The organism is Prevotella sp. C561 (genome assembly GCF_000224595.1).
Classification (GTDB): domain Bacteria; phylum Bacteroidota; class Bacteroidia; order Bacteroidales; family Bacteroidaceae; genus Prevotella; species Prevotella jejuni.
Genome location: NZ_JH114139.1, coordinates 423,110 through 471,502 on the forward strand (window position 1 = coordinate 423,110; position 48,393 = coordinate 471,502).

Here is a 48,393-nt window from a genome sequence, read left to right on the forward strand (position 1 = left end):
GTAAGGTTCTGTGAAATCGGTTGACTTAATGTCTCTGTGGGCCTTTGTGTGTTCTGTTCATCTGTGTAAATCTGTGAGAAAATAGAACGTCACCCTCCATGTGAGAAAGAACGCTTGAGAGTTCGCTGGGGAGTTTTTCTCTCACAGAGCGCACAGAGTTCACGGAGCTTTTTGGCGCACAGTTTCGATCCCACAGAAGGCCTCCGGCATACAGAGAACACAGAGCGTTTCAGCTATCGTAGATACTAATAAGGGACAACGCAAAGCCTACATCCTTCTTATAGGGGTATCTCGGTGATTACGCCCCTCCCTTTGGGGAGGGGAAGGGGGAGGGGCCATCATCTTTTTGGCCTTTGTGTGTTCTGTTCTTCTGTGTTCTCTGTGAGAAAAAGAACATTTTTGAGACTCGCAGGGGAGTTTTATCTCTCACAGAGTGCACAGAGTTCACGGAGCGTTATAATACACGTTTCCAGCCTATAAGGAGGTGGTCAGCATTGTAAAAAATCATTACATCGCTGCGAGCCAAACACCCTCTAAATAAGGATATAGTGTCCGCTCTAATTGACTTGGTAACCTGCAATAAATCAATGTGTTACGAATAGCGTTGAAGAAGACGCCCTTCTTGCCTCAAGAAGGGCGTCTTCTGCATGCAAGAAGGGCATGTTCTCGAATGAAGAAGGGCCTCTTCTGCTACGTTAAAGAGCATGTACTATATGCAAGAGGAACGAAAAATGTTGACAAGGGGAGAGGTGGGTAGGGGGGACCTCCCCCAGCCCCTCCGAAGGAGGGGAGCCCCAAGCTGCTAAGAGAAAACCAATGACGTTTGTAGTTGTGGATGTTTATTATGATATTACTAACATGTAGACTTTAATACTCAATAATAAACACCTAACACCCAACAAAGCACCCCATCAACACCTAACACTCAACACCCATCACCCACAAGAGCACATCATCAACACCTAACACTCATCACCCAACATTTACTTTAAGCCCATCGTATGCGAAGAAGACATTTTTAGGGAGTTTCTTCTGCGCCTCTTCATGTAAGCCGATACGGTGGGTGAGGTGGGTCAGATAGGTGCGCTTGGCACCAATCTTCCTACTAAAAGCGATGGCATCAGCGATGAGTTGGTGCGAGTGGTGCGTGTGTTCCCATCGTAATGCGTTCACGACAAGTGTCTCCACACCCTCGAGATAGGGCAACTCAGCATCGTCTATCGTCTTCATATCCGTGATGTAAGCCAGCTTACCGAAGCGATAACCGAGGATGGGGAGCTTACCATGCATTACAGTAATCGGTGTTACCTCGATGTCACCAATGATGAACTTCGCATGAGGTTGGATACTATGAAGGTTCAGTTTAGGTACACCTGGATATAAATGGTCGGTGAAACAGTAGGGAAAGTTGTGTCGTAAGCCCTCACAAGTAGTTGCGTTAGCATAGACGTCGATGTCGCCTAACGCACAGAAAGGGCGCACATCGTCAATGCCCCCTACGTGGTCATAGTGGATGTGGGTGATTAATAAACCATCAATCTTGCGGAATGTCTGAGCCAACATCTGCTGGCGAAAGTCGGGCCCACTGTCTATAACAATGCGAGTAGTGGCCGTCTCTAATAAAGCGGAGGTACGTAAGCGGTTGTCGCGTGGGTCCTTACTCCTGCAGACAGCACAGTTGCAGCCTAATACAGGGACTCCGTTGGATGTGCCAGTACCAAGGAATGTGAGGACCTCCCCCAACCCCTCCGAAGGAGGGGAGAGCCTAACGGAATGCTCGCTGCGTATGTCTTCTTCTCGTTTCATTGTCTGCCTCTTGTTAGATGATTATATGTCTTAATTACTCAAACGACTACACTCCTTTTGTACAAAGGGTATCTCTTCTACTGAAAAATGCTTTGTTCCTTTTCTTCAAAGGATATCTCTTCTCTTAAAAGACGTATTCTTTTCTTATTTCAAAGGGTCTCCCTATCGTTAAAAGATGCTTGTTTCCTTTTCTTCAAAGGGTCTTTTTTCAGCCAAAAGACGTTTGGTCTCTTTTCTCCAAAGGGTTCTTTTTTCTTAAAAGATGTTTGGTCTCTTTTCTCCAAAGGGTTCTTTTTTCTTAAAAGACGTTTGGACTCTTTTCTCCAAAGGGTTCATCTTTTCTTAAAAGATGCTTGTTTCCCTTATTTCAAAGGATATACTTTCTGTTAGAAAGTGTCTGTCCTTCTTCCTTCAAAGGGGTATATCGGTAAGTTGAGGATAAGTGTTATTCGTTGGTTTATATATCTTTATTGTTTCAAGGGTTAGGCTTTATGATTTGTTAAAGGGACGGTTTTTATTTGTTTAAGGTGAGAGTTTAAGATGATCGGTATTAGTAGTCTCGCCTCATCGAAGGCCCCTACAACATTCCCCACTCGTCCCCTTGTTAGCCCCCGTTAGGCTCTCCCCTCTTTCGGAGGTGCTGGTCTTTATTTGTTTAAGGGACGATTTAAGACAAGACATATTAGTAGTCACGTCCCATCTTGGTATTATTCAACAACACAGATCTTGCCCCTTGTTAGCCCCCGTTAGGCTCTCCCCTCCTTCGGAGGGGCCGGGGGAGGTCCTCACCTCACATTCACCTCTGGCAGAATCTCAACCCCAAACTTCTCCTTCACATCATGTTGTATGGTCTGGCAGAGGCGCACCACGTCAGCACCAGAAGCCCCACCAAGGTTGACCAATACCAATGCTTGCTTCGCATAGATGCCTGCAGGGCCTAAAGCCTTACCCTTCCAGCCACATTGTTCAATCATCCATCCGGCCGGAATCTTCTCATGTTCAGCATCGATAGTATAGTGGGGCATACGCTCATACAACGCTGCTAACTCCTCATACTTAGCCTTAGGAACGATAGGATTCATAAAGAAGCTGCCCGCATTACCTATCTCTTTCGGGTCGGGAAGTTTAGCATTACGAATGTCAGTAATCGTCTGACGAAGTTCTATGGCAGTAGGGTTCTCGATGCCTCTCTCAGCCAATGCCGCACGGATATTACCATAGTCGAGCTTAGGATGATAGGTCTTTGAGAGTCGATAAGTGACGGATGTGATAAGATACTTATCACGCCATTCATGCTTGAACTTACTCTGTCGGTAGCTATAAGCACAATCAGCATTCTTGAAATGGTGCACTTCACCAGTGGAGATCTCCACCGCCTCGACCTCATCTATCAAGTCTTTGGCTTCAGCACCGTATGCTCCGATATTCTGAACAGCACTGGCACCACATTCACCAGGGATTATTGAGAGGTTTTCTGCACCATAGAGCTGATGAGAAACACAGTAGTCTACAAAGTCATCCCATACGTAAGCCGATCCACAACGTACTCGCTCGTCATCGAGACGCTCGATAAAGGAGATGCCAGAATGGACTACAGTACCCTTGTAATCACCTGTGAGTAGGAGGTTACTACCCCCTCCGAGAATCAATAGGGGATAGTCGTCTTCTTTCAAGGAACGCACAAGCTCCTGTGCTTCCTCAACTGATTCGTATTCAACAAAACGCTGACATTTAGCGTCAATACCGAAGGTGTTATGCTTTAGCAGACTATAGTTATGCTCTATTCTCATGTTAACTGATATCGTTTTTGCGTTTCTCTTTGTTCTTATATATAGAAAGGTGTTATCCTTCCTGATATCTTATTACTCTTGCAGGATTGCCCACAGCAACGGCGTTGGCGGGTATGTCTTTCGTTACCACAGCTCCCGCACCTATCACAGCATTACGTCCAATCGTCACACCAGGCAGGATAATCGCTCCTCCTCCTATCCATACGCCATCTTCTATCCTAACGGGTTTAGCGTAGACTGTCCACCCTCCGCCCGGAAGCATGCGTTCCTTGGCATTGACAGGATGGGTAGCTGTATAGATCTTCACGTCTGAGCCGATAAGAACATGGCTGCCGATGTCAATACGACTATTGTCTACAAAGGTGCAATTCATGTTGACAAACACCCAGTCGGCCATGTGTATGTTAACACCATACTCACAATGAAAGTCTACATCAATATGTATTCTTTCGCCAACAGAGCCAAACAGCTGTTCGATAATCCTGCGTTTCCCCTCAGCGTCAGCATAGTCACAATCGTTCAACTGGCGCAATAGGCGTTTAGTACGTATCGTTATCTGTTGTATCTCTGGGTCGATAGCATTGAATAACTCGCCGTCTATGGCTTTTTGGAGTTCACTTTTCATCTGCAATAAGGCTTAAACAACCGAGTAACAGGATTAAAGAAAGACCCACAACCAAGGTGGTTGGGGGTCTTACTTATTAATATGCTATAATCTTCTCTAACCTCCAACTCTTGCCATGAGCCTTAAAGACAAGTTGCGTCTCAGCCCCGTTTGACAATCCACGGAAGGTCACTATCTTATGGTCAGTCTTTGTGTATTTCTGCCCATAGAGGATGTTGTAAATCATGTCATGTGGTATCTCTGGAAGGAATGACGCCCATTCTTCTGCAGGGATAGTGGTGTTCACGGTTGCAGTCTCCTCTCCGTTAGGGTCAGGACCAGTGTAAGCTAAGGTGCTCTTCACGTAGCCCTTGCCTCCAGAAGTAAAGAAACGATGGAGGAAATCGAGGAAGTCTGCATTGTAACTATCCTTGAACGAGATGGTACGAATCTGATTTAACTTCCAGCTTCCATCCTGGTGATCGAACCAATACTGCTCTATCGTGCCCTTTTGTAAGCGTATCTTCTCAACGATGACACTGTCTAAGTCGGTTGACTTAGGGTATTTCATTTGTGCTTCATTATCGAAGATAAGCGTGTAATAACCCTGTTTACGGAAGAAGTAATCCATCTTCCATGCATCACGAGTCAGTTTTGTTGTTTTTGTACCATTAACGACTGGCAGTGGAAACTTAACTCTGTTGCGTTGTAGTTTCTTGTTGGCAATAAAGTTAAAGAAGAAGTCGTCGAATAGTTGGTCAGCTGCTTTAGGCATAGGAGTAGCAGCTATTACCTCCGTGGCAGAGTCGACGCTGTCTACAGTGTCAGCCTCATCGGCCTCTGTAGAGTCAGTGTTTATACTGTCATCGCCATCTACCTTCTTGCTTGTACAGCCCGTAGTAACAGCTACCATAGCCACACAAACACACATAATAAGTAAAAACGCTTTTTTCATACAGTCTTTTTATTCATCTCAAACTTGCTGCAAAAGTACGATATTTATTTCTAATAAGATAGGAAATAAGCAAATTTATATTAGGCGAATTTCTCCGTTACGATTATAAATTGTACCTTTGCAGGAAAATAAACAAGAACTATGTTATTAGACAAGATAGAAGAACTTCTCAAAGAAGTGAGTGCACTCACAGCAAAGAGTGCTGATGACGTAGAGCAGCTCCGTCTGAAATACCTCAGTAAGAAGGGCGAAATCAATGCGTTGATGGGCGAGTTTCGTAACGTGGCAGCCGACCAGAAGAAGGTTGTCGGTATGAAGATTAATGAATTGAAGCAAAGTGCTCAGAACAAGATCAACGAACTCAAGGACCAGTTGGAGACCAGTGAAGCACAGAGCGATGATATCGACTTGACACGTACGGCTTATCCTATCGGACTCGGTACACGCCATCCATTGACGTTGGTAAAGAACGAGATTATTGATATCTTTGCCCGTATGGGATTTACCCTATACCAAGGTCCGGAGATAGACGACGATGAGCACGTCTTTACTATGCTTAACTTCGCTGCTGATCATCCGGCTCGTGATATGCAGGACACTTTCTTCATTGAGCGTAGCAACACGATGGACGTTACGAAGAATGTGCTTCTTCGTAGTCACACATCGAACGATGAGGCTCATTATATGTCTACTCACGAACCTCCAATACGTGTGCTTTGCCCTGGGCGTGTCTATCGTAACGAGGCTATCTCGGCTCGTGCGCACTGCTTCTTCCATCAGGTTGAGGGCTTATATGTCGATAAGAACGTTAGTTTCACCGACCTTAAGCAGGTGCTCCTGACCTTTGCTCGTGAGATGTTTGGTGCAGATACGAAGATACGTCTGCGTCCAAGCTATTTCCCATTCACTGAGCCAAGTGCAGAGATGGACATCAGCTGTAATATTTGTGGCGGTGAGGGCTGTGGCTTCTGTAAGCATACTGGCTGGGTAGAGATACTCGGTTGTGGTATGGTCGACCCTCATGACCTTGAGGCTTGTGGCATTGATTCAAGCGTATATACGGGCTATGCCTTCGGTATGGGTGTTGAACGTATTGCTAACCTCAAGTATCGTGTTAGCGACCTCCGCCTCTTCTCTGAGAATGACACCCGCTTTCTCCGTGAGTTCGAAGGAGCTTAGTGATGGGTGATGGGTGTTAAGTGTTAGGTGTTGAAGGGCAGTTAGGTATTGAGTGATGAGTGTTAGGTGTTGATGAATAGCCTATACTCTACTTAAGGACATCTCTGCGATATATTACATCTACGCAAGTCTTTGTTGCGATTGAGCATAGATAATGTGCGTATGAGGAGTAGTTTGTCGATTATTTAGCACCTAATAAAATAAGTGTGAAGGCTTAGTACTATATGTCCGAAGCCCTCGGACAACGTGTCCGGGGCCTTCGGACAGTTTGTCCGGACGCTCCGGACAATGTTTGTAAAGCCTTTGAACTGTTAGTTCGGACGCCTTGAATAATATGTTCAAAGCCTTTGTATAATAAGAGTGGACGCCTTGAATAAAATGTTCAAAGCCTCCAGATAATAATTGTGTACGCTTTTGAAGATAAGTGTTAATCCTTTGGTTAACAGTTGTGTACCTTTCGAACGTTTGTAGAAAAGGGTTACAAAATCTCTTGTTGTTGCTATATTATATAAGGTATAAGGCTTTCTAACCTTTCAGAAAGGACTTGTCAATGTCAGTCTCAATACTTACTCGTTAACTATTCATCATCACCTAACACTCAACACCCACAACCCCTTGTTAACTATTCATCATCACCTAACACTCAACACCCATCACCCAACATTCAACACCCACCCCCCATCACTCCCAAACCACCAACTCTCGTGGTAGAGTAATAATCTTCAAGCGTTGATACCAGATGCGGGTAGAGTTAGAGAGCTGCCGTTTACGATGGCTACTGACGATATAGTAGCTTGCAAGATACTCGTCCATCACATCACAAAAGGCCTTTTTGATGCGCGAACATTTCTCGTTGATGGCATTATCAAGCGGATTGATAAGATGGTCGATACTCTCTTCAATCTTCTCATTGTCAGACAGTCTGGCTGTTTTACAGTACAGTTCTAATAGCTCTTGTCGGTGTTCTGATAGCCGTTTCAGCTCTATTCCCTCTGGATGATGTAGGAAGAAGAGATACACAGCCTTATGTACTGGGGTCAACTCAACCTCTTTCTCCATCTCAGGTAACAGGAAACGATAGTCGGAAGTGATGACAAGAGGAGATAGCCGACTCTTTGCTAATTCTATGCGCAGTTCCTCGATGACCGCTGAGCCACCTAAGCTTTTCAAGAGAAGGTCGTAACGACCCAAGCCAATCAGCCGTTGACTTGCATGCTGCACAATGTCGGCTAACTGTTCGGGGGTTTGCATGATTGGGTCAGACATAAGCCTACTCCTCCCCTCCTTCAAGCATTTCAGATGTCAGCTGACGCATACGAGCCTTCAACCTGTCTAAGAATGACAGTCGCCCAGATGGTTCCTGCGCTACTGGTTCAGGCTCTGGACTGACCACCTTTACCGCAGGTTCAGGTACTATCGTTGGTTCTACGATAAATTCAGGTTCCGCCTCTTTTGGCTCGATGGGCTTCTCCTTTATCGTAGGAGAAACTGTTGTCTCTTCAGCAACAGCAGGTTTACGCCTCACAGGTTTGTACAGTTTGTTGATAATCTCATCATAGTGTTCGCTCATCTCCTCGGTCTGCTCGTCCGCTTCATGTACGTTACTCTTATCAAGACCAGTAGCGAGAATCGTCACCTTAGCGTCCTCACCCAAGCTGTCATCGGTACTTGTGCCCCAAATAACGTCTATATTCACATCGAGAGTGTCCATGAAAGCGTCTATTTCGTTCATCTCCTCGACAAGTAAAGGCTTATCGTTACTGGTGTAGATATTGAATAGTATGCGCTTAGCCTGACTGATGTCACTGCCATAGAGGAGGGGAGAGTCGAGTGCACTCACAATGGCATTCTCCACACGATGTTCCCCTTTTGCACGCCCCATAGCCATGATAGCACTGCCACCACTGCGTAAGGTGTTCTCAACATCACGGAAGTCAAGGTTGATGTCACCCTCCACTGTGATCAGTTCTGAGATACTTTTCGTAGCATTCAGTAGGATGTTATCGGCACGCTTAAAGGCCTCTTTGATAGGAAGAGGTGAGTCGCTGTAGACATCGCAAAGCCGTTCATTATTGATAATCAGCAAGGCGTCCACATTCTTACGCATCTGTTCGACCCCTTTGATAGCCTTGATAATCTTGCGTTTCTTCTCGAAGTAGAATGGAATAGTTACTATACCGATAGTAAGAATACCCATCGATTTAGCCACACCAGCCACGACAGGGCCCGCACCCGTCCCTGTTCCGCCACCCATACCAGCTGTCACAAAGACCATCTTCGTGCCGTCGCTTAATAGTCGTTTTATATCTTCAATATTCTGTTCAGCCTCCGACTTACCCTTTTCAGGTACTCCTCCTGCTCCCAGTCCTGTACCTAACAGAATCTTGACAGGTACGTTAGAGTGTACAAGCGACTGACTATCAGTGTTACAGATAGCAAAGGAGACGCTGCTAATACCTTCGTTATACATGTTCTTAACAGCGTTACAACCACCACCACCAACGCCAATCACTTTAATAAGACGCTGTGTCTTGTCCTCTGGAATATCGAAATCAATAGGGATATACTCTTCTGTCATCGTTATTTATGTTGCACTTGATTATGTTTACAAAGGTATGAATTAAATAAAAAAGAGCCAAATTTCTGCAAGGCTTGCAGGTTTTCATTTATATTACTGACATCTGTCAAAACCACTTGAAAGACTGATAGATAGCGTTCGCTATGCCCTTGTAGGCAAAAGAGATGGGATGAGAACTATGGTCAAAAGTATCATTAAGACAGCCCATTGGCTCAGTTAGAATCCTATATGAGGCTTGGGCGGATTATTACAGTTATCTTTTATATAGAAAGACAACGAAGCCCAACCCTTGTGAAAAAGCTTATCAAAATTACCACCAGCACCTCTCACGCAGCATATCATCACCACCTAACACTCAACACCCACCACCTCTCGTTAACTATTCATCATCACCTAATACTCAACACCTACCACCCTACAATATTTCTCGTGCTATCCACGCACAAGCCTCAGCGTCGGCAAGGGCGTGATGATGGTGGATTAGCTCAAAGGCACAGGCTGAAGAGACCGTATGCAACTGATGGTTCGGGAGATGAGGGAAATGCTGTCGGGCCGCTTTCAGCGTGTCGAAGAACTCATAGTCAGGGTAATCCATCTGGTAGGTATGGAACGATGCCATCAGACAAGACCTATCGAACGATGCGTTATGGGCCACAAGTGGCAGGCCTTCTATCTTCGGCTCGATCTGTTCCCACACCTCACTGAATACCGGTGCACCGTCAGTATCGGCACAGGTGAGCCCATGCACCTGCGTACATCGCCATTGATAATAATTCGGTTCAGGCTGTATAAGCGAATAGAAAGAGTCAACAAACTCTCCATCCCTTACTATCACTACTCCTACCGAGCATACACTACATCGCTCAAAGTTAGCTGTTTCAAAGTCAATTGCCGCAAAGTCCTGCATAGTTTACTGTTAATTATATTAGTCGTCTATTATATCTTAAATCTGTAGATGACGCTTTATGTTATGTAACATAAAGTATCTACGCACAAAGTTACAACTTTCTTTTCATTCTTTTAGGCTGATAACGAGTTATTTCCAATCTTTTTCTTACTTTTGCAGGAGGAGCATCTACTGCTATAAAGAATACTATCTATGGAAGAAAACAGTTACACACCCAGTTTAGACCAGTATCAGATACCTGTTGTAGAGGCAAGTCAGGGCTATCACCTTGTGCTTGCGTCGCCAGGATGTGGTAAGACTCATATCCTTGCAGAGAGGGTGAGGTATGCACGAGAAAGGGGTGTTAAGTATGAGGATATGCTCTGTCTTACATTCACAAACCGTGCTGCGAGGGAGATGATCAACCGTATCCAAAAGGTAGTAGGAGGTGATTTCTCTGAGTTGATGGTAGGTAATGTGCATCGTTTCTGCTCTAAGTTCCTCTTTGAACAGGGTCGTATACCAGCCGACTCGGCTATTATTGACGACGAAGAGGCGGTGAGCATCATTGCAGACTATCGCAATGAAGATGAGGAAGGAGTAACAAGAGACTTCAATAGGTACAAAGGCTATCAGACAATCATCTTCTTTCAGCATTTCATCTATCAGTTAGAACACCACCACCCATGGAAGTATTACCTCCATCCTGAGAGCTTTACAGATGGTGATAGAGAAGCGATAAAACACATCTGTGGCTCACAGAAGATTGATTATAACGAACAGGCCGTAGTGAATATCTATCGTCATGCACAGGAATACATGGACGAAGCGAATGCACCTGGGCTTGATGCAAAGTTAGCCGATAGGATACGTGTATTGCTATGGAAGATGTATTACGCTGGCTGTTACGCTCGTTATAAAGAGGAAAACCACCTTTTCGATTTCGAGGACCTGCTCCTCTTTACCTACGACATCTATCGTTCCGACCCAAGCTGTAAGCGTTATCCATGGATACAGGTCGATGAAGTGCAGGATCTTAACGGTATGCAGCTTGCTATCATTGACCTACTGACAGCAGAAGACAACCCGATGGTGATGTACTTAGGCGACGAACAGCAGGCTATCTTCTCTTTTATGGGGGCGAAAGTGGAGACGTTAACCCTCTTGAAGATGCGCTGTAAGGGTAATATCCACCATCTACAGCGTAATCACCGTTCGCCAAAATACCTCCTCGACGTCTTTAATGACTATGCTGAAAAGCAACTGAAGATAGACCGCGAACTACTCCCTCTCTCCGACAAAGACACGAAGGCCACATTAGGCGACCTAAGAATCATACATAGCAGTACGATTGAAGCCGAACAGAAGGATATTACCGCTGAGGCTCTCCGCCTTTATGAGCAGAATAGCGAGGAGCGTACAGCCGTCATCGTCAGCTCTAATTCGGATGCCGACCGTATCAGTGAAGCGATGTCGGAGGCTGCCCTAACCCACTTTAAGGTGTCTGGTCGCGACCTCTTCGATACACCAGATGTAAAGTTGTTGTTGGCTCATTTGAGTGTGCTCTCCAATGAACATAACTCTATCGCATGGACACGTATTATGAAGGGGGTGCGTGCCTTTCCTTCTCATGCCCTTGCTCGCCGATTTAACTGGAGGTTGAAACAATTAGCACTAACGCCTTCCGATTTCCTTCTCTACCCCGAAAGCTGTTACACGGCAGAGTTCCTTCGTGCCTATAACGAGGACGAAATCGTTGTTTTCGATACTGAGACAACGGGCTTGAATGTGTTTACTGATGACATCATAGAGGTTGCGGCCATACGAATAAAGGGTGGGGAAGTAGTTGGCGAACCGCTCGACCTCTACATAGAGACCGATAAGCCGATTCTGCCCAAGCTCGGTGACAAGGAAAACCCGATGTATGCTATCTACCATGAGAAGCTGGCCACGGGCGAACTGCTCCCTCCTGCTGATGCCCTACAACGTTTCCTTGCCTACGTCGGTACCAGTCCTATCCTCGGTCATAACGCCAACTACGATTATAATATATTAGACAACAATCTGCAACGTTACTGTAATGACACGATGCAAGCACATCCTATTCGTTGCTTCGACTCGCTCAAACTGATAAGACTATTGGCTCCGAGCCTTCATTCTTACAAGTTGGAGAGCCTACTCGAAACCTTCCACTTGACGGGTGTCAACAGTCATCAGGCAATTGATGACGTGCGGGCAACGGTCAGTCTTGTGCGCCTCTGTGCTGAGAAGGCACGTGAGAAGCAGGCCAGTCAAGAGGCTTTTATCCACCACCCAAAGGTGAAACCCTTTGCAAATGTGCTCCGAAGCAATTATGGCGAAAGCTATCGAACGGCCGTCAACCGACTCTATAAACCCTCTGCCGACCCTGAGCTTGCCCTCGTAAGTGAGCTTTCTACGGCCTATAAGGCCTTTCGTCTCGACGGATTAGTCAATGACATCCCCCGATTAGACTATATCCTTCGTTATCTCCGTATAGATATGTTGACGGATAAGGGGGTGGCCAACGCCCTTGCCCCACAACTCTCGCAGTACATGATGGATATTAACACACTCAAGGAGGCCGACTTCTGCAATAGTAAGAGTATCCTTGAGCGTGTCTATGTGACGACTGTTCACAAGGCCAAGGGACTGGAGTTTGATAATGTTATCATCTTTGATGCTGCCGATGGACGCTATCCGAACGCCTACAACAAGACAAAGCAGCAGGATGAGGAGGATGCTCGTAAGTTCTATGTGGCTATGTCGCGTGCTAAACGTAGGCTGTTCGTCGCCTATGCCCTACAGATGGTCGACCGCCACGGGAGGGTTTTCAATCGTGAACTAACACCTCTGATGGAGAGCATACAGAAGTATTTTAATTAGACAGAAGCTCCTTTTAATAATACGAATAAATACTTTTTATACATAAGAAGATGGTTTTCTGACTTTAAAAGATTATCTTTGTGCGCAAAAGATAACTAAGTTACATAGGATGGATACAAAGCGATTACTTGCAACAAGTGGGTCAATGCTCATGGCGTTGTCGGCTTTTGCGGCCAATAATCAGGGTGCACAGGACATGGCATCGAGGTTCTTAGGGGGTACAATCGCCCTCAGTACCATGCTCATCATTGGCTTTTTCAGTATTATAGGTTATGTTATCGTTGCCATGATGGCACGAAAGAGAAACAGAAGCATTGCTTTATGGATTCTTTTTAGTCTGTTGGGTACACCTTGGTTGATGATTTTAATCCTTTTCTGCATTGGTAAGGATAACACTGGTTTACAGGATAGATAACGATTAATCAGACTGTTGAAGCGTCGTTAAGATTATAGATAACAATTAATAAATACAACTATGACAAAAGAAAAGTTCTTTACCTCTATGGGATGGGTTGGTATGGTGACATCTATATTGATGTATGTATTCTACATCCCACAGATAGCAAACAACTTAGCGGGGCAGAAGGGAACTTTCATTCAGCCATTTATGGCAGGTGTAAACTGTACCTTGTGGGTCGCATACGGATTGTTCAAGGAGAAGCGTGATTGGCCTTTGGCAATTGCTAACACGCCAGGTATCATCTTTGGTTTTGTAGCTGCTTTCACCGCATTGTAAGTTCAGAATACAATACGACATCGTCCTCTTCACTCTTCTGGGTGGGGAGGATTTTCGTTTTTAGGCTGATAATCAGTGGAAAAGCCTTGTTATTTGAGAATCTTTTCGTATCTTTGACGCAGCTAATAGCAGCTATTTACGAACACTATAAACATACTATAACGATGCGTATGAGAAGATATCAAACGGCCCTAACACTGTTCTTTCTCTCGCTACTATTGCTTGCCTGCAAGACAAAGCAATCTGATGAGGCGAAGCATTCGACCGTGGCAGTAGGGCGATTTGCCGACCAGAGGGAACATCTGAAGGCTTTTAAGGACGACATTGTCATCATGGAATGTGAAGACTACGATTTCAACACGGCCCCAATAGGGATTGGTGATAAGTTCTTTACACTGTTGCGTGGATGGGTATATACCGATGGAGTCCTCTCGCATACCATAACGAGTGAGGGACTGACGGAGGGTATCTTGGTGCAAGACTTCCCCAATAATGAGGAGTTAAAGGCGTCTGGTGGCTATTATGTTTCGGACAAACCCTACATCAAAATGAATCTTTATCGCACGAAGGATGCCGTCTGGTTTATGAATAAGCGGTATCCTATCGCAAGAGAAAATGCTGACAGTATCTTCTCGCCATTAATGAAAACGGGGAGTGGGAAGACTCGTTCGGTTTGGATATTTGTAGGGGATATTCCCTTGAAGAGTAAGTAATTGTGACGTATGAAGACGGTTCTAATACTCTTTTCTTGCTTCTTTCTTCTCTCTTGCACGACGAGGACGAGGAAGGCAGAGGCTGTTCATTCTCCATACGACACGGTGTCTGTCTACGCAAAGGACGAAGAAGGACAGAAAATATATAATGTTGTTTCTGAGAAGGCAGTAACGGCTAATGGTGACTCGCTGTTTGATAAGAGGCGAACAGAGGTGCCGAAACAACTGAATGACAAGGAGTTTGAACTCGCTAAGACCCTTGTGAGGCGGTATGTCGATAGTCATCAAGACAGTTATCTGCCCTTTGATTTTTATTTCCAGCAATACTTAGGCTATAAGAAAGCGGGTGTTCTGATGGCTGATGTTGCCTTGTTTTCATCTTACAAAATCGTCTATCAAAAGGGAGTTGCAGGGATTATTTGCGAAGACTATAGGGTGAAATTCAAGTATCTGAAGGACCTTGGGAAGGAGCGTAAGATGCTTACTATCAACTTGGATAAGGGAGTTATCGTCAGAGAATAAGACGAACTTTGAGATGCTACTTATCTCTTTTGCCGCCTGAACGCTACTGTTTGCTTTTCATACCATGGTAATCCTTCGATAACCAACACACTATCATGTAATTCTAAAACCTTACATCGGGCGGTGTCCTCCTCGTTATACACTAAGAAAAGCGAGTCTTTTGCAAAGTGATAACGGTTAAACCATCTGCAGGTGTCGCCCATCCCCGGGTCGAAAACCACGGTTGAGTCGGTCACCTCGAGTATTGGAGGCATACCGACGATAGTCTTTTCCACGCCTACCCACTTACCTGTAAATGCTTGGGGATAAACGGGTCCGTTGTACCTGCTGCATGCGATGAGCAGAACTGACAATAAGAAAGGATACAAAAGATGTCTCATACTTTACGAATTTACCGACTACTTTCTTCAAAATAAGTGTGCTTGCTGTTTTTAGCAGACCAAAGGAGAGGAAAGAACCCTACCTCTTTTATAGTGTAAACGTACTTAATAGTAGAAAATTGCTTGGTGTTGATGTTTTCTCTGACTACTGATGTGTATTCGGAAACATTTTTCTTTGTGGATTGAAATATGTTTACAAAGAAGGAATAAGATTGTAGACAACTACAAAAGAAACGCATGTGAAGGTCGCAGACGTAAGTCGCATGACGTCAGAGGGTTGTGAGGTCGGTTGTAGAAAGGCCTCTTCTTGGTGCAAGAAGGGCGTGTTCTTGGTGTAAGGAGGGCCTGTTCTTCTATGTTGAAGGGCGTCTTCTTCAACCATGAAGGGCGTGTATTAGTAGGGTGGGGACTGAAAACTCTTTACAAGAAGTACGTGCTGTCTTGTACTGCAAAGCTGTTTCTATGGTTTTCTGTTTGCTTTTCTTTTTGTGACTGATAGACTTATCAGCTTCAAAGCATGTATGGATAGGGTAGGTCGTTAGGGCGTGCTTTATCCGAGTGTATAGATAAGCAGTATAGAAGGTATGCTAATGTAGGGGTAGAGTGATAGCGTGGAAAAACATAGACCGACTTATCCTTTTTGTCTTATCATTGAAGAGGTCGGTTGCTTTTAATGCGGTAGATGCTATCAGAACAGCCTGGTGACAGATAGAGTTCAGCCTTATAGGCACAAAAAAACCGCAGGACAAAGTCCTGCGGCCAATTTCTCTCTTTTTCTGTTCGTACTCTGAATTACTTAACAGAGTCTGGAGCAACTGAGTCAGCAGCAGCTGAGTCAGCGTTAGCGCTATCTACCATAGCTGAGTCAACAGTTGAGTCTGCAGTAGAGTCAGCGTTCTGAGCTGGTTTAGAGTTACCATTACAAGATGCGAAAGAGATAGCTGCAATAGCTACGAACATTAAAACTAATTTCTTCATTTCTTTGCTTTTTTAAATCTGTAAAACAATCATTTGTTTGTTAAAACGATGCAAAGGTAAGTATTTTTTTATACGGCAATAATATTTTTAGGACTTTTTTTGTTCTTTGAAAACGGTGTTCTTGCAAGGTGTTGATACTCAGCTATATACAAATAGTAAATAAATGTTAACGTTTTAGATGTGTGCCTACACAATTTGAAAAGGCTTCGTTTTTTGCTATCTAAAAGTCTTCTCTTGGCGTGAAAAATCTTCTTTTCTTTGTCTTTCTTACCTTTTTATAATGTGCAAACGGCCTCTTTTCTTTGGTAATGTGTTCATTTTACTGTAACTTTGCAGGTTATATGATAGATACAGCAGCATTTCAAGGCAAGACAGCCAAGTTCTATACGTTGGGTTGTAAGCTCAATTTCTCAGAGACAAGTACCTTCGCGCGTACCTTATATAATATGGGCGTGCGTGAAGCGAAGAAGACAGAGCAGGCAGACATCTGCCTGATTAACACCTGTTCGGTCACTGAGGTTGCCGATCATAAGTGCCGTCAGATCATTCATCGTATGGTCCGTCAGAACCCAGGAGCCTTTGTCATCGTGACAGGTTGCTATGCTCAGCTTGAGAGTGCAACGGTAGCGAAGATTGAAGGAGTTGACCTTGTCTTGGGGAGTAATGAGAAGGCTGACCTCGTGCAGTACCTTAGTGACGCATGGAATAAGGTCGATTCTGCTAAGGAAGAAGCACAGGAAGGGGAGTACCACTCTGTCAAGACGAAGGATATCAAGAGTTTTCAAGCAAGTTGCTCACGTGGTAATCGCACGCGCTACTTCCTTAAAGTGCAAGATGGATGTAACTACTTCTGTACTTATTGTACGATTCCCTTTGCACGAGGTTTCTCTCGTAACCCTACCATTCAGTCGCTTGTTGCACAGGCAGAGGAGGCTGCCAAGGAGGGAGGAAAGGAGATTGTGCTAACGGGAGTGAACATAGGTGACTTCGGAAAGACCACTGGCGAGAGCTTCTTAGACCTTGTCAAGGCATTAGATAAGGTTGAGGGAATACAGCGTTACCGCATTAGTTCGTTGGAGCCCGATCTGATTGATGATGACTTAATAGCCTATTGTGCCGAGTCACGAGCCTTTATGCCTCATTTCCATATCCCCCTTCAGAGTGGTTCTGACGAGGTGTTGAAGTTGATGCACCGCCGTTATGACACGCAGCTCTTTGCCCACAAGATACGACTCATTAAGGAGAAGATGCCGAGAGCATTTATCGGTGTGGATGTAATGGTGGGTTCTCGTGGTGAAAGACCAGAGTTTTTTGAGGACTGTTATAATTTCCTCAATTCCCTTCCTATCACTCAACTGCATGTCTTCCCCTACTCTGAACGCCCAGGCACAGCGGCCCTGTCAATCCCTTACGTGGTAGACGACCGTGAGAAGAAACACCGTGCTCACAAGCTCTTGAAGCTGTCGGACGAGAAGACACGGGCTTTCTATGCGGCGCATATAGGGCAGGAAGCCAACGTACTCTTCGAGAAAGCCGCACGTGGAAAGGCTATGCATGGCTTCACAGATAACTATATTCGAGTGGAGCTATCGCCTGCACAGGCAAAAGAGGAGTATGACAACCAAATCCTCCGAGTACGTTTAGGCGAGTTCAACTTCGACCAGAGCTCATTAAAAGCAGACCTCTTATGAAAGTAGCCATTGTCATTCTGAACTGGAACGGACGTAGCATGATGGAGCAATACCTGCCTTCTGTGCTGAATTTCTCACGTAATGAAGCCGAGATAATCATTGCTGATAATGCTTCAACAGACGATTCTGTCGCATGGCTAAAAGCTACTTATCCCTATTTGCGGGTGATTGAGTTGACGGAGAACTATGGCTTTGCTGAGGGGTATAACCGTGCTCTTAAGCAGGTAGACAGTGAGTATTACGTACTACTAAACAGTGATGTCGAGGTGACGCATCACTGGTTAACACCGCTCATAGAGGAGATGGAAGCCCATGAAGACATAGCGGCTTGTCAGCCGAAGTTGCTCTCTGTGGCCAATCCTGACGCTTTTGAGTATGCGGGAGCATCGGGTGGCTTCCTCGATCGTTACGGTTATCCGTTCTGCAGAGGGCGTATCTTTGACACGGTAGAGGACGATAATGGGCAGTATGATAACAGTGAGGAAGTACTTTGGGCAACAGGTGCTTGCTTGATGATACGTGCTAAAGACTATTGGACAGCAGGCGGTTTAGATGGGCGTTTCTTTGCCCACAATGAGGAAATAGACCTCTGTTGGCGCCTGCATCAGATGGGGAAACGCATCTTCTGCTTCCCTGAGAGCTATGTCTATCACGTCGGAGGCGGTACGTTACCCAAGTCGAATCCACGTAAGACCTTCCTGAATTTCCGCAATAACCTTACTATGTTGTGGAAGAACTTACCAGAGGATGAGTTGAAGCATGTCATGCGTGTAAGATGGTTCTTAGACTATCTCGCAGCATTTCAAGCACTGATACAGAAGCGTAATTGGGGTGAGTTCAACGCGATCCTATCGGCACGTCGTGCCTTTAAGAAGTGGAGACACGAGTTCGAACGGCTACCAAGTCATCTTGAGAAGAGCGATGGTCATCGGGAGAATTTACCGTCCTGTACGCGTGATGGACGCAAGGAGTATTCCCTTCTTTGGCAGTATTATGTGAAAGGACATAAGCTCTTTGAGACTCTACCTGAATAAAAATAAGAAAAGATTACACGCCTTTTTAATATTTTTAGCATATCACTTGCGCTTTAAAATAATTTTTAGTAATTTTGCAGAGAATACTCAAATATTGTAAAAAGTAACCAGTGAAATATCTCTATTGCATATTAACAGTTGTACTGTTCACCTGCGTTGGTTGTCAGTTTAGGCTTACATCAGATGATGGGAGAGACTCCTCTCTATTGTTTGAGATAGATCGCTATGACCGTTTGGAGTATCGTTATTTGACGACAGGTGACTTCTCTGCCCTCCAGCAGATGAATACTGAGTATCCTATTGAGACTCGTACGCTAATAGAAGATGTAGTAAAGATAGGCGAGATAACCGACCCTGACATCAATACTAAGTTCTTGAAGTTCTATCAAGACACAACTTTACAGTCGGTCATCGCCGCTGTCGAGTCGGAGTATGCCAATACGGAGGACCTTGATCACCAGTTTAGTTCGGCTTTCAAACGGTTGAGACAGCTCTTGCCAAACGTTGCCATACCAAGAGTCTATGCCCAGATATCAGCGTTAGACCAGAGTATTGTTGTCGGTAACGGTACGATAGGCATCTCATTGGATAAGTATCTCGGACCTAACTACCCATTGTATGCGAAGTTCTATTCGCCTACACAGCGCAAACAGATGTCGCGTGAATACATCCTACCAGACTGTATGACCTTCTATTTGATGAGTGTCTATCCTCTTCAACATTTCGAGTCGCGTCCGCAGGTGGAGCGTGATCTACAAATAGGAAAGATACAATGGCTTGTTAATCAGGTCATGACGAAGCGCATCTATCACAGTCGTTACGAAGAGGCGGTCGATGAATATATGAAAAAGAACCCAAAGATCTCGTATGAGGAACTGCTTCGTATGACAGATTTCTCTAAGTTTAATACCACTGGATATTAGCGGCTACTACTCAGTTGAGCTGAAACAATTATACTGTCCCCTCTCAGAACCAACGGCAGCAACCGTAGGAAAGGTTTTGCAGAGGGGATTTTTGTGTCTATACGTTTGTGCGTTTGGTATGTATTCTTCTCCTAACAAAGGTCTATTTGTCTGTTTCCTTATTGATTGGCTACTTTTTTCTCTCACAGATAGCACAGTCGAAACAGATACATTCTGCCCACGGGCGAACGCATGAGAATAGTGGTCTTTCCTCCTTCTCAACCTTCGCTGGGAGTAGAGTGAGGTATAAGTTAAACCCTATAAGGCGTTCGTGAAGAAGAAAGAAATTATTACATATCATTGTGCTTAATCCGTTCAAAATGCGAGAACTATCTCCCCTGTAATTGAGTTGATAATCCACAGGAAATCAATAAGTTACATACTCCATTGGAGAAGACGCCTTTCTTGCCCCAAGAAGGGCCTCCTCTTGCCCCAAGAAGGGCATGTTCTCGAACGAAGAAGGGCATGTTCTCGAACGTAGAAGGACAAAAAAATAGACAAGGGGAAAGGTGGATAGAGGGGACCTCCCCCAGCCCCTCCGAAGGAGGGGAGCCCCAAGCTGCTATGACCTCCCCCGACCCCTACGAAGGAGGGGAGCCCCAAGCTACTAAGAGAAAACCAATGACGTTTGTAGTTGTGGATGTTTAATACGATATTACTAACATGTAGACTTTAATACTCAATAGTAAACATCTAACACCCAACAAAGCACGCCATCAACACCTAACATTAAACACCTAACACCCAAAAATTACCAGCTAACACCCAACAAAGCATGCCATCATCACCTAACACCCAACATCCATCACCCAACAAAGCAATTCATCAACACCCAACACTAAACACCTAACACCCAACACCCGCCTAACAAATTTGTTAGAACATTCTTGTTTATCCTCTTTTTTTATATATTTGTGGCGAAAACTATTATGTTCTAACACTTAAACGATAATTTATGGAAAAAGGGAAAGCTATCTGCAAAGTCCTGAAAGAGGTTCGTCAGAGAGTTGCGAAAGAGAATGGAATAAGCTACAAGCCGGTAGAGTGTCATCATGAGGGCGAGTGTTCTGGTACTTGCCCAGGCTGTGAGAAGGAGATTCGTTACCTCGAAGAACAATTGAGGAACAAGCAGCGTGGAGGATTGGGATTGAAGGTTGCAGGTATTGCAGCAGGCGTTTGTGTGGCCGCAATGCCCATGACAGCTATGGTACAACCCAAGAGTAAGATCAGTCCGGAGGCGAATCCCCAGCTCATAAAGCAGGATAGTATAAAAGTGGTAGACCTAACGAATGGTAATCCTGATGCTGTGCTTTTACGTGGACAGGTGCTTGATAAGGAAACAAAAGATTCATTATGGGGAGCAGTTGTTATGTTGAAAGAGTCAACAGCACCCAATGGATTGGGGACATGTACCAATGAGGATGGCTGGTATGCAGTGAAAGCTCTGCCAACCGACACCTTAGAAGCTGAATTTGTAGGCTATCATAAGACTTATGTAACGGTTAAAGAGCTGTTAGCGACAAAGGATAAGACGATTTATCTTGAGCAGGATACTACCAATTGGCATAAGATTTTCACCGTTGGAGGCATAAAAGGAACACCAGGGAAGCATCATCCAAAGAAAGGACCTAAGTCGCACAAGGAAAAGAAGTGCAAGAAGAAATAAAGAGAAATTGATGGTATGACGAAAGGAAGGAGTACTTGTAAGTTGCTGAAGGATATTCGGCAGCAGATAGCGGATGCTAATGGTATCAGCTATCGACCCAAAGAGTGTCACCACAAGGGGGATTGTGCGGGTACTTGCCCTGCTTGTGAGGAGGAGATACGTTACCTTGAACGGGAGCTGAAAGCATGTAAGGGTAATGGCTTCGGTATGAAGGTGGCTGGTATCGCAGCTGGTATTTGTGCTACGGTAATGCCGATGACCGCTGCTGCGCAAGGTGTTAAGCCTGATAGTACGGCTAACCCTCCTGTACAAACTGCCAAGAAAGCCCCTATAAAGGTAGTAGACCTTTCTGATGGATGTGCATCACCTGTGGTTGTACGTGGAATGGTCATAGACGCAGAAGATAAAGAACCAGTGATAGGTGCTTCTGTTGTAATAGATGGAACAGACAAGGGTGTTGTAACAAATATCGATGGACAGTTTGCTTTGAAAGTACCGTCAGACACGTCGTTGGTTATTTCATATATAGGTTGTAAGGATAAGAAGGTTCGTGTAAGTTCTCTTTTAAGTTCTGACAATAATGTTATTATGCTTGAGGAGGATGAAGCTATTGATTTTTCGGGAATAGCAGGAGGAGTCGTGACTGTTGTGCCAAACTACGATGATGTGTATGGTCATAGGACTTATAAACCAAAGTCACACATGGAGAAGAATAAGAAGAAGTGTAAGTAAGGATAAGGATTATGGCAAAAGGAAAGAGTACATGTAAGTTACTGAAGAGTATTCGGCAGCAGATAGCGGATGCCAATGGTATCAGCTATCAGCCTAAGGAGTGTCAGCACAAGGGGGATTGTACGGGTACTTGTCCTGCTTGTGAGGAGGAGATACGTTACCTTGAACGGGAGTTGAAAGCACGTAAGGGTAATGGCTTCGGTATGAAGGTAGCTGGTATAGCAGCTGGTATCTGTGCTACGGTAATGCCGATGACCGCTGCTGCGCAAGCTGTTAAGTCTGATAGTACGGCTAACCCTCCTGTACAAACAACCAAGAAAGCCCCTATAAAGGTAGTAGACCTTTCTGATAGTTGTGCATCACCTGTGATTGTACGTGGAATGGTCATAGACGCAGAAAATAAAGAACCTGTGATGGGGGCAGCTGTTTTTATAGACGGAACAAGAAAGGGCATTGCAACAGATATTGATGGACAGTTTGCTTTGAAAGTTCCATCAGACACGTCGTTGGTTATATCATCTATAGGATACTATAGTAAGAAGGTTCGTGTAAGTTCTCTTTTAAGTTCTGACAATAATGTTATTATGCTTGAAAGGCATGCGATGACAGGTCTTGTTGAAGTAGTAACAGTAAATGCAGCAAGTGACACTGGCAGAGATGGGAGCGCAAGTAATATTGATGATGTGTATGGTCACATGACTTATAAACCAAAGTCACACATGGAGAAGAATAAAAAGAAGTGTAAGTAAGGATAAGGATTATGGCAAAAGGAAAGAGTACTTGTAAGTTGCTGAAGGATATTCGGCAGCAGATAGCGGATGCCAATGGTATCAGCTATCAGCCTAAGGAGTGTCATCACAAGGGGGATTGTGCGGGTACGTGTCCTGCTTGTGAAGCGGAGATACGTTACCTTGAAGGGGAGTTGAAAGCACGTAAGGGTAGTGGCTTCGGTATGAAGGTGGCTGGTATAGCAGCAGGTATCTGCGCTACGGTAATGCCGATGACTGCTGCTGCGCAAGCTGTTAAGTCTGATAGTACGGCTAACCCTCCTGTACAAACAACCAAGAAAGTCCCTATAAAGGTAGTAGACCTTTCTGATAGTTGTGCATCACCTGTGATTGTACGTGGAATGGTCATAGACGAAGAAAATAAAGAACCAGTGATAGGGGCAGGTGTTTTTATAGACGGAACAAACAAGGGCATTGCAACAGATATCGATGGACAGTTTGCTTTGAAAGTTCCATCAGACACGTCGTTGGTTATATCATCTATAGGATACTATAGTAAGAAGGTTCGTGTAAGTTCTCTTTTAAGTTCTGACAATAATGTTATTATGCTTGAAAAGCATGGGATGACAGGTTTGGTTGAAGTAGTAACAGTAAATGCAGCAAGTGATACTGGCAGAGATGGGAGCGCAAGTAATATTGATGATGTGTATGGTCACATGACTTATAAACCAAAGTCACACATGGAGAAGAATAAAAAGAAGTGTAAGTAAGGATAAGGATTATGGTAAAAGGAAAGAGTACTTGTAAGTTGCTGAAGAGTATTCGGCAGCAGATAGCGGATGCCAATGGTATCAGCTATCAACCTAAAGAGTGTCATCACAAGGGGGATTGTACAGGTACTTGCCCTGCTTGTGAAGAGGAGATACGTTACCTTGAACGGGAGTTGAAAGCACGTAAGGGTAATGGCTTCGGTATGAAGGTAGCTGGTATCGCAGCTGGTATTTGCACTACGGTAATGCCGATGACTGCTGCTGCGCAAGGTGTTAAGCCTGATAGTACGGCTAACCCTCCTGTACAAACAACCAAGAAAGCCCCTATAAAGGTAGTAGACCTTTCTGATAGTTGTGCATCACCTGTGATTGTACGTGGAATGGTCATAGACGAAGAAAATAAAGAACCAGTGATAGGGGCAGGTGTTTTTATAGACGGAACAAACAAGGGCATTGCAACAGATATAGATGGACAGTTTGCTTTGAAAGTTCCATCAGACACGTCGTTGGTTATTTCATATATCGGTTATGAGAAGCAAAAGGTTCGTGTAAGTTCTCTTTTACGTTCAGAGAATAATGTTATTATTCTTAAAACCGATGGAAATTTGCTACTTGGAGACCTTGCTGTATTTACGAAGACAGTATATAACGATGATGTATATGGTCGTAGGACTTATAAGGTGAAGTCGCACATGGAGAAGACGAAGAAGTGTAAGTAAAGATTAAGGTTATGGTGAAAGGGAAGAGTACTTGTAAGCTATTAAAGAGTATTCGGCAGCAGATAGCAAATGCGAATGGTATTAGCTATCAACCCAAAGAATGTCACTATGAGGGGGATTGTGCGGGTACTTGCCCTGCTTGTGAGGCAGAGATACGCTATTTAGAGACACAGTTAAGAGAACGGAAACGCAAGGGATGGGGCATAAAGGTGGCTGGTTTGGCTGCAGGGCTATGCGTTGCTACGGTCCCGCTTACATCATGTCAGAATAGTCCCAAAGCTTGCAATGTTGAGAATAAAGCTCAGGATTCTGTAGATATGTTAGTTCAGGGCGAGACAGAAGTTATGCCAGAAGCACGCACAAGAGATTTGAAGTGCTCCATAGCTATTAGTGGGCGAGTGCTTAATGCGTCATCTGGTGAGGCAGCTTCTGAGGTTAATATTATTATACAAGGTGGTAAGAAGAGAGTGTCTTTGGGCGAGGATGGAAGGTTTGCCTTGCAGGTTAATCGCAATGACACGCTCGTGTTCTCATCTTATGGGTATATAGATAAGGTGGTAGCAGTGAAGTCTATTCGTAATCCTAACGATATGGTTGTCCGTTTAGAGCCCTCTCTTGACAAAGTAGGAGAGATAGGCAGGGAGTATTTAGAGAAAGAGTTAGAAAACAGTGCAGCCCCGCAATCCCATCAAGAGAAATGCAGTCAGAATTAACATCACCGTTTATAGCCATCAATCGGCATAGGCTCTCTACCGATGGGGAGGGCGTAACAACATTGGTAGGGTTCCATGGTTGTCCGCTTCATTGCGTCTACTGCTTAAATCCTCAGTGCTTACAAGCTGACGGGGTGTGGTGCAGGATGACGCCAGGAGAGTTATATAGTGAGGTGGAGATAGACGACCTCTACTTTATGGCAACGGGTGGTGGCATCTGCTTTGGAGGTGGTGAACCCCTCTTACATTCAGACTTCATCAAGGCCTTTGCAGGCATAATGAACCCTGAATGGATATTGACAATAGAGACGTCACTCAATGTACAGCTTGAGAGGGTCAAGTCTGTTGCCCCTTTGATAAAGCTGTGGTATGTTGATATTAAGGATATGAACCCTGATATCTATAAGGCATACACTTGTAAAGACAACGCTCTGGTAATCAGTAACCTTCAGTGGTTAGCAGCGAACGGATATGCTGATAAGGTGATTATTCGCTTACCCTTGATACCCAAATATAACACAGACAAAGACCGACAAGAGAGTCGGCAGCAGTTGGAGAAGATGGGATTTACATGCTTCGATACGTTTAATTATATAATAAGGTAGGAATATTAATACTCTATAATATACATAGTTCATCTTTTGAAATATCCTTTGAAATCATTATCTTTGCAATTAATAAAAAGAAAGAGAGTATGAGAAAATCCCTTATCATTTTATCAATTATATTTCTGTTGTTGCCTATCAGCGTAACAGCACAGAGTTTCGATGCCTTATGGCAACAAGTAAATCAAGCAGAGAGGATGGACCTGCCAAAGACACAAATCAGCTTATTGCAGCAGATTGAACGGAAGGCACAGAAGGAGAAAGCCTATGGGCAGGTGTTGGCAGCAAGTCTGATGGCATCAAGGTTACGGACAGAGATAGCTCCAGACTCTGCTGAGGTGGAGCTTAAACGATTGAAGGCAAAGGCAAAGATGGTAGAAGGTAAGGATGAAGTCTTATCGGCTATCTATAACTGTGTCTTGGGTGTGATAGATCGGAATGAAGATGCTGGTAATGCTGACGAATACTTTAAGAAGGCACTTGCCAATCCTTCTCTGTTGGCAAGCCAGAAAGCAGCTGACTTTCAGCCGTTGGTAGAAATCGGTAAAGACGATAATATCTTCAAGGGCGACCTGTTGCATGTTATTGGTATGCAGGTGGGTAACTACGATAAACTACATAGTTATTACAAAAGTGTTGGAAAACGAGAAGCAGCTTGCTACACGGCCTTGATGGGGATAGAGGAGAAGGAAGAGAGTATCCCAAAGCTCGACTCACTCATGCAAGAGTATAGCGACTTACCTATAAGTGGGGAAGTTGCAATACAACGTTATCTATGTATGGACAAGGACACACCCGTTGAGAAGAAGATAGCTTATATTGATGATGCCCTCGTTAGATGGGCCTCATGGAAGCGAATAGTGCGTTTACGTAATATCCGTATGTCACTGACAAAACCGATGTTCGATGCTCGTTTTGATAAGTCTAATGTTAGTTCGTCGGAGAAGAATAACTGGGTTAGACTGAATACACGCAACTTGTCGAATGTTACCGTAACTGTTACGCGTACAAGACTGGCTGGAGATCACCTCCTTCGTGTCAATGTTGAGAAGGATAGGGATAAGTTGATGGCAAGCCTGTTGCCCGCAACAAAGCAGACAATCATCCGTACTTACACTGGTCATAAGGACTATGAAGAGGTGAAGGACTCCTTCTTAATGCCTACATTACCTTTGGGTGTCTACCTTATTAAGATAGAGAGTTCTAATAAGGATGTCCTGCCAGAGTATGCTTTCTACTATGTTAGTGACCTCTATGTCATGTCTGAACAGCAGCCGAAGGGGCTGTCACGGTATGTTGTAGTTAATGTTGTGGATGGGCAACCAGTAGCCGATGTAAAGGTTAGAGCTACCTATGCAGAATATTATGGTAAGCCTTCTGTTGTAAAGAAGCAGGTGACGAACAAGAAAGGGGAGGTTGTGTTTGAGTCGGAAAGCAATACCCCAAAGATCTATGTCGCTACGAGTAAGGACAAAGCCTTTAGGGAAGTAAGACTGGAAAGTTCGTATGATTACAGCGGGAGAAACTATGACAACTTGGTAACTGAGGTCTTCACGGATAGGAGTATCTATCGTCCTGGACAGACAGTGCACGCATCTGTCATTGCTTATCAGAATACAAAGCAAGGCTATAAGACGAAGGCTGCAGGCGGACTAACCTTCGATATGATCTTACGTGACGCTAATTATAAGGAGATTGGGCGTAAGTCAGTGACTACAGACAGCTTCGGTACTGCTGCAGCCGACTTTGATCTGCCTACAAGTGGACTGACAGGACGATTCTCTATCAAGGCAGATTATGGTACAAAAGGGTATGAGTCATTCTCGGTAGATGAGTATAAACGACCAACGTTTGACGTAAGTTTTGACGAATATAAGGATAAGTATGCTATCGGTGACACTATCAAGTTGATTGGACATGCTAAGAGTTTTGCTGGCGTACCAGTACAAGGTGCAAAGGTGCATTACGTTGTCACGCGTAATACAAGCTATTGGTGTAGCTTCTATGAAGACGTTGCAAGTGTGAAGGAACAAGACGTTATGACAGATGATAAGGGTGACTTCGTTGTTACCGTACCTTTTGTATTGTCTGACAAGGTCAAGAAAGAAATAGAAGCCGGTAATGAAGACTTTCGCTCACTATTCTATCGTTTTAGTGTGGAAGCGTCGGTGACTGATGCTGCCGGTGAGACCCATGAGGGCTATGCGTCGTTACCAATAGGTACAAAAGAGACGTTCTTGTCTTGTAATCTCCCTTATAAGAATCTGCGCAGTAGCCTTAAAACGATAAAGTTCGGTTACTATAATGTTGCAGGAAATACTCTTGATGGTACCGTGAAATATGTGATAGTACCACAGCAGAAGGATAATAGTAAGTATGTATACGGCAATTACACGACCGTGAAGGCTAATGAAGAGGTTGCTATAAAGGCTTTGTCTTCTGGAACTTATCGTCTACATGCAATTTGTGGGACGGATACAATAGACCAGGACTTTATTGTCTTCTCTTTAGACGATAAGCGTCCTGTTATTGAGACACATGACTGGTTCTATCTGAGTGGGAACCAATTCCCTCGTGATGGAGGTCCTATCTATATGCAGGTAGGCTCAAGCGATGAGAATCAATATGTTGTTTATTCTATCTTCTCAGGCGATAAAGTGATTGAGACAGGTGCTTTCAATCAGAGTAATAGTATAACGACACGCAAGTTTATATATAAGGAAGAGTATGGTGATGAGCTATTTCTTAATTATGCTTGGGTAAAGAATGGCGTTCTGTATAGGCATTCTGAGAGGATTAGCCGTCCGTTACCAGATAAGAACTTAATAGTGAAATGGAAGACATTCCGTAATAAGCTCACCCCAGGACAACAGGAGGAATGGACAGTGACCATTAATCGTCCTGATGGTAAGGCGGCTAATGCTCAGTTGATGGCAACGCTTTATGATAAGAGTCTTGACGAGCTCATGTCTCATTCATGGAGCTTTATCAACTTCTTTTCACTTAACTATACATTTGCTGAATGGCGTAGTCCTCGCTATGGAGGCATCTATCTTTCAGCTGATGCAAACCTTCATTATTATAATGTGGATCGGTTGTCTTTCTCAAAGTTCGATAGCCGCTTCTTACAACAATTTGATTTTCCAGATACACGTTATTACTCTTCTCAATCCTATAAGATGATGAGTGTGACACGTTGTTTCGATGCACAGACTGTGAAAGAGACGGCTGCTGTGGCCGAGGTAGCTAAGGTTGGCCATGAAGATGACAATGAATCGGAAGTGAGATTTACTGCTCCTGTTATCAAGAAAGATGAGGAGATAAAACAAGAAAAGGACAAAACGAAGACTGTAAAGCCTTCTATGCGTGAGAACCTCAATGAGACAGCATTCTTCTATCCGCAGTTGCAGACCGATGGGAACGGTAATGTAAGTATTAAGTTCACCCTTCCTGAGAGCTTAACAACGTGGCGCTTCATGGGATTAGCACACGATGAGGATATGAACAATGGCTTCCTTTCTGATGACATCGTGGCTCAGAAGACCTTGATGGTGCAACCTAACATGCCTCGCTTTGTCCGTATGGGTGATGAGGCGATGCTTTCTGCGCGCTTGTTCAACCTTTCTGAGAAGGATATCAATGCTAAGGCAAAGATTGAAATACTTGACCCTGCAACGGAGAAGGTGCTCTTCACAGATAGTAAGGCTGTTGTTTTGAAGGCACAGGGTGGTGGTTCGGCAACGTATAGTTTAGCTTCATTGTTGGCAAAGAATGCTAACAAGCTTACAGCAGACCAATCCTTGCTCATTGTACGCTTCTTGGTTGAGGGCGGCGGGTTCTCTGATGGGGAGCAACACTACCTGTCAGTGCTTCCTAATAAGGAGTATGTTACAAACACTTATCCGTTTACTCAGAATGAGGTAGGCGTTAAGACAATAGATATCAGTAAGCTCTTCCCAAAGAAGAGTACCGACCAGAAGCTTACAGTAGAGTACACTAACAACCCTAACTGGTTGATGATTCAGGCCTTGCCATATATCTCTAAGACAAATGACGATAATGCTATCAGTCTTGTATCGGCTTATTATGCAAATTACTTGGGTAATCACATCATGAGTACTTCACCGGTGATTAAGCAGACTATTGAGCAATGGAAGAAGGAGAGCAGTAAGGAGACTTCAATGATGTCGGCTTTGGAGAAGAATCAAGAACTTAAGTCGTTGACACTTAATGAGACGCCTTGGGTGATGGAGGCAAAGAACGAAAGCGAGCAAAAACAGCAACTCGTACGTTTCTTCGACGCTAATCAGTTGCAGAACAACCTTACTTCAATCTTCAAGAAATTGAAGGATTTGCAGCAATCTGATGGTTCGTTCTCTTGGTGGCCAGAGATGAAGGGAAGTTTGTATATGACGGTTGCGGTGACAAAGACACTCGCTCGTCTGCAGAGTATTACGACTCCTACACCAGAGCAAACGGACATGATTAAGGCTTCTTTCCGTTTTATGGATAAGAAGGTGGCTAAGTGTGTGAAGGAGATGAAGCGTTACGAGAAGAAGTATGACACTACTCTCTTCCCGTCTGATGACCTTTGTGATTATCTCTACACCAATGCTTTGTTCTATCACGACCGTTCTACAAATGATATTAAGTACCTCATTGACCGCTTGACCAAGATGCCTACGGAATTAACCATTTATGGTAAGGCTAACACAGCAGTAATCCTTCAGCAGTATGGTAGGGTTGAGAAGGCACGTCAATACCTACAGAGTATCAAGGAATATACGGTTTATACGGAAGAGAAGGGGCGTTACTTCGATTCTAAAAACGCTTATTACAGTTGGCGTGATTATAAGATACCAACGCAGGTAGCGGCTATCGAGGCCTTAAAGGCCATCGCACCTAATGATAGTAAGACGCTTATCGAGATGCAGCGGTGGCTCTTACAGGAGAAGCGTACGCAGGCTTGGGACACACCATTGAACTCTGTCAATGCTGTTTGGGCCTTTACTAATAAGGGAAACTGGCTGATGCAGAACGGAGAACACGCTACGTTGTTGCTTGACAACCAACCTTTGCAGACGACACAGCCTACTGCTGGCTTGGGATACGTGAAGGTTTCGCAGCCTGTCGACATCCAATCGCCTTCCCGTCATGAGCTAACAATCAATAAGACAAGCACTGGCACCAGCTGGGGGGCGGTCTATGCACAGTTCTTCCAGGCTTCGACGGATATCTCTGCAGCCACATCTGGTATGAAGATTATACGTGAGGTGCTGGTAGATAGCGTGTCTTTCAAGAAGACTATGCACCTTAAGGTGGGTGACAAGGTGCGCATCCGCTTGACAATCATTGCTGATCGTGATTATGACTTCGTACAAGTTGTTGACAAGCGTGCGGCCTGCCTTGAGCCTGTTAGCCAGTTGAGTGGTTATCGTTGGGGGTATTATATTGCTCCGAAGGACTACACCACCAACTATTACTTCGATGAGATGGCTAAGGGTAAACATGTTGTTGAGACCGAGTATTACGTTGATCGCGCTGGTGTTTACCAAACTGGAACCTGTACAGTACAGTGTGCATACGCCCCAGAGTATAGCGGACGCACTGGAGCCATGGTTATTCAAGTGAAGGAGTAGACAAGTAGACGAGTAGACAAGTGGATGAGTTGACGAGTAGATAAGTGAATGAGTTGACAAGTAGACAAGTCTACAAGTGAACGAGTTATTAGATAGTGAGGCGGATAGGGGGTAGTGTTTTAACTCCCTTTCAGCCGTCTCTGTGACAAGTAAAGATTGATGAGTAAACAAGTAGACAAGTCTACAAGTGAACGAGTTATTAGATAGTGAGGTGGATTGTGGGTAGTGTCTTAACTTCCTTTCAGTCGTTTCAGTGACAAGTAAAGATGATGAGTAAACAAGTAGACAAGTCTACAAGTGAACGAGTTATTAGATAGTGAGGCGGATAGGGGGTAGTGTTTTAACTCCCTTTCAGCCGTCTCAGTGACAAGTAAAGTGGATGAGTTGACAAGTAGACAAGTCTACAAGTGAACGAGTTATTAGGTAGTGAGGTGGATAGGGGGATATTTCCTTACCTCCCATCCACTCCTCTCACTCTTTTATATAAATAGTAGGAATGCTTCAAATAGAGATAGATAACGGTAGTGGTTTTTGCTTTGGTGTGACCACAGCCATAAAGAAAGCCGAGGAAGAATTAGCCAAAGGGACAAAGTTATATTGCTTAGGTGACATCGTACATAACAGTATGGAGGTGGAGCGACTGACGAAGAAAGGACTCATCACCATCAACCATGAGCAGATGCGCGAGCTTCATGACGTGAAGGTTCTACTGCGTGCTCATGGCGAGCCTCCCGAGACCTATGAGCTTGCAAGGCGTAATAACATTGAGATCATAGATGCTACTTGCCCCGTGGTCCTTGCCCTTCAGCGGCGTATCAAGACTCAGTATGAGAAGGGACGACAGTCTTCTTATATGATAACATCCAAGGGTAACACAACTGTCGACGACCCATCAAAACTCAGACCTCTAACAGAAGAGGACGACACGACTTCTTCCTCTTCTGTTTCTCTCCCTCCTGCAGTGGGCGAGGGACAAACCCTTAGTGCGTCGTCCTCCATTGTCATCTTTGGAAAGAACGGTCATGCAGAGGTACTCGGACTGGTTGGTCAGACCCATAGTCATGCCATTGTGATAGAGAAGTTTGAGGATGTAAAGGCCTTAGACTTCACCCATGACATTTATCTCTACTCCCAGACGACAAAGAGTTTGGATGAGTTTCATAAGATAATAGACTACATTCAGCGTCATATCTCCCCTGATGCTAAGTTCCAAAGTTTTGATACTATCTGCCGACAGGTGGCCAATCGCATGCCTAACATCTCTACCTTTGCTGCCCGTCATGACTTGATTCTCTTCGTGGCAGGCCGTAAGAGCTCGAATGGTAAGGTTCTCTTCCATGAGTGCCTAAGTGTGAATCCAAACTCCCATCAGGTTGAGAGCGCCGATGAAATCGACATGAACTGGTTTAATGGGGTAGAGACAGTAGGCATCTGTGGCGCTACGAGTACACCAAAATGGCTGATGGAGGAGTGTCGTGATGAGATACTTCGACATACGAAATGATACTTTTTTTTTATCTTTTTACGAAGAGTTTGAATGCGAAAGCTATCTTTTTATGATAGACTTTCGCATTTTTTTTGTACCTTTGCACCGTCATTCAAGATTTAATGTGGCTTTATTGCAACACTTGAGTTAGGTTTTCTCTTGAAATGACAACATACAGAGTAACATTTGTTGGGCCTTCCAACAATTATAAATGATAGAGTATATCAGTTGTTGATAATAGGTGTTTAGGGACTTATATACTCTTTGGTAATCTTTTCATAACGCTTAAAGAAGTGAGAAGGTGCCATTTCTAAGGTTAGTGTTCTATCACTTCCTTTGACATCTCTGTTCCTGTTATCAAAGCGTTGTAGCACTGAAAACATTGTGCAGCATTCTTGCTTGTGGGCATCCCATCACTCCTTTATTTTGGAGCATATCTCTTATAGTCCCATATTACATATATAATAGTATTCATCAAAAGTGTTGTTAATAGACTTATGAAAGAACAAAAGAGTTTCCTTGTACCTATGGCATTCTTAGGACTAATGTTTTTCACTTGTGGTTTTGCACTGGGTATTAATTCTTTATTGGTACCAGTATTGAAGGTGTCGTTAAGCGTCTCTTCCATGGAAGCGTATATGCTTATTGGTGCAACATTCCTTCCTTTCCTCATCTTTGGCTATCCTGCGGGAATATTAATCAGTAAGATAGGGTATAAGCGTACGATGGCTACTGCGTTTGGAATGTTTGCCATAGCTTTCGGAGCATTTATCTTCTCGGCAGATGCAAAGAGTTTTCCTTTGTTCCTGACGGCTTCTTTTTTCTGTGGAACGGCCAACACCTTCTTACAAGCAGCTATTAATCCTTACGTTACGATATTAGGACCAACGGAGAGTGCCGCAAAGCGTATCTCTATTATGGGTATGATTAACAAGTTAGCTTGGCCAGTATCGCCTCTGTTTATTGCTTTCTTTGCAGGAGCCTCAGGCAGTGTTGCTATAGATGACTTAGGTAAACCCTTTGCTGTAATTATCTTTCTTTTCATTGCTTTGGGTGTTGTGGCGCTTTTATCACCATTACCAGAGGTCAAGGCCGCTGGTGAGGATAGCAGTGAAACAGATGAGATTGACCAAGAGGTGTCTGCTTATGCGAATAGTAAAAAGTCTGTTTTCCAGTTTCCACATTTGGTTCTTGGCGCTATTGCCATCTTCTTTTATGTGGGTGCAGAGACCATCGTCTTGGGTACACTGATTGATTATGCAAACGAGTTAGGGCTTACTCATCCAGAGAACTACTCTTGGATAACACCGATTAGTATTAGTATTGGATATATAGCGGGAATTATCCTTATCCCTAAGTATCTTTCTCAGACACGTGCTTTACAGATATGTTCGTTCGTAGCCTTGCTGGGCACTGCCCTTGTCGTCCTTCTCCCAGGGGTTTATAGTATCTTTAGTGTTGGTGTCATGGCCTTAGGCTGTTCACTGATGTGGCCTGCTTTTTGGCCTTTAGCACTGATGGATTTGGGTAAGTTCACCAAGAAAGGGTCGTCACTCTTAACCATGGGACTTATCGGTGGAGCAGCTATTACAGTGTTGTTTGGCCTCTTAAAGGATGTTTTAGATGCTCGATATGCCTATGGTCTTTGCTTTGTATGCTTTGGTTATATCATGTTCTATGCGTTCAAGGGCTATAAGTTGCGTTAACAGAATATCGTCTGAAAGTGCTTTAAGTTCCTACACAACAAGCTCTTGATGAGACGCTTAACTATAGGCTTATAGCACATCATAATCTTTAGAAGTATTAGATTTGCGGGATTACCTTTACGGAGGTAGTCCCGTTTTTGATGGTTCTTTCATTCTAAGTGCACAATCTCTTTCGTGCGACAACCTTATAGAAGGCGCTGCTATAAGGTATCTTCTCGGGTGCGAATAGGTCCCTACTCATTCTGTGAAAACCTCTGAGGAATGAACCTTCAGATAACTTTCTTAATTCATGAAAATATGTGACAAAAACGCACAAGTTGGTCCTTAGATTAAGACGATAATATCTATAAAGTTCAACTATGTAACTCGTAATATATCAGCACATTACATACTCTGTTGAAGAAGACGCCTTTCTTGCCTCAAGAAGGGCGTCTTTTGCATACAAGAAGGGCATGTTCTTGAACGCAGAAGGGCCTCTTCTTAAACGCAGAAGGGCGTGTACTGGTTTCAAGAGGGGCGAAAATTATTGACAAGCCATTGAGGAGTTAAAGAGTAGAAAGAGAAAAAAATGAGGGAAGACAACAACATCTACCCTCGCTATGTTTGTGTTTTACGACCTGTCTGACACATACTCCTTGCGCTGATAACCAGTCGTTAACACTATGAAAAACCCTTGTAACCGCACTTGAAAAGCCCATTGAACCTAATAACTAACCTCGATAGAGGCTGGATAAACACGATAAGGGTCGTAGTATTCGGTGCAACTATTAATCATGTCTTGCAGGTTGGGCTTCACAGTCTTACGATAACATTCTTGCCCATTGACGATGACTGTCACGGGCTTAGCCATGTTTACGAGCTTATTGTTCAGATAGATACGTAGCCGTCCACCCTTTGCTGTGGTGTAATTACGGTTGAATTTCATTTCAATTCCCCATTGTTTGTCACGCTCGACAGCGGTGTATTCCACCTCACGAATACTGACTCTCACCACGTTATCATGGATAGTCATGTCATAGTAGGTGCGATTCTTCGTAGGAGAAGCTATCACTTGAAGGTTGTAGAAACCTGACCTATGTCGCCCATCCATCTCGTAGTCTTCCCAAAGAACAGTCTTTGGATAGGGGTTACGGACAAAGTTTTTCAGCCAAGGGGTAGTGAGGTCATAATTAATATGGTGTTGCATCCCAGGTAGAAGATTGATGCGATGAACAAAGAGCGGCCGCTTGTCGGCATCCATGGGACGTGCCAACTGTGCCGAATCGAAGGCCACTTGCGTGTAGTAAGTCAGTATGTTGCGGTAGAACCCAGTGTCGTCAGCCCCGGTAAGGAATGAGAACCCTATGTTAGCACAGTTCTCTATCGGTGCATTCTTCAGTGGTTCGCCCCCTGCCATAGGCCCCGCTGCAGCCCAGTAGTCGGCATAGAACGAGGCAAGACGCTGACTGCCGTAGCCTCCCTCAGATATTCCGAAGACATAAAGGCGGTTGGCATCGACATTGCCCTCGGCGAGTGCTTGTCGGAGAAGGCGTTTCCAAGCAAATTGCTTAGCCACCTGCCACCAGCGATAGTAGTCGCCCTCGTTAGGAATCTGTGGGATGAAATAGAGCGAAGGACCGTCTTTGAACCTGTTACCTAAGGCAAGTCCGGTAGACCATTCATGTTCTTTCGGACCAGAACCATGCAGGTAAAGAAACAAGGGCAACTTTCCCTCGCTGCTTCCCTTCCATCCGTAATAGTAGGGCATGACCGCATCTTTCTCCAAAGCCACAGGCAGGTGCCATGAAGCCTTCACCCCTTTCCGTAAGTCCTCGGGCTTGGCAAGTTTCTCTTCCTTCAACGCTCGGTTGGCTTCACACCATGCCGTCCACACCATCTTTTGGTTTTCTGCAATCTCATTAGCCTTCATTACTTGTTGTATAGACGTCGTATAAGGTCGGTTACGTTGGTAGGCCTCCTTGCTCTTCAGCTCCTCGTCCTGTTTTGTTTTGAGTGTTTGTAGGAAATAGTTCTTCACCTTCTCCTGCATATTTCGTCCCTGTGCGTGAGCGATGTGTGTGTTTGCAGAGAGCGCAAACAGCAAGCCCACAGCAATAATAAAGTGATTGGTCTGTCTCATTTTACGACTTTGTATCTTCAATGTATTTGTTTGTTAGGGTTCAGTCCCTTGTAAGATTTAGCTTTGCAGACAAAGGTAAGCATTTTCAAAGGACTGTGCAAGAGTTCTTAAAAGAATGAAGCCTCACCCCTGACCCGCTTCGTTAGGAGATAGGTCGGGGTGAGGCTCTCTCGCTCTTTCTGGTATCGACGTCGTTTGTTCAGTCTGTCGTCGTTCACTCCTATGTCTTTTCTTTTATTGTCAGCCTAATCTTGTTCGCACTGTTACCTTGTCTTTTATCCTCAGTCAGACAGCGCTCACGCCCCTACGCTAACCATATATCTTGTCTATTAGAAGCCACCGAAGCCACCGCCTGATGGTGGAGGACCCGGTGGACGTTCGCCTCTTGGAGGTCGCTGACCGCCACCTGGGCCCATACCCGGCCCGTTTCGGTCGAAACCAGGACCATCCTTTGGTTTCGGCATAGCGTTCTTACCACCAAAGAGGTTCAATCGGTAGGTTGCTCTCAGCATGATATAGCTGTTGATACTATTGTATTCTGTATCCGTACGGCTCACCGAGTTGATGACACGTGAGAGGTTACTTTGCTGACGAAGGATGTCATAGAACTGCAAGCTGAAGGTCAGTGCGTTTCCTTTTAGCATACTCTGTGATATTTGTGCGTTCCAAAGTAGCTCGTTAGTGTTCAATGAAGCGTCGCTATAACCACGTCGACTGTTCTGGTGGAGATCGGTCGAGATGCTCATGTTCCATGGTAGGTTAAGACTCAGCGTACCACCATAAGCGAACTGCCATGTGCGTAGGTTGCTCATACTCTGCAGGTTGTTCTTCGTGTTAGTATAGTCTACTGACCCGTCTAACTCTAACTCCAACCACGATGTACGATAACTTGCAGCAAGTCGTTCAGCTAAGTTAAGCGACTTCGTGATATTCTTGTCTAAGCTACTTGTACGGTTCAGCTGTAGATAGCTGACGTAGCGGTTGAAGTTAGCACGGCTGAAGCTATGGATGTTCCATACGCCAGCTGAGTCGATACTCATGTTATACATCAGTCCTGCATCAGCTCCCCAGTTGCCATTCACATTGACAGGCTGTATCGTACGAGCACCTGTGACAGCATCGTAGGTGACACTGTTTCCTATGGCGTTTCGGGTTGTTGAGAAGTTTGCAAAGGTCATCAACGCCTGCGCATGACTCTGTTTATAGGTGTTATAGAACAAGCGGAAATTATTGGTGAAGGCTGGTTTCAGACCAGGGTTACCAATTGAGATGTTCTGTGGGTCGGTGTTGTCGACGATACTAAGCAGCTGGCTCATTGTTGGTTGAGCGATCGTACCCCTATAGTTGATACGTAGGTTGCTCTGCTCACTGAACTTATAACGGAAGTCGAAGGTAGGACTCCAGTTGAATACCGTGCGTGCTGTGTCGACATGTACACCGAGGTAGTCCTGCATGTAAGTGGAGTGCTGTGGTTGGAACATTACTCCCACGTTCATCTTCCATTTGTCGCGTATCATCCTCATCATCACTTGCATGTCGTGAGTATAGGTGCGATACTCAGAGTATCGACTCAAGTTATTATCAAGGTAGTTGCCCAATGGGTTGGTCAACAAGCCGAGATAGTTGTCCCATGAACGGTAGGCAGGTTTCAAACTACCGAACGTCCCTGATGGTAAAGCCGACAGGTCGTAAGTGTCACGGTCGCTCTTTGAGAAGCCATACTTAAACTGGTAGCTGAATTGCAAGTAAGTCTTGCGAGCTATTGGTTCGCTGTAAGTAGCCTGCAAAGCATAGTCCCAGCTCTTTGTCGGCATGAGGTTGTAGCGGTAAGCACGGTAGGTAGAGTCGTTACCGAGAGCGTCCTGCAACTGAAAATACTCAATGTCTTGTGTTGAGAACGTCTTAGAGTCCGAATTACTATAGTTGGCATCTGTGCGCAAGGTGACGTTTCGTCTGTTGCTGGAGAGCTTGCGGTTCACCTGTAACATAGCCCCCAAAGTAGTGGTGTTACCATAGCTGATGGTCATGTTACGCTGTGTGTTCACCATCACGCCAAGCCCTTTCAGCTGTGCGATAGCGGCTGTTGACAATGGATCGTCAACCGTTTCGTAGGGGTCGGCATTGTAGGCTGCAGACGAACTAACGACCTGTCCGTCGCTCTTACTTAGTCGGAAATTTGGTCGGAACATAATGTTCCATACAGAGTCGGGACGCCACTCGAGTCTGAAACGCCCATCCCAAGAGTTACTCCTGGTGTATTCTTGTGACAAGCGGTTCGCAAATGAGCCTTGTCGTGCTACGAAGTTCTCACTCGCTACACGTGTGTTTAAGTCGCCATTAGCGTGGTTCCAGCGCACACTACCGTCCCATTGCAGGGTCTTACCATTGTCGTAGTTCATGTTCAGACCCACCATCTTGGTTGCGTTCAGACCTTGGCGCACACCGCCGAAGCCGCCACGTGGACCACCTCCAAAGCCCATGTCGTTGACATTATTGGCTGATGCAAAGCCCATCATACGGAACTTATTATTGAAGTAAGCGCCCATCGCCTTCTCTGAATAGCGGTTTTGCGTACCGATACCGAGGTCGATATTAGAGAAGAGACCCTTGTTCATACCCGACTTGATACCGAAATCGAGTACTGTCGACTCGTTTCCGTCATCAATACCAGTAACTCTACTGAGGTCACTCTTCTGGTCGTAGGCCTTAATCGTTTGTATGATAGAGGTAGGAAGGTTCTTCATTGCGGTCTTGGTGTCGCCCACCATGAACTCTTTCCCATCTACAAGAATCTTCTTAACCTCCTTACCATTAATCTTAATCGTACCGTCGCTTGACACTTCTGCACCCGGTAAGCGTTTTACGAGGGCCTCGATAGTGGAGCCTTCAGGCACTCGATAGGCCGAAGCATTATACTGAAAGGTATCGGCTTTAACGACTACTTTCGGTGCACTGGCCACTACCTTAACCTCTTTCAATGTCCTTGTGTCTACTTGGAAGTCTAATTGTCCTACCGAGACATCCTGCTCGTTGGCAATAGTAATGTTTTGGAAAATAGTCTTGTAGCCTACATACGATGCCTTTAAGATGTAGCGTCCGTTATTAGGAGCCGTAATCTTAAAGCTTCCTGCTTCGTCTGATGTGGCACCAACGACGTAGCTACTGTCCTGCTTCAGCAGCTGAACAACAGCAAAAGGTACCTTTTCTTTTAACTCTCCATCGTAGAGAGATCCCGTAATTGTCCTGTTTTGTGCCAGCATCGATATAGAGCCAGACAGCAAAAGAACAAATGTCAACAGTCTTTTTACCATAAATTTATTGTTAAGTTCTTAATCTTGTCGTAGAACGATAAGTATGACGACGAAAAAAGAATAAGGTTTAATGAGATATAAATAATTTATTAAAAAAGTTGTTGTTCGGTTAGTTGTTGAGGCCGAATGAAAGTTCTCTGCGTAGGAAAACACGGTGTGTAATCCTCTGAAAGGGTTGCACATAGAGTGAGCAATGTGCGCAAAAACGTGACAGATAGTATTAAAGTGTGTGAAATATCAGCGTGTTTCTGTGTTTTTGTAAGCTGAAAAAGCTTATTTTTGTATTGTGAACTATAGAGGAGAAGCTTATGAAACAGAACATTATTATATCCAAACAGTTCAAGAGTGAACTGGCAACAGCGATCTCAGAGTGCGAGAAAGACAAGATATTTGTGCTTGTTGATGAGACGACACGTGAGTTGTGTTGGGAGCTTATCAAGGATGATTTCTGTCTTAAAGAGGCTCAAGTGATTACGATTGGGACGACAGATAGCAATAAGACGCTCGATACCTTGGTTGCTGTGTGGGAGGCCTTACAGCAGGGAGGGGCTACGCGTCACTCGCTGTTGATAAACCTTGGTGGTGGTATGGTGACCGACCTTGGTGGCTTTGCGGCATCAACATTCAAGCGGGGCATTAACTTCATTAATATTCCTACAACGCTTCTTGCGATGGTTGATGCCAGTGTTGGTGGCAAGACGGGCGTGAACTTCGGTGGATTGAAGAATGAGATTGGGGTCTTCAATGAGGCGAATGTGGTTATTCTTAATACTGATTGGCTTAAGACACTCGACGCTGCTAACATCCGCAGTGGCTATGCCGAGATGCTAAAACATGGTTTGATTGCTGATGAAAAGATGTGGGCTGAGTTGATAAACTACAACCTTGCTGAGCCAGACCTGCTGTTGTTGAGTGGAATGTTGGGTAGAAGCGTATGCGTAAAAGAACGAATTGTGGAGGAGGACCCGCACGAGAAGGGTATTAGAAAGGCCCTTAACCTTGGTCATACCTTTGGTCATGCGTTCGAGTCATGGGCTTTAGAGCATCGTCCTATCCTTCATGGATATGCTGTAGCCTTTGGTTTGATAGCTGAATTATACCTCTCTGTAGTGAAGACGGGTTTTCCAACAGAGCGTATGCGGCAGACTGTCAGTTTCATTCGTGCGTATTATGGGGTGCTGCCCATCACTTGCAACGATTATGCAAGGCTCATTGAGCTGATGTACCATGATAAGAAGAACCGTGGAAATGAGATTAATGTCACGCTCTTAGGGGGTATTGGTGACATCCGTATCAACCAGTCTGTTAGCGAGGAAGAGGTGAAAGAAGCCCTTGACTTTGTGAGGGAAGGGTAGTAAAGGGTATTGGGCTAATAAGGCTAATAAGGCTAATAAGACTTAAGCCTAATCACCAATCTTATCCTATTAGGCCTCCCCTCCTTCGGAGGGGCTGGGGAGGTCCCAGCAGTTTAGTACTCCCCTCCTTCGAAAGAATTGTAGGGGATTTAGCAGCTTGGGCCTCCCCTCCTTCGGAGGGGTCGGGGAGGTCCCCCACTCCCTACACTCCTTCTTCCTCCGATTTATCCACTTCACTCTTCGGCTGTTCGGGTTGGTCGCTTGGAGTGTCTAATTGTGTTGCCTTATTGATACGCATCCTACTCATGTTATCGATGGTTACATCTAAGGGAACATACTCGTCGCTCTTTGGGTCAGGAGAGCCAACACTTGCTCCGAAGTATAGTTTGTTGCCCTCAGCTCGGTCGAACATGAAACCTATCAAGGCTCCGTTCTTAGCGTACTGATTGTCGGTAAACTCTCTGAAATCGTCTTTTGTAAGCGTACGGTCGTAGAATGATGAACCATCCGAGCGTAGTATCTGTACTTGAAACTTGTTGTCATAGTATTTGCGGCCGTCCTCGTCACTTACAGTAGAGAGTGATTTATCTGCAAAACGATGTATGCGAATTGTATAGGTAGCACCCATCCACTCCACTTTCTTCTCATACTTGAATTCATCCATAGCCTTTGTACCACTCGGTACATGAGGTTTTGGGGCTATCTTAGTGATGATATCGTTTGATTTTCTTTCTTGCTTGCAAGCCGTAACACCCAAGAGTAGCAGGCTCAAGCTTATGATGTGTAATATATTTCTTGTCATAATACGTGATTCTTGTAGGCAAATTTACGTATTTTCTTTGAACCTTGCAAGGATGAATAACAAAAGATAGCTTTACAGAGAGATTAGGGTTGAAGGATTGCTTGGCTATTTCTAAGGGCGAGTGCTTGGTGGGGTGAGGCTTCTATTGGCTGTAAGGTTCTGTGTTATCGGTTGACTTAATGTCTCTGTGAACCCTTGTGTGTTCTGTTCTTCTGTGTAAATCTGTGAGAAAAAACACGCTGAGGCACTCCTACAAGACTTCTAATAAAGGACAATGCGAAGCCTATATCCACTCTATAGGGGTATCTCGGTGATTACGCCCCTCCCTTTTGGGGAGGGGAAGGGGGAGGGGCCAGCTGGGGCCGGGGGATGTGCTGTTGCGGTGATCACTCCCCTCTCCATTCGGAGAGGGGCTGGGGGGTGAGGCTAAAAGGGCCTCTTCTACGTTTGAGAACATGCCCTTCTTGCATGCAGAAGACGCCCTTCTTGAGGCAAGAAGGGCGTCTTCTACAACGCTGTTTGTAATAGCTTGATTTGTTGACTGTTATGAGTGTGATAAGAGGATATGATATGTGCTTATTCTAAGGGAACTTAGTTCGATGCGGTGTAATGATTTTTTGTAGTCTTAATGATTATTTTGGGGTGTGGAGACATTACCGATTTTTCTCATGTGAGATGTTGATAAATAGGGTGGGTACGTTCCTTATTCTTTTATTAGTGGTTTTTATAAAGGATAACCTCACCCCCTGCTCCCCTCTACAATCAGAGAGGAAGTGGGGGTGAGGTTACCTTTATAGGGATAGACCAACTACTAAGTCTATTTTAGATACAATCCTTTATCAACTGAATAAACCGCTCTTCGCCCAATCCAGAACGCTCAGCAGCTGTGCGGACAGTAGCCTTCTTGAGTATCAACTTGCCTAATGGCGTGTTCAGCATCTTGAAAGATGGATAGCGAGCAGCAAGTTCCTTCTTTAGATGAGGATAGACTTCAAAGAGGTCTTTCAGACGTGTGTCTGAAGTTATCTCTATCTGCTTGTCTGCTTGGGCAGTAGGTGCGTCGTCGTTCTTATCACTGGTAGCGGTGGTGGTTGATGCGTTTTCCTCCTCTTTACCAGCCCATGTCAGCAAGGTCTGTGAGCCAGTCAGTTCACGGATATGCGTACAGTCTTGCATCATTTCGAGTACGCCACGGAAGCGACCTTGCTTATCGCGCACAGCAAAGTAGACGATGTAGAGGAACACTTCAGGCTTGTTAATCCAGAACTCAGCCTTGTCTTGTTCGCCACTACGGAACTTTGCTACAATCTCCTCAACGATGTGCACACTCTTACGAGGGTGACAGTTAGACACCTGTCGACCGATGACATTCTTCGACCTTGGGAAGATGCGGTGGTCAGTATCAGAATAGAATTTCACCAACTCGTTCTCGTCTACGAAGGAGATGTCGATTGGCAGGTGCTGATAGATGAGGTTGATTTGCTCTAAGGTAAGCTTACCTGTTGCCACATCCAGCTCCTGCTGTGGTCCTGCCGAGTAGCCATACTTACTGAGTAGGGCTTGGAGGTCTTCTGCAAAGCCTTCTTTAGGTGTTGAGTGGTGGGTGTTGGGTGATGATGGTTTGTCTACTTTGAAGAAAGCAAAACCAATCTCTTGGTCGCCTGCCTTCATGTCCTCAAACTCTTCCGCAGATATAAGTGCGTAAGAAGTAGGGTAGAGAATAGTCTCTTCCTTCTCCATCAAGTCGCGTGCATTAGCTATTAACTCACTTTGAGCAGCGATGAAGGCCTCCTCGTCGTTAGCCTCTAAGAGTCGTAGCGACTCCTTGATCTCATCACGGATAATGTCGTCAAAGTTCCACATCGTCGTTGTTGGGCGGTCGAAGCCCTTCTTCTCCAAGAGAGGATAGAGTTGGTTCTGCTTACGTTGGTAGTGGATAGGATACTGACGTATCTGGTCGTAGAGTTCTAACCACTGGTTCTTTATCATCGGATACTGTATGAGGTCCTCAACAACAAGGAGCAGTCGGCGCATCTCGTCGTTCTCTTTATAATAATGTGAAAGTGGGTGGTCCTCTGGTACATCTGGTCGGCTATAATCCATGAAACCCTCTACGAGTTCAATAATCTTGCGCATGTCGGCACGGATACACTCATCGTCCTCACGCGACTTCATATTTTGCTCGATGAAGGCAAGGTGATAAGGGCGTATCTTCCCTACCTTTGTCTTCATTTGCTCACGTGCCTCTTCTAATGAGAGCTGTCCTGTCTCGTACTTTTCCTCCAGTTCAAGCATTGCTTGCATCTTCTCCATTTCAATCTTAGGGAGATAGTCTTTCATCTTATTTGCCATAACTCTGTTACTGATTTTATTGTTTTCTGCTGCAAAGATAAGGCCTTCTTTGGAAATAGAAAGATAACAAATGTGACTGAGTTAAGTTAAAAAAAATAATATATCACTTGTTGGCTGAATGCGCTTTGTGGTTTCTTATTCAAAAGATTTTGGTTATGATTCGTAATAATTATGGTTATAAAGGTTGTTAATAACAAAATATTTGTATCTTTGCAGACATGTCAAGTGAAATTGAGCGTAATGATTCTCAATGGTGTTTACCAGCCAATAGAACGAGAGACGGAAGTTTTCTAAATGCTACACTACCAAAGAGATAATACGATTGCAGAACAAGAAAAAATCTAACTAAATATATTTGCAAAGTAAAGTTATGGAGCAAAAAAGACATTATGAAGGGTTGACTGATACGGAGGTGTTGGCCAGTCGTGAACAACATGGGGCTAATGTGTTAACGCCTTGTGAGAAGGATCCACTATGGAAGCAGTTCTTAGAGAAGTTTGAGGACCCACTCATTATCATCCTTCTCATTGCGGGTTTCCTCTCTATCGCTATTTCTTGTTGGGAATACTGGGGACTACATAGTGAGGACGGAGCGGCTGTCTTCTTTGAGCCAGTGGGTATCTTTATAGCTATCCTTTTGGCTACAAGTATTGCATTCTACTTTGAACTGAAAGCTGATAAAGAGTTCTCTATCCTCAACCAAGCGAACGATGAGGAGGAGGTTGAGGTGATAAGAAATGGTAATGCGACGACAGTTGCTAAGAAGGATATTGTTGTCGGCGATGTTGTCATTATCAATACAGGAGCAGAAATACCAGCAGATGGTAGGTTGCTCGAGGCTATCTCGCTTTATGTTGACGAGTCAACGCTGAATGGAGAGAGTGTTCCTGCTTATAAATCAGTAAAAGAAGAGGAGTTTGACAAGGATGCCTCTTACGCTACTAACCAAGTATTGCGTGGTACGAAGGTGATGGAAGGACATGGCATCTTTGTGGTTGAGGCTGTAGGCGATAGTACTGAGAATGGTAAGGTGTTTGAGGCTGCACAAATAGACGATAGTGTGAAGACACCGCTCAGTGAACAGCTTGACGGACTAAGTGAGCTTATTACGAAATTAAGCTATGTCTTTGCAGGATGTATCATAGTAGGTAGATTGAACGTGTTCTTCCATTGGCAACCAATTGTTTGGACGTTGAGTATTCCTACGTTAATATTCTTCTGGCTTGTTATCAAGAAGTTTGAGGGATGGAAATGGTTTGTTAATACGTTCATAACGATTGGCTATTTCCTTATCTTAATGGCTTGTGTTGTCGTGTTCCATATAATGCTTCTTCCTGAAGAGAGTATGACGGGCTTGTTGGCGCATACGCTGAATACAATGATGATTGCCGTTACCTTGATTGTTGTGGCTGTACCAGAGGGCCTTCCAATGGCTGTGACGTTGAGCTTAGCCTATAGTATGCGAAGGATGATGAAGACGAATAATCTTGTGCGTAAGATGCATGCCTGTGAGACGATGGGAGCAACGACAGTCATCTGTACAGATAAGACGGGTACGCTGACACAGAACCAGATGCGGGTTTATCAGACGCAGTTCTATGCCCTGGATAAGCAACAATTGGATGAGAGTCTGGCTGCACGTTTATTGATGGAGGGGATATCGGTTAACTCTACTGCATCTTTGGATTACTCGGAAAAAGATAAACCTGAGGTATTGGGGAGTCCTACTGAAGGGGCTTTGTTGCTGTGGCTGAATGATCATCAGATATCTTATAGAGAGATAAGAAGTAATGTGCAAATCGTTGAGGAGCTGCCGTTTACTACGGAAAGGAAGTATATGGCTGTGCTCGTCAAGTCTACGCTGATGGAAGGAAAGCAGATCCTCTATGTGAAGGGTGCTCCTGAGATTGTCTATGGACTCTGTAAACAGACGGATTGTGATGTTACGAAAGAGGATATCGAACGACAGTTGGAAGAGTATCAGGAGCAGGCTATGCGTACGCTGGGCTTTGCTTATCAGATTGTTGATGGTAAGGAGGATGTGTTTAAGGAGGGAAGAGTAGTGGCTGATGGCCTTATCTTCCAAGGGATAGTCGCTATCAGCGACCCTGTTCGTGATGATGTCCCTGCTGCTGTGGCTGAATGTATGAAGGCGGGGATTGATGTGAAGATCGTGACAGGCGATACGTCAAGGACTGCTAAGGAGATTGGACGACAGATAGGACTGTGGACAAGCAGCGATTCGGATAAGAATATTATTACAGGACCAGAGTTTGCGGCTCTTTCTGATGCTGAACTTGATAAACGAGTGGAGGACTTGAAGATTATTTCTCGGGCTCGTCCGCTGGATAAGAAACGACTGGTTGAATCGTTGCAGCGGTGTAATGAGGTGGTTGCCGTTACAGGTGATGGCACGAATGACGCTCCTGCATTGCAGGCGGCACATGTGGGACTCTCTATGGGTGATGGTACGTCGGTGGCTAAGGAGGCTTCTGATATTACGATTATCGATAACTCTTTTAGTAGTATCGGTAAGGCGGTGATGTGGGGTCGTTCGCTCTATCAGAATATACAACGGTTCTTACTCTTTCAGCTTACGGTTAATGTTGCGGCTTGTTTCCTCGTCCTTGCTGGTGCTTTCATGGGTACGGAATCTCCGCTGACAGTGACGCAGATGTTGTGGGTGAACCTTATCATGGATACTTTTGCGGCTATGGCACTGGCTTCTCTGCCTCCGTCTGAAAGGGTGATGAAGGATGCTCCGCGTGACCGTAATGCCTTTATTATCAGTCGTTCTATGGGCTGGAATATTCTTGGTGTGGGTGGCTTCTTCTTTGTGATGTTGTTGGCTTTACTCTATATCTTCGAACATGCTGATATTACGGCATTAAAGGATATTATCCATCTGCAGCTTGGTAGCACTAATGGACTTAGTCCGTATGAATTAACTTTACTCTTTACTATCTTTGTTATGACGCATTTCTTCTATCTGTTTAATGCTCGTGCATTTGAAACAGGACGGAGTGCTTTGCATTTCAAAGGGTGCCGGGGATTGCTATTTATCGTTATGATTATTCTTATCGGACAAATTGCTATGGTGGAACTGCCTATCTTGCAGAAGTTCTTTAACATTGCTAAGGGGGGATTGTCATTGGAGGATTGGATTATTATCATGCTTGGCTCTTCTTTGGTTCTATGGGTTAGAGAGGCTTGGCATCTGATAAAGCCTAAAAAGAAATAGTATGGCTGTAATGTCAATCTTGGCTTAATTAGGTCGTGAAAGGATGACGGTCGGGACAAGAGGCTTATTTTTTGCAAGAAAGGGAAGCGTATTATATAATAAGGTGTAATGCCGTTTAATTCGCTCCTAACGAAGAAAAAATAAGTTTTTGATAAAATTTTCTCTCAAAACATTTGGAGGTTACAGAGAAAGTCTATACCTTTGCACTCGCTTTACAAAACAAGCCACCTAGCAAGTTAACGTAAGCAACAATGAAAGAAAGAGTTCTTTGAAAAGATTTACATAAACAGAGAAGTAGTACAAGAAGCGTCTGTCTGACATTAATTGTCATTCAGATGGGTAAAAGAAATGAACCGATCAATTCATTGTTCTTGCTTTTGAGGCATCGCCTCAAAACACTACGGAACAAAAGAAAAGGTGCTTTTTAACTTGATACTTTTAGGATAAGCGTTCTGAAACAGAGATTACTCGGTGAAGCGTTTGGGTTAACATGGTATTCATTATCATTTATCACCCATCACTTATCACCAAAACATATTTTACAATGGAGAGTTTGATCCTGGCTCAGGATGAACGCTAGCTACAGGCTTAACACATGCAAGTCGAGGGGAAACGGCATTTAGTGCTTGCACTGAATGGACGTCGACCGGCGCACGGGTGAGTAACGCGTATCCAACCTACCCATTACTGTGGGATAACCTGCCGAAAGGCAGACTAATACCGCATAGTCT

General features: G+C 44.6%; 34 protein-coding genes and 1 rRNA gene. 22 read left to right on the forward strand and 13 right to left on the reverse strand.

Annotation, left to right across the window (positions count from 1 at the left end; all coding sequences use genetic code 11):
* Positions 1–972: 972 nt before the first annotated feature.
* The 4 genes from HMPREF0666_RS01375 to HMPREF0666_RS01390 all read right to left on the reverse strand — a co-directional run bounded on the left by HMPREF0666_RS01375 (position 973) and on the right by HMPREF0666_RS01390 (position 5,155).
* A complete protein-coding gene (locus HMPREF0666_RS01375; RefSeq protein WP_009010493.1) occupies positions 973–1,806 on the reverse strand; it encodes an MBL fold metallo-hydrolase in 834 nt (277 codons plus the stop codon).
* A 785-nt stretch (positions 1,807–2,591) separates the two neighbouring features.
* Entirely contained in the window at positions 2,592–3,608 is a 1,017-nt protein-coding gene (murB, locus tag HMPREF0666_RS01380) for a UDP-N-acetylmuramate dehydrogenase (RefSeq protein ID WP_255346419.1), read from the reverse strand.
* 40 nt (positions 3,609–3,648) lie between these two features.
* Positions 3,649–4,221 carry a sugar O-acetyltransferase gene (locus tag HMPREF0666_RS01385; RefSeq protein ID WP_009010495.1) on the reverse strand — a complete coding sequence of 191 codons (573 nt, stop codon included), beginning with the start codon at positions 4,219–4,221 and terminating at the stop codon, positions 3,649–3,651.
* 76 nt (positions 4,222–4,297) lie between these two features.
* A complete protein-coding gene (locus HMPREF0666_RS01390; RefSeq protein WP_009010496.1) occupies positions 4,298–5,155 on the reverse strand; it encodes a DUF4348 domain-containing protein in 858 nt (285 codons plus the stop codon).
* Positions 5,156–5,296: 141 nt separating this feature from the next.
* Between HMPREF0666_RS01390 and pheS the strand changes: the two genes are divergently transcribed.
* On the forward strand, positions 5,297–6,334 hold the full coding sequence (gene pheS / locus HMPREF0666_RS01395; RefSeq protein ID WP_009010497.1) for a phenylalanine--tRNA ligase subunit alpha: 1,038 nt from the start codon (positions 5,297–5,299) through the stop codon (positions 6,332–6,334).
* A 681-nt stretch (positions 6,335–7,015) separates the two neighbouring features.
* Here pheS and HMPREF0666_RS01400 read toward each other — a convergent pair.
* The 3 genes from HMPREF0666_RS01400 to HMPREF0666_RS01410 form a co-directional block, all read right to left on the reverse strand.
* Positions 7,016–7,600 carry a hypothetical protein gene (locus tag HMPREF0666_RS01400; protein WP_009010498.1) on the reverse strand — a complete coding sequence of 195 codons (585 nt, stop codon included), beginning with the start codon at positions 7,598–7,600 and terminating at the stop codon, positions 7,016–7,018.
* Between the two features lie 4 nt (positions 7,601–7,604).
* Positions 7,605–8,912, reverse strand: coding sequence for a cell division protein FtsZ (gene ftsZ / locus HMPREF0666_RS01405; protein ID WP_009010499.1), 1,308 nt, complete (start codon positions 8,910–8,912; stop codon positions 7,605–7,607).
* 415 nt (positions 8,913–9,327) lie between these two features.
* Entirely contained in the window at positions 9,328–9,819 is a 492-nt protein-coding gene (locus tag HMPREF0666_RS01410) for a 3'-5' exonuclease (RefSeq protein ID WP_009010500.1), read from the reverse strand.
* Between the two features lie 192 nt (positions 9,820–10,011).
* Here HMPREF0666_RS01410 and HMPREF0666_RS01415 point away from each other — a divergent pair, with 192 nt between their 5' ends.
* The 5 genes from HMPREF0666_RS01415 to HMPREF0666_RS01435 all read left to right on the forward strand — a co-directional run bounded on the left by HMPREF0666_RS01415 (position 10,012) and on the right by HMPREF0666_RS01435 (position 14,673).
* Complete coding sequence (locus tag HMPREF0666_RS01415; protein ID WP_009010501.1) at positions 10,012–12,702, forward strand: 3'-5' exonuclease; 2,691 nt, start codon at positions 10,012–10,014, stop codon at positions 12,700–12,702.
* A gap of 109 nt (positions 12,703–12,811) precedes the next feature.
* The gene (locus HMPREF0666_RS01420; RefSeq protein ID WP_009010502.1) at positions 12,812–13,117 is read left to right on the forward strand and encodes a hypothetical protein; all 306 of its coding nucleotides are present in this window, start codon (positions 12,812–12,814) and stop codon (positions 13,115–13,117) included.
* Positions 13,118–13,177: 60 nt separating this feature from the next.
* A complete protein-coding gene (locus tag HMPREF0666_RS01425; RefSeq protein ID WP_009010503.1) occupies positions 13,178–13,438 on the forward strand; it encodes a SemiSWEET family transporter in 261 nt (86 codons plus the stop codon).
* 170 nt (positions 13,439–13,608) lie between these two features.
* Entirely contained in the window at positions 13,609–14,151 is a 543-nt protein-coding gene (locus HMPREF0666_RS01430) for a hypothetical protein (RefSeq protein WP_232214038.1), read from the forward strand.
* 9 nt (positions 14,152–14,160) lie between these two features.
* Positions 14,161–14,673: a hypothetical protein gene (locus tag HMPREF0666_RS01435; RefSeq protein WP_009010505.1), complete on the forward strand. Its 513-nt coding sequence runs from the start codon at positions 14,161–14,163 to the stop codon at positions 14,671–14,673.
* Positions 14,674–14,693: 20 nt separating this feature from the next.
* Here HMPREF0666_RS01435 and HMPREF0666_RS01440 read toward each other — a convergent pair whose 3' ends face one another.
* Both HMPREF0666_RS01440 and HMPREF0666_RS01445 read right to left on the reverse strand, forming a co-directional pair.
* Positions 14,694–15,053, reverse strand: a complete 360-nt coding sequence (locus tag HMPREF0666_RS01440) for a hypothetical protein (protein WP_009010506.1) — start codon at positions 15,051–15,053, stop codon at positions 14,694–14,696.
* Positions 15,054–15,845: 792 nt separating this feature from the next.
* A complete protein-coding gene (locus HMPREF0666_RS01445; RefSeq protein ID WP_009010507.1) occupies positions 15,846–16,031 on the reverse strand; it encodes a hypothetical protein in 186 nt (61 codons plus the stop codon).
* A 341-nt stretch (positions 16,032–16,372) separates the two neighbouring features.
* On the opposite strand from HMPREF0666_RS01445, the gene mtaB reads away from it, so the two are divergent.
* The 13 genes from mtaB to HMPREF0666_RS01515 all read left to right on the forward strand — a co-directional run bounded on the left by mtaB (position 16,373) and on the right by HMPREF0666_RS01515 (position 34,482).
* Complete coding sequence (mtaB, locus tag HMPREF0666_RS01450; RefSeq protein ID WP_009010508.1) at positions 16,373–17,722, forward strand: tRNA (N(6)-L-threonylcarbamoyladenosine(37)-C(2))-methylthiotransferase MtaB; 1,350 nt, start codon at positions 16,373–16,375, stop codon at positions 17,720–17,722.
* Positions 17,719–18,756, forward strand: a complete 1,038-nt coding sequence (locus HMPREF0666_RS01455) for a glycosyltransferase family 2 protein (protein WP_009010509.1) — start codon at positions 17,719–17,721, stop codon at positions 18,754–18,756. The genes mtaB and HMPREF0666_RS01455 overlap by 4 nt, the downstream gene beginning before the upstream one ends.
* A gap of 110 nt (positions 18,757–18,866) precedes the next feature.
* Positions 18,867–19,679, forward strand: a complete 813-nt coding sequence (locus HMPREF0666_RS01460; protein ID WP_009010510.1) for a gliding motility protein GldB — start codon at positions 18,867–18,869, stop codon at positions 19,677–19,679.
* A gap of 994 nt (positions 19,680–20,673) precedes the next feature.
* Positions 20,674–21,384 (forward strand): carboxypeptidase-like regulatory domain-containing protein, encoded by a 711-nt coding sequence (locus HMPREF0666_RS01470; RefSeq protein ID WP_009010511.1) that lies wholly within the window; start codon positions 20,674–20,676, stop codon positions 21,382–21,384.
* A gap of 15 nt (positions 21,385–21,399) precedes the next feature.
* Entirely contained in the window at positions 21,400–22,116 is a 717-nt protein-coding gene (locus HMPREF0666_RS01475) for a carboxypeptidase-like regulatory domain-containing protein (protein ID WP_009010512.1), read from the forward strand.
* An 11-nt stretch (positions 22,117–22,127) separates the two neighbouring features.
* Positions 22,128–22,865 carry a carboxypeptidase-like regulatory domain-containing protein gene (locus tag HMPREF0666_RS01480; RefSeq protein WP_009010513.1) on the forward strand — a complete coding sequence of 246 codons (738 nt, stop codon included), beginning with the start codon at positions 22,128–22,130 and terminating at the stop codon, positions 22,863–22,865.
* An 11-nt stretch (positions 22,866–22,876) separates the two neighbouring features.
* Positions 22,877–23,614, forward strand: coding sequence for a carboxypeptidase-like regulatory domain-containing protein (locus tag HMPREF0666_RS01485; RefSeq protein WP_009010514.1), 738 nt, complete (start codon positions 22,877–22,879; stop codon positions 23,612–23,614).
* Between the two features lie 11 nt (positions 23,615–23,625).
* Entirely contained in the window at positions 23,626–24,333 is a 708-nt protein-coding gene (locus HMPREF0666_RS01490; protein WP_009010515.1) for a carboxypeptidase-like regulatory domain-containing protein, read from the forward strand.
* An 11-nt stretch (positions 24,334–24,344) separates the two neighbouring features.
* Entirely contained in the window at positions 24,345–25,046 is a 702-nt protein-coding gene (locus HMPREF0666_RS01495; RefSeq protein WP_009010516.1) for a carboxypeptidase-like regulatory domain-containing protein, read from the forward strand.
* Complete coding sequence (locus tag HMPREF0666_RS01500; RefSeq protein WP_009010517.1) at positions 25,031–25,651, forward strand: radical SAM protein; 621 nt, start codon at positions 25,031–25,033, stop codon at positions 25,649–25,651. The genes HMPREF0666_RS01495 and HMPREF0666_RS01500 overlap by 16 nt, the downstream gene beginning before the upstream one ends.
* An 89-nt stretch (positions 25,652–25,740) precedes the next feature.
* Positions 25,741–31,290: an alpha-2-macroglobulin family protein gene (locus HMPREF0666_RS01505; RefSeq protein WP_009010518.1), complete on the forward strand. Its 5,550-nt coding sequence runs from the start codon at positions 25,741–25,743 to the stop codon at positions 31,288–31,290.
* Between the two features lie 496 nt (positions 31,291–31,786).
* Positions 31,787–32,794: a 4-hydroxy-3-methylbut-2-enyl diphosphate reductase gene (locus tag HMPREF0666_RS01510; RefSeq protein ID WP_009010519.1), complete on the forward strand. Its 1,008-nt coding sequence runs from the start codon at positions 31,787–31,789 to the stop codon at positions 32,792–32,794.
* Positions 32,795–33,273: 479 nt separating this feature from the next.
* Positions 33,274–34,482, forward strand: a complete 1,209-nt coding sequence (locus tag HMPREF0666_RS01515; protein WP_009010521.1) for an MFS transporter — start codon at positions 33,274–33,276, stop codon at positions 34,480–34,482.
* Positions 34,483–35,185: 703 nt separating this feature from the next.
* Here the strand turns inward: HMPREF0666_RS01515 and HMPREF0666_RS01520 are convergent.
* Together HMPREF0666_RS01520 and HMPREF0666_RS01525 are read right to left on the reverse strand one after the other, a co-directional pair.
* Positions 35,186–36,601 carry a hypothetical protein gene (locus tag HMPREF0666_RS01520; RefSeq protein WP_009010522.1) on the reverse strand — a complete coding sequence of 472 codons (1,416 nt, stop codon included), beginning with the start codon at positions 36,599–36,601 and terminating at the stop codon, positions 35,186–35,188.
* Positions 36,602–36,930: 329 nt separating this feature from the next.
* Positions 36,931–39,912, reverse strand: a complete 2,982-nt coding sequence (locus HMPREF0666_RS01525) for a TonB-dependent receptor (RefSeq protein ID WP_009010523.1) — start codon at positions 39,910–39,912, stop codon at positions 36,931–36,933.
* Positions 39,913–40,220: 308 nt separating this feature from the next.
* Here HMPREF0666_RS01525 and aroB point away from each other — a divergent pair, with 308 nt between their 5' ends.
* Positions 40,221–41,267, forward strand: a complete 1,047-nt coding sequence (gene aroB, locus HMPREF0666_RS01530; protein ID WP_009010524.1) for a 3-dehydroquinate synthase — start codon at positions 40,221–40,223, stop codon at positions 41,265–41,267.
* 202 nt (positions 41,268–41,469) lie between these two features.
* Here aroB and HMPREF0666_RS01535 read toward each other — a convergent pair whose 3' ends face one another.
* A complete protein-coding gene (locus HMPREF0666_RS01535) occupies positions 41,470–42,069 on the reverse strand; it encodes a DUF4738 domain-containing protein (RefSeq protein WP_009010525.1) in 600 nt (199 codons plus the stop codon).
* An 822-nt stretch (positions 42,070–42,891) separates the two neighbouring features.
* Positions 42,892–44,421 carry a DUF438 domain-containing protein gene (locus HMPREF0666_RS01540; protein WP_009010526.1) on the reverse strand — a complete coding sequence of 510 codons (1,530 nt, stop codon included), beginning with the start codon at positions 44,419–44,421 and terminating at the stop codon, positions 42,892–42,894.
* Positions 44,422–44,791: 370 nt separating this feature from the next.
* Here HMPREF0666_RS01540 and HMPREF0666_RS01545 point away from each other — a divergent pair, with 370 nt between their 5' ends.
* Entirely contained in the window at positions 44,792–47,662 is a 2,871-nt protein-coding gene (locus HMPREF0666_RS01545) for a cation-translocating P-type ATPase (RefSeq protein WP_009010527.1), read from the forward strand.
* A gap of 541 nt (positions 47,663–48,203) precedes the next feature.
* A 16S ribosomal RNA gene (locus tag HMPREF0666_RS01550) occupies positions 48,204–48,393 on the forward strand; the annotation flags it as partial.

Excerpts from the sequence above, each read along its gene's own strand:
- HMPREF0666_RS01430 (WP_232214038.1), top strand. The coding sequence starts at position 13,609 with ATGAGAAGATATCAAACGGCCCTAACACTGTTCTTTCTCTCGCTACTA.
- HMPREF0666_RS01545 (WP_009010527.1), top strand. The coding sequence starts at position 44,792 with ATGGAGCAAAAAAGACATTATGAAGGGTTGACTGATACGGAGGTGTTG.
- HMPREF0666_RS01520 (WP_009010522.1), bottom strand. The coding sequence starts at position 36,601 with ATGAGACAGACCAATCACTTTATTATTGCTGTGGGCTTGCTGTTTGCG.
- HMPREF0666_RS01445 (WP_009010507.1), bottom strand. The coding sequence starts at position 16,031 with ATGAAGAAATTAGTTTTAATGTTCGTAGCTATTGCAGCTATCTCTTTC.
- HMPREF0666_RS01535 (WP_009010525.1), bottom strand. The coding sequence starts at position 42,069 with ATGACAAGAAATATATTACACATCATAAGCTTGAGCCTGCTACTCTTG.
- ftsZ (WP_009010499.1), bottom strand. The coding sequence starts at position 8,912 with ATGACAGAAGAGTATATCCCTATTGATTTCGATATTCCAGAGGACAAG.
- HMPREF0666_RS01415 (WP_009010501.1), top strand. The coding sequence starts at position 10,012 with ATGGAAGAAAACAGTTACACACCCAGTTTAGACCAGTATCAGATACCT.
- HMPREF0666_RS01505 (WP_009010518.1), top strand. The coding sequence starts at position 25,741 with ATGAGAAAATCCCTTATCATTTTATCAATTATATTTCTGTTGTTGCCT.
- pheS (WP_009010497.1), top strand. The coding sequence starts at position 5,297 with ATGTTATTAGACAAGATAGAAGAACTTCTCAAAGAAGTGAGTGCACTC.
- HMPREF0666_RS01410 (WP_009010500.1), bottom strand. The coding sequence starts at position 9,819 with ATGCAGGACTTTGCGGCAATTGACTTTGAAACAGCTAACTTTGAGCGA.
- HMPREF0666_RS01435 (WP_009010505.1), top strand. The coding sequence starts at position 14,161 with ATGAAGACGGTTCTAATACTCTTTTCTTGCTTCTTTCTTCTCTCTTGC.
- HMPREF0666_RS01455 (WP_009010509.1), top strand. The coding sequence starts at position 17,719 with ATGAAAGTAGCCATTGTCATTCTGAACTGGAACGGACGTAGCATGATG.
- HMPREF0666_RS01490 (WP_009010515.1), top strand. The coding sequence starts at position 23,626 with ATGGTAAAAGGAAAGAGTACTTGTAAGTTGCTGAAGAGTATTCGGCAG.
- HMPREF0666_RS01425 (WP_009010503.1), top strand. The coding sequence starts at position 13,178 with ATGACAAAAGAAAAGTTCTTTACCTCTATGGGATGGGTTGGTATGGTG.
- HMPREF0666_RS01470 (WP_009010511.1), top strand. The coding sequence starts at position 20,674 with ATGGAAAAAGGGAAAGCTATCTGCAAAGTCCTGAAAGAGGTTCGTCAG.
- HMPREF0666_RS01540 (WP_009010526.1), bottom strand. The coding sequence starts at position 44,421 with ATGGCAAATAAGATGAAAGACTATCTCCCTAAGATTGAAATGGAGAAG.
- HMPREF0666_RS01525 (WP_009010523.1), bottom strand. The coding sequence starts at position 39,912 with ATGGTAAAAAGACTGTTGACATTTGTTCTTTTGCTGTCTGGCTCTATA.
- HMPREF0666_RS01510 (WP_009010519.1), top strand. The coding sequence starts at position 31,787 with ATGCTTCAAATAGAGATAGATAACGGTAGTGGTTTTTGCTTTGGTGTG.
- HMPREF0666_RS01475 (WP_009010512.1), top strand. The coding sequence starts at position 21,400 with ATGACGAAAGGAAGGAGTACTTGTAAGTTGCTGAAGGATATTCGGCAG.
- mtaB (WP_009010508.1), top strand. The coding sequence starts at position 16,373 with ATGATAGATACAGCAGCATTTCAAGGCAAGACAGCCAAGTTCTATACG.
- HMPREF0666_RS01500 (WP_009010517.1), top strand. The coding sequence starts at position 25,031 with ATGCAGTCAGAATTAACATCACCGTTTATAGCCATCAATCGGCATAGG.
- HMPREF0666_RS01400 (WP_009010498.1), bottom strand. The coding sequence starts at position 7,600 with ATGTCTGACCCAATCATGCAAACCCCCGAACAGTTAGCCGACATTGTG.
- HMPREF0666_RS01390 (WP_009010496.1), bottom strand. The coding sequence starts at position 5,155 with ATGAAAAAAGCGTTTTTACTTATTATGTGTGTTTGTGTGGCTATGGTA.
- HMPREF0666_RS01495 (WP_009010516.1), top strand. The coding sequence starts at position 24,345 with ATGGTGAAAGGGAAGAGTACTTGTAAGCTATTAAAGAGTATTCGGCAG.
- HMPREF0666_RS01420 (WP_009010502.1), top strand. The coding sequence starts at position 12,812 with ATGGATACAAAGCGATTACTTGCAACAAGTGGGTCAATGCTCATGGCG.
- HMPREF0666_RS01385 (WP_009010495.1), bottom strand. The coding sequence starts at position 4,221 with ATGAAAAGTGAACTCCAAAAAGCCATAGACGGCGAGTTATTCAATGCT.
- aroB (WP_009010524.1), top strand. The coding sequence starts at position 40,221 with ATGAAACAGAACATTATTATATCCAAACAGTTCAAGAGTGAACTGGCA.
- HMPREF0666_RS01515 (WP_009010521.1), top strand. The coding sequence starts at position 33,274 with ATGAAAGAACAAAAGAGTTTCCTTGTACCTATGGCATTCTTAGGACTA.
- HMPREF0666_RS01480 (WP_009010513.1), top strand. The coding sequence starts at position 22,128 with ATGGCAAAAGGAAAGAGTACATGTAAGTTACTGAAGAGTATTCGGCAG.
- HMPREF0666_RS01375 (WP_009010493.1), bottom strand. The coding sequence starts at position 1,806 with ATGAAACGAGAAGAAGACATACGCAGCGAGCATTCCGTTAGGCTCTCC.
- HMPREF0666_RS01440 (WP_009010506.1), bottom strand. The coding sequence starts at position 15,053 with ATGAGACATCTTTTGTATCCTTTCTTATTGTCAGTTCTGCTCATCGCA.
- HMPREF0666_RS01485 (WP_009010514.1), top strand. The coding sequence starts at position 22,877 with ATGGCAAAAGGAAAGAGTACTTGTAAGTTGCTGAAGGATATTCGGCAG.